The sequence below is a fragment of the Vibrio chagasii genome (assembly GCF_024347355.1).
GTDB classification, from domain to species: Bacteria; Pseudomonadota; Gammaproteobacteria; order Enterobacterales; family Vibrionaceae; genus Vibrio; species Vibrio chagasii.
Genome location: NZ_AP025467.1, coordinates 115,343 through 173,013 on the forward strand (window position 1 = coordinate 115,343; position 57,671 = coordinate 173,013).

A 57,671-nucleotide genomic window follows, 5' to 3' on the forward strand; every position below is an offset into this window, starting at 1 on the left:
GAAATGCTTTTAGATGGCGAAGCCAATCATTATTGACCACCAGCTCAACTGCATGAGTAATGACAATGTGCTTTACCGTTGGCATTACTCATGCGGGATGGTGAGGCAATCAGCCTTGAGCAAACAAATTCATTTAGTGCCAATAGGGAATCTGCATAGCATGGGACAGCAGTCTTTTAAGCTGGCCCTTGTTATGCCCCTATTGGTTTCATTAAGCGTGAAGTATGAACGCTCTGCTCTCTTGTGAGGTACGAGCATTGAGAGCAACAAAGGTAACGCGGGAGGGGTGGGCCTCGGAGTGCGTAGGAAATGTAATGGCCTGTTAATGGAGAGCGCCCAGGCATGAAAAAGCCCCTCACGAATGAGGGGCGGTGCTGGGTTGGGGGTCAGCATTTAATTATTGGATTGCCAAATTGAAGCGAACGGGGGCGGTACCGGTTACCTTCCTAGTTGGCTTGTATCCATGGGATATGCGCAACCGGAATTGCTGCTTTAGCAATGAGTGATATACGTTGTTTGATGCCCAATTTCGCATTAACGCCTCATCTTCTTTCAGGTGATCAATGGTAACGTTCTTCATGGCGTCCGAATTTAGGGCGACTTTCAAGTTCAAATATTCGGTTTCAAGCTCTTCATTTGTTAAGTTCTGAGCGTAGTGCTGTAGTACACGATTCATGTCGACAGTCTCATATGAAGCGGTCGCGCTTTCGTGTCGACTGATTGCCGACCGTTTACCTGCGATACAATCCTCAAAATAGCGATCAACGATTCTATCCCCGTAACCATCATCCCAGCCGTTCTTTGCGCTACGACCATAAAGACGATCGTGCTTATACTTCTCAACCACATACATCTTTACCATGCTTCTTGTAATCACGCTGGTTAACTCCATAAACTGGCCTTAATATATTTCTGTTGTGCGGGTTAGAATGGATAATAATCTACGCTCTAATCTCGTTGTGTATAGTAAATCCAGATTATGATTGTTAACTTTCTTTGATCTAATATTTCGAAGCTCTATTCGCTTATGTATTTTCTTTAGAATACTTTCAATTCGCTGTTTACCATATATCTTTAACATTAAATATGAGTCTAATTCTCGTTGGGCTAAACCGATCATACAAGTAAGATTATTATTTAGTTTCCGCTCACAATAGTTTAACGAAACACATAACGGAATCGAAGGGATAATCAGCTGTTCTCCGGCATCTGCTTTTAAAACAGGTTCAATGAATTCATTAAGTGATATACCACTATCATACATAGAAAAACTTAGCGCCAGGTCCATTATTTGAGGTTCCTCTCCCTCTTTTTTCCAAACTTCAACATCACGGCCTAAAACTTTCGTTTCCCATATCGTTCGACTTCCAGATCTTCTTATTTTTTTTAATTCTATCAGCACTTTACACACCTCACGGTAACAGATTTGCGTTCATAGGAGCCTCAAGCTCAGGCGTCTCACGTTTAAATTCATAATCCACAATGTCCATTTCTACGCCATTGATTATCCACCCTCGGTTATACATGAAGGTGCCCAACATATTAGCTTCAGACTCATCGCTAACCTTGTAGGTAAATGCATCACCTTGTTCAGTTTTGGCGATCAACGTACAGGTCCCAGAATCATCGGCACATGACGCTAGAACGTGCTCCTGAAGGTAGAAATTAATCAGCTTCATATCCGCACCATTCTCTATCAGCCATATACGCAAGTGATCATCGCTGTATCGCAGACTTCCGATTGTACCTGCGAATACGACTCTAGAGCGGTAAGGCACAGGGCTGTATTCAAGATGTACGGTTAGCCCTTCGTCCTGAATCACAAGCGAAGCAGAGCTGACTTCGTTACCCACAAAGTCAGTCAGTGAAGAAGAAGAGAAATCGATATTGAATAGGTGTTTCATACATGCCCCCAAGCACTAATTCTGTTGGTTAACCCTATGTTTCCCCAACTGTTTTCATTATATCAAACTGCCGAATAATTACCATAAACTAGCAATAAAAATATCTAATTTAATATGTTGACTTTGCGCCGGACAAAGGAGACACAATGGGGCTCGAAGAGGGTCAGCAATCTAGGCGAAGCCGTGAAGGATTGCGTTGAAAACGCTTTTAGTTGGCGAAGCCAAGCCTTATGGCCACCAGCTATACTGCCCTATCCATGACAACCGTCTTTATGGGTGGCAGGGATATGGCAGCTGATGGCCATTCAGCCTTGAGCTAACAAATATCTTTTAGACCAATAGGAGCTCCTGCAGGGCACGTGACAGCGTCTTTTTGGCTGGCGCGAGCTCTGCATCCTATTGAGCTTTCATCATTGCGAGGGACGAGCATGAGCCACTCTCAGTGAGGAACGAGCGATAGAGGGGCAGCAAAGGTAACGCGGGAGGGGTGGGCCTCGGAACGCGTAGGAAATGCAATGGCCTATTAGTGGAGAGTCTGGGACTTCCAAGAAATAAAAAAGCCCCTCAACGGAGGGGCATTATCGGCTTCATTTTTTACCTGTGCATGCTGCTTATTATTTTAGGCATGTTCACCAACTCGCGAGCACCTAAATAATGCCTCCCATCAAAAGCATATTCCAACCATTGTGCTTCATGGTCAAGAATGACTTCTATCCCCTGTAGCTGTCTGTGCTCTTTCTCACTAGCAATATAAATACAGCATCGGCTCTTGTTGGCGTAAACGTGCTTATTATTGTTCTTACGACTGGCGGCATCTTTGTAGTCGTCCGTTTCCATATTAGCGATAATTAACCCAATCAAATCGTTGGCAAGTTCTTCATCTGTAGTGTGCAACTCAACACCACATGACAGGCGGTTAAACTGAAGTTTAAAGCTCCAGCCCCCTACCAGATTTGCAAGGAAATGATCGCCCTTTTCGTTTAGTCGCTCAGCGGTATCAATACCAAGGTAATCAAAATCCGTGGCTTGGATAAAGCTGCCGTAACGCTCCCAGGTTGGATCAAGCGACCAGTTCATTAGTATATGTTTCAGGTTGTCGACCGGATTATCATGAGGCAGCCATGGGTAATTACCCATCAACCCACTGCACGTTTCAAAAAAGATGGTTCCCTCTTCATTAATAAGTGCAGAAGTCCACGCCAAGCAAACTTGTTGTTCTGGTTTTAAGTTTGAAAACTTCATGTTCAATTCCCTATTGATATTTGAAAGTAAGACCAGCATTAATTAGATCCGCTTTAATTCGCTTCAGTACAGAGCTTTCAACACCAAACGAACAAAACTGGACAAGTGAGTCCAGAGAATTACGCCACTGCGCTGTATTCTTCAGCCCGTGCAAGTTGTACTTTTCGATAATTGGGCGTAATAGGCGCTCATTGATCTTCTGTTCTTCTTTTTTATTAGCCATTTTTAGCATTCGGTCATAGGTGTCCTTTGGCAGCTCATCGATTGCTTGAAAGCCCGTACCGCGATTGGTCATTACCATAACGTGTTTCACACCGCTGAATATCATGCCGTTGTGTACGTTATTCTTATAGATTAAGTCGATATCTTTTTGATTTCTCATACATGCCCCCAAGCACTAAATTTGTTGGTTAACCCTATGCTTCCCAACTGTTTTCATTATATCAAACCGCTAATTAATTACCATAAACTAGCAATAATTATATCTAATTAAATATGTTGACTTTGCGCCGGACAAAGGAGACACAATGGGGCTCGAAGAGGGTCAGCTTTTTAGGCGAAGCCGTTAAGAAAAGCGTTGAAATGCTTTTAGATGGCGAAGCCAGTCGTTATGCCCATCAGCTATGCTGCTGTATCTATGACAACCGTCTTTTTGGTTGGCATTGATATAGCAGCTGGTGGGCATTCAGCCTTGAGCTAACAAATTGGTTTGCATCAATAGAGGTTCTTCATAGTTCGTGACAGCGTCTTTTTTGCTGGCGCGAGCTATGCCGTCTATTGATGCTTCTCGGTGTGAGGTACGAACACTAGCCACTCTCTGCGAAGAATGAGCATTAGTGTGGCAGCAAGGTAACCGCGGGAGTGAGGGTGGGCCTCGGACTGCGTAGGAAATGCAATGGCCTGTTAAGGGAGAGTTACCAGGATAGAAAAAGCCCCTCACGAATGAGGGGCGGGTGCTGGGTTGGGGGGCAGCATGTTAATTTGTTATGTCGATATAGAGATCAATCGTAAAACATTGCGAGGTATTCAGCAGCCAGGTGTTTGTGATGTTCAGTCGTTAGGGTATTTGCCGCCTCTTTTTTGGCGTACTTATAAGATTCTCTGAGGGCATTGACCGTTTCGGTAGTATCACAAACAGAAATAGACACCCCTTCCCCGCGGTCACTCTCCTCTAGCATGCCGCTATCATCGTATCCAATATCCTTTACCAGAATTTCGTGGATCTTGATTGCCTTAATCGTTGAATTTAAGTCTGTTGAGTTTATCCATATCACAGACTTAGAAACATCCGCTGAGACAGTAGAGCGTACTTTCATGCTTCACCTCTTAAAAGACCATGGCACCTGTTAGGCGTTCTTTATGGTTGCCGTTATCAGACCAATACCTTAAATCTTTGAATTGCAGGTTTGAGCGCTTTAATCGGCGGTACTGCTCGGTGATCAGCTCATCACATTGCTGCGTTGTGTCTACAACTTGGTGGATGATTCCGTTTTCATCGTTGTAAATGACGAAATGGTGGTAATGAAGTGAATTGGGAAAGGCTTCATTCTCATCAATTACGACACATGAAGGCTTATCAGCCACTCCCATACGAACACGGATAACGTTATCGCGCTCGTCCTTTTCAATAGGGAAAACAGGCATAAATTCAAGGTTGCCAGAAATTGATTCATTAACGAAATCATCAATGAATGAGTTTGTGTATAGCTCGCCGCCACTGAACAAAACAGCTTGGAGCTCTACGCAGTAAACCGCTTTAACATTTTTTGTCACTTCCGGCAGGAAAACCTTAACCGCTTTGTATGTTTCTTTACCTGTTGTTTCGTGTGTAAAAGTTGAAATTGTCATACATGCCCCCAAGCACTCAATCTGTTGGTTAACCCTATGTTTCCCAACTGTTCCTATTATATCAAACTGCCGACAAATTACCATAAACTAGCAACTATTATATGTAATTAAATATGTTGACTTTGCGCCGGACAAAGGGGACACAATGGGGCTCGAAGAGGGTCAGCTTTTTAGGCGAAGCCGTTAAGAAAAGCGTTGAAATGCTTTTAGGTGGCGAAGCCAATTCCTTATGGCCACCAGCATTCCTGCATCCGTCATTACAATCGCGCTTCATCGTTGGCATGACGGATGCGGCTGGTGGACATTCAGCCTTGAGCTAACAAATATCTTTTAGACCAATAGGAGGTCCTGCAGGGCGCGTGACAGCGTCTTTTTGCTGGCGCGAGCTCAGCATCCTATTGGGCTTTCACCAAAGCGAGGGACGAGCTGAGCCACTCTTAGTGAGGAACGAGCGCTAGTGTGGCAGCAAAGGTAACCGCGGGAGTGAGGGTGGGCCTCGGACTGCGTAGGAAATGCAATGGCGTGATAAGGGAGAGTTTCTGTGTCTTAGTTAGAGAATCAAGACACAGCGCTTTACTTACTAAATTTCACAACGTCTAGGTGTTAAACTTCAACCAAATCGGTGGCCGCATGCGTCTCATTGTAAGGCAGGCAGTATTCATTCATTTCCCATTTTTCATAGTCTTGATTTGTCCAACCGGCATTAATGTCAAACGTCAGCCTTTCAGTACCACAAGGGGTTGTGAATGTTTTGTCTGCGTTAACCCCAATTGTGTAAAGCACATCGGCATCAAGCTCGTTTGCGTCACCCGATGTGAGACAATGAATTGCACTAATAGTTAGCCCTTGTTCAATATGCGCGTTAGCTTCATTCTTCAAAGATTGGGATTCTGAAACTTTCTCCACTAGCGCACTCAACCATTGAAAAAAGGCATCAACTGGAACTGCAAGCTCGTAATGTCGAATCAAGGCATGCAGATCGCGCATTGTCATTTCGTCCAAATTTACCATTAACGACATACGCTCTAGCAACAGCCATGTTTCGAAAATTGTATCTTTTGACTTCGAGAATGCAGGCTCGTTTTTAAGCACATCGACAATCACACGAATGTCATGCACGGATTTCAAAGTTTTTAGATGAGTAACTTGTTCGTCAATATGAGCGGTTAATTCTTTAAGGCGCTCGTCACTCACTGGATCAGACATGTTCAAGCGTGAGAGTTCAGAGGCAAAGCCATTATTATATAAATAGAGCTCTAGTTCAGATGTAGAGAAAAATTCAGTTTCACTCAAATCTTCCTTACTCCAGAAAACCTGCAAGTCCGAAGCTAAGATTTTTACTTTCTCTAGAATCATTGTTTTTTCAAAGTTCATATTTGCCCCCAAGCAATTGAATTTATAGGTCAAGGTGAATTTCTCAACTGACTTAAGTATACTAAACACCCGCAGCAATTACCATAAACTAACACCAACAAATTGCAATTTAAATCGTTGACTTGCCACCGGACAAAGGAGACACAATAGGGCTCGAAGAGGGTCAGCAATCTAGGCGAAGCCGTGAAGGATTGCGTTAAAAAGCTTTTAGTTGGCGAAGCCATACATTAAGGCCACCAGCGTTCTGCAACTGGTATGACAATCGCGCTTCTCCGTTGGCATTCTGGTTGCGGCTGTTGGCCTTGCAGCCTTGAGCTAATAAAATTTACTTTGACCTATAGGTATCACTGCAATGCACGTGACAGCGTCTTTTTTCTGGCACGTGTAATGCAACCTATAGGGCATTACACACAGCGAGGGACGAGCTTCAGCCGCTCTAAACGAGGAACGAGTGGTAGAGGGGCAGCAAAGGTAACGCGGGAGGGGTGGGCCTCGGAGTGCGTAGGAAATGCAATGGCCTGATAAGGGAGAGCCCCTTCTTTGAGGGGAATTAGTTGGTTTTTGATTGTGCTCTTAAGCTGAAGCTTCCGATTTCATCTCGAAAGCACTGGTAACGAGCTCGCTCGGTTTGTATAACTTGACCTTCGAATGTCGCCACTATGGTGCAACCGCGGCGGCTTTCTTCAATGTTTATGATTAAGCCGGAATAAAAATGGATCGCTGTATTGCTTGCTGTCGCCACCTTCAGCGGGGAGATGCAAGCGAGCAAGATGAAGAGTAAGAATTTTGATTGGTTCATGCTGCGTACTCCTCAAATGGCACCTGTGTGATTTTAAAATCAGCAACAAGCGAATCATTAGAGATGTCGAACAAGTCGGCAGCGTCTTCTAAGTTTGGGTAGTGCAACGATTCCCAACCTCTCAGCTTCACCGATTCGATGAAGTCCTTTAGCTTTGCAAGAGGTTGATCGGCGACCAACTCAACGAGCTCGGTGCGGCCATTATCTGAGTCGACAATCATGCAGTTGGCGAAGGTTCCATATGGACGCTCATCAATAACGATTAGACGCATGTCTACAATACGTTGAGCTGCTCCAGTTACTGAAGCAAAAGGCACTTTTTGTAGGTTTTGAATGATGGTTTTCATACTCTTCTCCAGTACTCTTAGTAAGTGGCTGTATAACGAGATGCCGCCGCAATCGCGGAGTCGATATCTGTAGCGTTACGCTCTGCAAAAAACTCTTCCAAATCACTGTCTGAGAAAGCACCGATAAACACGTCATAGCCAATATCGGCCTGCGTTTTCGCGTACTGTTTGAACTGTGTTACTAACCCTGAATTCGAAATCATGACTATGCCCCCAAGCAATAATAAGATCATTTATCTTCAGTACTAATTATAGTGGTTACGGCTATTAAATACCATAAGTTAACACCAAATAAAGTAAATTAAATTAGTTGACTTGCCGCCGGACAAACGGGACACAATGGGGCTCGAAGAGGGTCAGCAATCTAGGCGAAGCCGTGAAGGATTGCGTTAAAAACACTTTTAGATGGCGAAGCCAATCCTTATGTCCACCAGCATCACTGCAACTGGGATGACAATCGCGCTTCATCGTTGGCATTCTGGTTGCTGCTGGTGGACATTCAGCCTTGAGCTAACAAATGCTTCTTGTCCAATAGGAGCGGCTGCAGGGCGCGTGACAGCGTCTTTTTGCTGGCGCGAGCAATGCACCCTATTGGGCTTAAAACAAAGCGAGGAACGAGCGTCAGCCACTCTCAGTGAGGAACGAGCGCTAGAGGGGCAGCAAAGGTAATCGCGGGAATGAGGGTGGGCCTCGGACTGCGTAGGAAATGCAATGGCCTAATAAGGGAGAGAACTGGTTAAACTCTTATATATGTTAGGTAACGAAAGCATTAGCTCAAAGAGAGTTGCCCCTTAAGCTAATGAATTCTGGTTGTTTTTTAACCACTAATGAAAATATGTTGGGCCACCATGACACGTTGGATGAACGGGAAGGTTGCCCACAACTCCAGAAGTAGTATACCTGCTGACGTTATTCTTATTAACAGAATTATAACCAGCACCAATCAATTTCATCCATCTTCCAGACCAACCGCACTCACTATACAATCTTGCAGGGTTTATTAAAGTAACGCTACAAGATGGTGTAGCCGTATCTAAAATCGGTGGAGAGAAAACAAAGGCATCGCTTTTCAAATTAACAGTTTTTCGTCCATGATTAGAATAAATTTCCGTTTTTACAATATACGGTCTTGCTGGGTTAACAATGTTATACGTAGCAATAAAGCCCACAGAATCAAGATATGGCCAATAAGAACCATAAGCTCCATTCCATAAAGCTGCTGAATAACCTGGAAATGTTGCCATGTAGTTTCTAGCTCGCTTGGGGTTGAAGCAACCACTAGGATGTGTAGGTGTTATCCCATCGGCTCGAACAGTAACTTGGGCACAACCACAGTTTATTGCGACTGTAGTTGGCTTTGGCTTAGGTTTTGGCTTCGGCTTCGGCTTCGGCTTCGGCTTAGGTTTTGGTAACGTCTCTACATCTGGTGCTGGTGGTGCCGTCGAACCAGTCTCCGATCCGTTGGTAAACTTCCCCGTTGAATCATCAAAGCCAATGGCTCCTATGTAGGTTTGCTGATGGTTATCATTCGGTATTACACGATCGTAACTACTTGAATTGTGTGGAGGTTTCAGTTCGGCGTAGCTGCTTATTGAAATACAACTCATCACTAAAAGACAAGCCCTATTCATAATATACTCCTTTATTCAATAAAAAACACTGCAAAAATCAGTATACTATAAAACCTTAAAAGATAAATTATTATTCGAAAAAACTAGTCAGTTACACGTGCTGATAGTGCTAGGTAGTTCACTAAAGTAACGTACTGTTGTCGCCCAATACCTAACCAAAATAGAATTGCTAATTCATTACCGAGATATTCAACGTTCAGTGAGTCGCAAAGCTCTTTCATGTCTTGTGTAAATTCAATTGGCAAATCATTTAATTGAGCGCCAATAGATCGAGTTTCGTTAACTGAATTACTTGATATCCCCCATAATTTTATGGGCCTCCTATTAATTCCCCTTTCTTTGTAAAGCGATAATGAGAATTTTCGTGCATGAAATATATCATCACCGCTAAACTTCAACTCTTTCACTATCCATTTCTTTAAAATTTCTGGTGTAGTAATTATCGGTGGTGTTATTTCTCTAACATCACTTGCATCAATCTTTAGCTTAGTGGTTCCATCTTCTAAGAGAATTGTTGGTGCTCTACCACCTCGGATGACCAGCCCACTTAAGACCTTTTTATCTTCAGTCTTAAAGGTTACATACTTTCCATTAGATATTGTCATCGTTTCACGATCATATAACCGTCTAAGTTCAGAGTGAAGATTGTTCCGATCACGGTACTCGTAATTTTGGTTTTTAAAATCAATGTTTGATTCAATTTTGATTTGCATATCTGAATCAGACCACTTCCAAATTTCCCCCTTAGCTCCTGATTTTTTTACGATACAGACCTTATTTTTAAATAAGATGATATCGAATCTCGTATGCTTTCTTTGTATTTCCATGGTTTAATGCCCCCAAGCACTTTATATACATTTTTCATGTGTTAATTATAATCAAAAACAACACTTATTACCATAAACTAGCATTAATAATTAAGATTATAGTTCTTGATTTCCTACCGGACAAACGAGACACAATGGGGCTCGAAGAGGGTCAGCAATCCAGGCGAAGCCGTTAAGGATTGCGTTGAAAATGCTTTTAGTTGGCGAAGCCAATCATTATGGCCAGCAGCTTTACTGCATCCAGGATGACAACGGCGCTTCATCGTTGGCATTCTGGATGCAGCTGGTGGGCATGCAGCCTTGAGCTAACAAACGTTTATTACCCAATAGGAGCCACTGCAGGGTGCGTGACAGCGTCTTTTTGCTGGCGCGAGCAATGCGCCCTATTGGGTATCAAATACAGCGAGGAACGAGCGTCAGCCACTCTCAGCGAGGTACGAGCGTTAGAGGGCAGCAAAGGTAACCGCGGGATTGAGGGTGGGCCTCGGAGTGCGTAGGAAATGCAATGGCCTATTAAGGGAGAGAAATGTTGAACAAAAAAGCCTTCATATCTTTATGAAGGCTTAGACCGTTCTCACTGGCTAAATCAGTTACGCGAACGTTGACGTATCCAAGGTTTCTAAAAATGGTTTAATTGAACGTTTAAAAGCCGCCTCTGCATTAGCTGTATGCGCTCGAACCCAAGCATTATTGCGAGAAGGTGAAAATTTAAGGCTAAACTTGCGTAAAGCTGATGTGATGTCTTTCCCAGGCTTACCACCTAACCAAATAGCGATACGTCCATCGACAATCCCATAAGTAATCCCGTTCTCTAGTTCACCTTCTAGAGAGCCTTCACTGCGTGTTTCTTCAAGCTTTATCGCTTCGGCTAAACGGCCTTTCAGGCGGCGGATTTTGGCGTTGCTATTCTCTGTTGAGAATCGTCCCCACGTTACCTTGATTGGGTTTGGTTCCATGTAGATTTCAAGCTCTGTTTCAGGAATGCCCTTTTCTAATAAAGTCGCTTTTAGTTTTTGCGTTTGTTCAGCGTTTAGCTTTTCGGTACCCGCAGCAACATACGCCTTTGGAACGTGACGATTAGCAATTTTCATAAACTCATGATTGCGTTGCTGTGTTTCTAATTCCGCTTTGATCGCTACTGAAGGGTTAGAGCTCGACATCTTTGTAATAGTGCCATCCCCTTCAGGGAAAAGTTGCTTCATCGCACGTTTAACCGCTTTTTTACACAAATCAGAAATGTTATCGGCTGCATCACGCGCTGACTTGTTTGCCTTTTCCGCTTTCGCCTTCGGAAAACGAGCTGGGCCCGTTACGTGCCAGCTAATACAACGTGACTCCGCCGCCAGTTGAGCGTCAGCTTTTCCTTTTAATGCGACTTTAAAGCGTTCGACCTGCTCCTTGATCGCTTCATCGGTATCGGTGAACGACTTAACAACATTTGACTTCAATGTAGCCGTAACGGCTTTGGTTAAATTGACTTCAAACGCCTGAACACGTTGGGCAAAATCAATTATAAAAATTGCTGCTCGGCGCTCTGGGGATTGACTTTGGCCATGAAAACAACGTTCTACTTCTTCGGCGTTAAAATCGCCTAGGTAGACTTTAAGAGATGGGTTTTCTTCAAGAATTGCATTGATTTTTTGTTGTACTAAAGAAATTTTCATTGTATGCCCCCAAGCATGTGATATTTAAGAAAGAACGTATATCTCTCAACTGTTTAAATTATAGCAAAACCCCACTAAATTACCATAAGTTAACAGTCATTTCATTAAGATATATAGGTTGACTTACCGCGGGACAAACGAGACACAATAGGGCTCGAAGAGGGTCAGCAATCTAGGCGAAGCCGTGAAGGATTGCGTTGAAATGCTTTTAGTTGGCGTAGCCAAGCATTATGGCCACCAGCCGCAACTGGGATGACAACCGCGCTCCATCGTTGGCATTCTAGTTGCGGCTGGTGGACATTCAGCCTTGAGCTGAAACATTGAACTCACAATAGAGGCTCTGCAGTGTGCGTGACAGCGTCTTTTTTGCTGGCGCGAGCAATGCACTCTATTGTGCTTCAAATAACGCGAGGGACGAGCGTGTGTCACTCTTAGCGAGGAACGAGCGCTAGAGTGACAGCAAAGGTAACGCGGGAGGGGTGGGCCTCGGAACGCGTAGGAAATGCAATGGCCTATTAGTGGAGAATAGTTTGAGCCCAATAAAACATGGGCTCAAATCATTGTATTATTTGACGCAATTCCAGACCTGCTCAACAAACATTCCAAAATAAGCGCGATCTGAATCGATTCGTTTAATCACCTTTTCTTTGACGCCTTCGCTCAGCGCACCCATGACTTTGACCATTGCACTAGCGGTATAGCTATCAAGAATGATGGCTTCAAGTCCGATTGATTTAGACTCTTCAGTAAAAACAGGTTTTTGATTTGTGAGGACACCGCCCACCAGTTCGTTTGCCCATACCAGTTTAACGGGTCCATTCTTTTTGACTTCGTTGATTACATTTGAGTTAAAAATTACTGTTTTCATAAGTGCCCCCAAGCATCTAATTTATTGAAAGCGTTATGCTTTCCAACTGTTTTCATTATATCAAACCGCCAAACAATTACCATAAACTAACAACAATTATATGTATTTAAATAAGTTGACTTTGCGCCGGACAAAGGAGACACAATGGGGCTCGAAGAGGGTCAGCAATCTAGGCGAAGCCGTTAAGGATTGCGTTGAAAAAGCTTTTAGATGGCGAAGCCAATCCTTATGGCCACCAGTCTTACTGCAGCCTGTATGACAATCGCGCTTCATCGTTGGCATTCTGGTTGCGGCTGGTGGACATACAGCCTTGAGCGTAGCGAGGAACGAGCAGGGTATAGCATGGTGGGTGGGCCACGGTGATGCGTAGGGAGAATCCCTGATAATGGAGTGTAACTCTTATGGGCCCCATAAGAGTCTAGAAATCTAAAGCGTGATTGGATTATGGCTACAAATTACGATTCGGTATGCACCTTTGGTCCCGATTTCTTCAACATATTCGAATTGCTCTAACGCTTCTTGTTTTAATTGGTCTTTCTTATAGCCGATCTGGAAGGTACCAAGTTTTGATGTACGTACACCATCAAAACACTTAGCCCCTTTTATGCTGCGGTCTGTGTTGGATCGAGCCGACACTACAACAACACCTCTGTATTCACTACAAAGTTTGGCCAAAGTACGCCAAACCTGCATCCGAGGTGCCGGAGGAAGAGTATTAACACAATAGCCACAGTAGACGAAATTGAAATGGGCTTTGAGCACGTCAATGTCGGGCTTAAACGTGTAGTCGTATTCGCGACAATTACCCGCCAGCTCGCTAATTGCAATGGTGTCTAAGCAATGCTCCTCACGACCTTTTGCGTAATTGAGCGCTGAGCCATCAATAAAATGCGGAAACTGTGCAATGAATTGCTTTAGTGGTGCGCTTACTGATTTTCTCGCGATACTGGTTTTCGCTGAAAGTGCAAACTCTTGCCTGATCTCTTCTTCCGTTTGGAAGTGTTTGAAATCATCATTGCTTGATACCAATTTTAATGCAGTGTTGTTCATATTCATTTCCCTTAACACCACGAAGGCTTTGTGCCTTCCCATTTAATTTGACTATCCGTTTCTCTTGCCACTTCAGCAGCGATTTCATGGGCATCAACGGCAGTGAGATAATCGGACTCATCACTGAATCCATAGTCTTCCGCCTTTCCTATAAAATGAAGAGAGTACAGTTCATCCTCTCCATCCATTTCATGAATTATCACTAAATCTTGCATTGGTATTCCCATTTGGATTAGACCGCTAGACCGTATTGATAGTTGTCAGACTCCCCCACTGGACGACATAACTCCATATGTTGTTTAACTGACAACATGAGCTGTTGGTATAGTGAATAATCCACGCCTTGTCCAATAATTTCCGAAGCGATTGTGGTGGTTGAAATATCCAAATTAAATTCACTCGGGATTGTCATAAGCTCTTTCAAAAGGGCTTCATCTGGAAACAGAATCTCCCCATTTTCCCCCTCTATACAAACACTGTCCTTACACATTCTAAGTTGGCTTTTTAGTGGGGTTGGTGAGTGTGTTTTATGGCGGTCAATCATTCGAATGCGACCTGTCTCCACTCCTTTCTGAAGGCTTACAGAGTGGCTAACATCACGAAAACGTTCTAGGTTGCCTTTTATTAAACGATCCCATAGCGGTGTTTCCGGTCGAGCTTGAGTTTCTGGCCACTCAAATGGCACTGGTAGAATACTTGCGAATGAAAAAAAACGCTTTCGGCTCGTATGACCTTCATGATCACGTGCATCGATAATTTTGGAGTAAGTTTGATACCCCATTCTTCGAAGCTGAAGGTCCCAAACATCCGCCATCTGGCTGTTACCAAAAGGGGCAACATTTTCCATCATGACCATTGGAAAACCCATCTCTTTGATAAAAGACAATATTGGCAAGATCATGTCGAGAGTACTTGATAAGTTAGCCAATGAATCTGCCTTCGCACCGCTCGATTTAGCTACACTGAAGTCATCACATTGTGAAGATACTATGAATAGATTCGAAGGGTTACCCTTGGTGATGTGCTTTACGTAACTGCTTGATAATTCGTAAATGTCTTCGTTAAAAAAATGCTTGAGTCCTTTAATATTGGACAGGAAAGATAGCATCCCTGTTTCAGTAAGATCTTTTTTGTCTCGGGCCTCATTTGGACGCCAGTCTAAACCCGACACGATATCAAAACCAACGCTTTGCGCGGCATGGGCATCAATGCCTGAACTGCAAGCGGCAAACACTGTGTTAGGTTTTTTTGAGGTCATGAAAGTAGCCAATCGCTCGGCCACTTTATCAACCACACTTTTAACGATCACTCGACCATAAAGCATGGTGATATGAACAAACTTCGCTGAAGTGGGTATGCTACTTAAAATCGCCTTAGAGGTTGTTTCAATCACAGATTCAAAAGGGTTTGAACGGCGAGTCTTGTATTCTCTCTGGTACACCTTTTTAGGCTTACGACAAAACATCTGAGCATCGGCACGCTCAATGATGTAACCGCCAGAATCCAATACGCGTTCAACGACTTTGGTTTCAGCAGGCAAACCGATCATATCGAGCATGTTGCTAGAAATTTGTACCTTTCTTCGGCCATCTGCGTACTCAGTGATGGCGAGTCGCTTCGAAATAACTTCTGGTATGCATAAATTGTGATTTTTCATATTGCCCCCAAGCTTTATGTCTATTATTTGATTTCTAATGTAGCTATGTTGCAGTCCGTTAGAGTACTACACACTACAATTGATAAGCTGCTAGCCAATCATCGTATTCTTCATCTTCGATGATTGTTGTCTTGCTGTGTGAGCTCTCAATCAGTTCATTCTTTTCGTTCACATCAATCTTGATTTCATTACCTTCGATTTCATCAAGTTTGAGTCCAGTCGATTTCATATATGCCTCGTACATCGAGCTTTTTGACGTGTATATGTCGCAACCCGCTCTTTGCAGGTAATAGCTGTCAAAGACCTCCCATGCTTTGGCTGAGATTTCAAAGTAGTGACCATATTCGTTAACTAGATAAATCATGGATTGATACCCCTAACAAGATTAATTTTGCTGTTTCAAGCACATAACTAATTATACTAAAAACACCAATTAATTACCATAAACTAACACCAAATAAATGTGAATATTGTTCTTGCCTTCCTGCCGGAAAAAGGCGACACAATAGGGCTCGAAAGAGGGTCAGCAATTTAGGCGAAGCCGTTAAGAATTGCGTTGAAATGATTTTAGATGGCGAAGCCAAGCATTCTGGCCACCAGCATCACTGCAACCGGTATGACAATCGCGTTCCATCGTTGGCATTCTGGTTGCAGCTGGTGGACATACAGCCTTGAGCAAACAAATTTCATTAGTCCAATAGGAATCCCTGCAGAGCACGTGACAGCGTCTTTTTGCTGGCGCGAGCAATGCATCCTATTGGGCTTTCATCAAGCGAGGAACGAGCGACAGCCCCTCATAGTGAGGAACGAACAACGTGGGGCAGCAAAGGTAACGCGGGAGGGGTGGGCCTCGGTCTGCGTAGGAAATGCAATGGCCTATTAAGGGAGAGCCTGGTATTCAGTGTTTACGGCAACTACCGTAAACACTGAATACTATTTACTGTAGTGACTGTATTTTGTCTCTCAGTACTTTTCGGGCCTTTACGGCAAACCGATTGATATTGTCCTGAGTCGTACAATCTCGCGCCGATATTGGTGCTTTATCGGTTAAGTATTCCCTCGATTGGACCGTATGGCCACGATAGTGCGCTGTTAAAGCACATTTACTTTTATCTCCCTCCAATCCCTTCGCCACTACTGATACCGAGATGTCCTTCATGTATACACTGCGATATTGTTCTGTTTCCATCTCAATGATCGCCATTACTGAAGGGGTAATACACGCGCAAACTAGCAAAATGAAAATATTGGCCTTCATGCTGCCACCTCCAGACTTTTAAGGTCTGTGATCTTAAGCTCCTGCTCATCGGCGTTAATACCTTCGATTCCCATATAGTCGATCATGTCTTCGATTGATGGGAATGTAAGAGGCTCTACATGATAGAAAACGATATCTTCAGTGTTTCCGCTCTTTATAGAATCGATCAATCGTTGATATGTCTCCGTGTTAGGGCTGGTTGCTAGAACAAGCTTATGTAGACGCACCATGCCTGTCTCAGCGTCCTTCATGGCAAAATTACCAAAATGGCCTGCTTCATTTTCTACTAGGGAAATGAAATCGATATCAGAAACCGACTTTGCTCCGCCTAACACATGGCAGAACTGGATGTTTTTTAAGTTTTGAATAACTGTGTTCATAACGCCCCCAAGCATATGATTTATGTGGAAAACCTCATGTCTTCCAACTGTTTAAATTATAGCAAACACGCAGTTTTTTACCATAAACTAACACCAAAAATATGCAAATAAATTCATTGACTTTGCGCCGGACAAAGGAGACACAATGGGGCTCGAAGAGGGTCAGCAATCAAGGCGAAGCCGTGAAGGATTGCGATAAAAACGCTTTTAGCTGGCGAAGCCAATCCTTATGGCCACCAGCTTTACTGCTGACAGCATGACAACTTCGCTCCATCGTTGGCATTCTGTTGGCAGCTGGTGGACATTCAGCCTTGAGCTAACAATTGCTTCTTGTCCAATAGGAGCCGCTGCAGGGCGCGTGACAGCGTCTTTTTGCTGGCGCGAGCTCTGCATCCTATTGGGCTTTAAACAAAGCGAGGGACGAGCTGAGCCACTCTTAGTGAGGAACGAGCGCTAGTGTGGCAGCAAAGGTAACGCGGGAGGGGTGGGCCTCGGTCTGCGTAGGAAATGCAATGGCCTGATAAGGGAGAGCTTCCTTGCGGTGAACCGCAAGGAATTAGGGTTAATAATGAAGCAGCAAGCGAGCTTTAACTTTCCTGACGATCGGGTTTTCCTTTTCCTTGTCTTCCTTTTTATAACTGATTGAATCAACGGTTACCTCAAAGGTGACGAAATGCTTCGCCTTCGTCAGCAAAGTGATGCCTTGATCAGCAAATGAGCTCAAACATAACTCTATGCTTTCATCGATAGTACTCGCCAATTGTAAGGGCTTCATTTTAACGCCAGTACCATCGATGTTGTAATAAGATGCGGTAACCATAAACGACCTTTTAATTTATATAGCTGCTTTTGTTGCTGGCAAAGTAAACATTAAATACCGCCGTTTTATATCGAATAACCCCTACGCCCTTAACGCGTTTGACCTCATCCATTAAAAAACAGCTAGCAAAACGTATCAGCTCCTCGCCTTTAACGTTTCTTACTGGTTCTTCCGGCTCATCGGTGTTCACAAACGTTATTGCTTCACAAGCTTCAACCCAAACGCTGATTGTTTGGTCTTGCTCTGATTTTTTATCGATAAGCTTTTGCAGGAACGGAGCGCCTTCGGCTTCACTGGTGAATTCTTCGGCTTGGTTAGTGTTTGGGTTCGAATGAATAGGCGTACTGAGCTCAGCGTTCGAACCTGCAATGGCTGTGCAAAAAGTTTGGGCCGATTCAATGGTTCTAAAATGGAACCCTGGCTTTGCATCACCCTTTGAGAATTTCGAATAGTAGCCCTTATGGGAATTGGCGAGTTCGTTAAGCTTAATAAACATCGGTTTATCAACGCGGTCTTCAAGGTTCACAACAAATATTGTGTGTCCCTCAGTGCTATGTACCATCGTTTCAATAGGTTTCACTTTCATGGCCCCTAAAGCTGGCTTAACTTCCGCCGCGCTGTTTTCATCGTTGGTGTCTTTTTCAGATTCAACATTACGAGCAACATACCCAGGAATAGCAATTTCGCCCATTGGGATACGGCGAGCTTTGTCCTCGTCAGTTTTGGAATATTTGAATGTAATTTTTTTAATCTCTATCCCGTTTCGAATGTACTCTTTATCAGTAAGATAATAACCTGCGCCAAGAGAATACTTTTCTCGATGTTCAACGCTTAATTCCTTGTTATTCAAGGCTTTAGTTGATTCGTGATTTAACGCCGCCTTTCGCATCTCAGAGAATAGATCCCTTGTGTGTTTCGACCACGCGAGAATAATGACGTTATCTGTTTTGGAGGCATAGTAATCCGCATAGGGATCCGATGATGGGCATGGGCTTGTGAAGCTTGCGACAATAACGGCTTTTGCGTCTTCTGGAATGTTCAACGATTCACGAAAAATCGCTTCTTCTTTTCTTCTCAGTTCAAGTTTGCGTTGTTTTTCTGCGTAAGCATTTTTTTGCGCTTCTTCCTTTCGGATCCCTTCCTGCTTAATGAACTCAAACAAAGCTGCTTGGTTTTCCGTGTTATCAATGTCTGAAAGGTCAACAAGAGTAAGAAATTTATGTTCAAGTTTATTGGTGGCGCTTAAACGAGCTTCATTCGCAATAAAGTATTCCTTCAGTTGGCGCAGGCGTTTTTCAATACCCTTGTCAGACTCTAATGATTGACCAATGCATAGTTCAGATTCATATTGCTGACCATTATCAAAGTCGATGATGATATCTGTTTTTGCGCCCCCAAGCTCCTCTGTTGCCGCAACCTTGAATGCTAATGCTTCGAATTCATTAACAGAGTACGATTTGTTTTCACTAAATAGGTTACTTTCTGAAAACGTAACAGTTACAAGAATTGGTTTAATCATGATTTGCCCCCAAGCAATTGAATCAATGTTTCTAATCTCTGTAATTAATTATATGCCAAAACAAAATAAATTACCATATACTAGCAACCCAAAAGAACAAGTATATTTGTTGACTTTGCGCCGGAAAAAACGGACACAATAGGGCTCGAAGAGGGTCAGCAATCTAGGCGAAGCCGTGAAGGATTGCGTTGAAATGCTTTTAGTTGGCGTAGCCAAGCATTATGGCCACCAGCACCACTGCAACTGGGATGACAACCGCGCTCCATCGTTGGCATTCTAGTTGCGGCTGGTGGACATTCAGCCTTGAGCTGAAACATTGAACTCACAATAGAGGCTCTGCAGTGTGCGTGACAGCGTCTTTTTTGCTGGCGCGAGCAATGCACTCTATTGTGCTTCAAATAACGCGAGGGACGAGCGTGAGCCACTCTTTGTGAGGTACGAACACAGTGTGGCAGCAAAGGTAACGCGGGAGGGGTGGGCCTCGGAACGCGAAGGAAATGCAATGGCCTATTAGTGGAGAGTAAATTTAAAGTCCTCAAATTGAGGACTTTAGGGAGGGAGCTAGATATTTAACTCGCTTTCTTTATGTGGATCATCGTGGTTTTTACGTTGGTGCCCGATGAGGAAAACTCCTTCTCATCTAACTGTTCAATCTCTGCACCAACACTCTTTAAAAAGTTTCGAAAAGCTACCTGTTTTGCTTGATTACCTTCCAACCAAGACTGGCTTGCAAATGAAACCATCTCGCCATCAGGGAGCAAATGGTCATGGTACATTTTTAAGATATGTTCAATGTCCTGATTATTAGTAAATGGCGGGTTACCAATAATGCGATCAAACATCCCTCCGTGAAACTGCATGAAATCAATGTGAGTTACATCGAAGCCCTGTGAGACCAGTTGTTTAACATTGTCAGGGTGTATTTCGACAAGTGTACCGCGATCAGAGATTTGTCGAGCCAACACGGCCAAGTTCCCCACACCTGCTGACGGTTCGAACCATGTGTGCTCAGGTTTAAGGTTTAGTTTCTTAATCGCTTTAACGCCCAATTTCTCCGGAGTCCAAAACATTTGAAACTTTTTCTTGTCATTAAGCTTCTCGCCTTCAAGCAATCTCGCTTGAATTTCTGAAGCACATTTACCCTTAAACACAAAAGCATTCTTTCGGTAAACACCGTCAGCTTTTTGTAAAAGCGTTTTTAGTTGGGGATAGTAATTGAGTTGCTCTTTAGGCATCAGAAGTGTATCACCGCTCGCCGTAAAGGTGGCCAACTCAGCGAGAACGGGATCTGAACTTGAAACCGGTGCTAACTCCGTTGGCTCATCTTGCTCCGTTGGCTCAGTGTTATTTAATTCGAGTGTACCTTTGTGCTTCATGTAGAAAAATTGAGAATGAGCATATTTAACCGTTTTAAATTGCTCTGGGCCTAAACGATAGAATGTGCTGTCATACTCTAACGTAGCAAGGAAGTTTTCGAGATCAAGATTGAAAAAGCCCGTCACTTCTGAAGAATCATTGATGTTTGCGCAAAGCCACTTGAAAAATGGTACCTCACAAAGAGGCGTGTTCATCTGGCAATCAGGAAGGCTAAACACTTCGCGGACAATATCCAACTTAACAGGCGTTGTAATGCTGCAAGCCATCGAGAAGCGTTCAGAAACTGTAAGCTCTCGCAATCCCTTTTTAAACTTAGTAGTGCGATAAAGACACTCCCTTTGGTTGCCATCGGTTACACAGCTGGAGCCGCAATCGTAAAGCAAATCAGCTTTAGTGTTCTGCGCCTTAATTTGATTCATGATTTTTTTGAATTCTGAACGAGTCTTGATTTGGTAGAAATGTTCCATGTTTACCCCCAAGCAACTGATTTAAAATGTTAAATTATTAAACTTCAACATTGGTAATTATAGCAAATCACCACTAAATTACCATAATATAGCACCAACAAAACACACATATTTCCGTTGACTTGTCGCCGGACAAACGGGACACAATGGGGCTCGAAGAGGGATAGCTTTTTAGGCGAAGCCGTTTAGAAAAGCGTTATAAACTGACTGGCGTAGCCAGTATCATCATGGCCAATAGCTTCCTGCTTTAACGATGCCAGCAGTCTTTTTTTGCTGGCATCGTTAATGCGCTATTGGACATACAGCCTTGAGCTTAACCAAACAAAGAGTTCAAGACATCTGCACAAGCTATGACAATCGTGTTTTTGATTGGCTTAGCTTGTGCGTATTGAACTTCATCTTAGAGTGGAGGGAGGAACGACATCTACTCGAATTTGGCTTTTGATCTTTAGGGTCAAGCATGGTGGGTGGGCCACGGTGATGCTTAGGGAGAATCCCTGGTAATGGAGTGCTCGTTCGCGAGGATAAGCTGTGCCTAATGACATAGCTCATCCTTCGGGGTTTAATGCTCAGTTGGCACTAACTCATCGGTTCGGGCTTCGTAGTTTTCAATCAACCGTTCTATTTTCTTCGGTGTGAACTGATCATAGCCACGTATTGCATGAGCCTCAAAGACCTTTGCTCTCAATCCACGCTGCGACAGCTTTGTGTGTTCGATAGCAACTTGCTCAACTGACTGGAAGAATTTCACTTGCTTTGCCAGGCGTAAAACAAGATTGTCATTTTGTCGTTTTTCATTCCAACGCATGAAAATGCGATACCCAATGAATGACGGAATGAGAGACGCTAATAGAGTACAAAGTCCTTCAATGGTTGACGCTATAATATTGGGATCTACCAGTAGTTTTAGAACTTGCTCTTCAATCATAATATGTACTCACTCTATTGATTTCTTATCTATATTTTATCATTCACAGTCATTTAATACCATAAACAAGCACCAATTAAAGTAAAGTATAAATGTTGACTTTGCACCGGACAAACCAGACACAATAGGGCTCGAAGAGGGTCAGCAATCTAGGCGAAGCCGTGAAGGATTGCGTTGAAATGCTTTTAGTTGGCGTAGCCAAGCATTATGCCAACCAGCACCACTGCAACTGGGATGACAACCGCGCTCCATCGTTGGCATTCTAGTTGCGGCTGGTGGAGATTCAGCCTTGAGCTGAAATATTGAACTCACAATAGAGGCTCTGCAGTGTGCGTGACAGCGTCTTTTTGCTGGCGCGAGCAATGCACTCTATTGTGCTTCAAATAACGCGAGGGACGAGCGTGAGCCACTCTCAGCGAAGAATGAGCTTGTAGATTGGCAGCAAAGGTAACCGCGGGGCTGAGGGTGGGCCTCGGAACGCGTAGGAAATGCAATGGCCTGATAGTGGAGAGCACTTTTTAAGGCTCCAACGAAGCCTTAAAAAGTATCAGGATTAGATTTTTGACATCTGAATCACTGGGAGCTTAGTTTGTAGTTCAGTCAGTTCTTGGTATTGAGCTAAAAGATCTTCGAACCATGTTTCAAAACAAGTAACTGGTGTCGTTAAGTGAAACTTACGAAGTAGGTAAACTTGTTGGCCAAACGTCAGCTTTTTGAGAATTGAGTAAATACAAAGCGCATGGATAAACGCCACTTTTGTGCAACCTTGGGCTATCAGTGATTGTCGAGATAAGACGTTGTCCAAATATTTGCACTCATAAGAGATCTCGCCGTTCTTGTCCGCTTTAATGACGTCAGCAAACTTTGTGTTGAGATCGTCCTTCGCTTCATTAAACAACTCATCCGCCATTTCTTTATCAGCAGTGTTAACGGTATCTGCATAAATATACGTATTCAAATCAGTCATTTGATTCTGATACAGAAATAGGTCAATTGTATATAGGTCATTAATCTGTGGGATGTACTGGTCTAGGTAACGGCCACTTTTAAAGTTGTCGATCACTTCTTCCGCCAACTTAGTAATGAACTCTTCTGCCTCATTTTTAACTTCTGAAAGTTCGGACGGTAAGACCACCGATCGACTGTACAGATAATCTCCAACAAATACCGACCCTGTCGTTTCAACTTCATCAACGACTTTCTGAGATAATTCCATCTCATCAAATGAGATGGTCAGTTGATAAATGTCGTGACCGTTGAAATTGCTATCAATAGGTTCGTTCTGGCCTTCCACCACAAACTTGTTTGGCTCCAGGCTTTCAAGCCAATTCAACAACGCAGCACTGGTACTTGATGACTTTGCGAATGCCAGGATTGCGTTTTTATTATGAATCGCGGTTTCATTGCTTGTCGTCAGTGCTTGAAGCGTGACAAGCGAAGTCGCAAGAGTAGTTTGTTTTTCGATTTGACTTTGCAGTTGGTTCAAAATGCTCATGCTACTTTCTCCACTGCTTTGCGTAATGGGTCAATAACATAACCATCTGCATCGAGATCTTGTTTCTTGTAAGCAATAAGTGCTGCTTCGAGTATCTGATACTCGTAGCCGGAACCGAAAAAGTCAGCCCCTACAAAACCACCGATCGCATTATCTGAAATCCCTTCAATAGATTCCCAGCTTCGGCCAGTCCAATAAGAGCTTTCAACGAACCAAACCCCTGCTCGCTGAATTCGAGCTTTAAAGTTTCGTTCTTCTCGCTTTAACTGCTTAGGACATAAGTCTTTGTTCACTTCTGGATTAAATACATCACCCGCAAGTTCTTCATAACGCCAAGTGTTATCCGCATGGGCTTCTACACGGATTTTGCCGGCCAAGATAGCTCGCGTCAGTTCTTCTACACCTTGCACGTTTAACTGACTGCCAGTATCAAGCTGTTTTGCCAATGCTTTAATGGCTGTCTTACTGTACGCATTAATGCTTAAATTTTCGTTACTCATAATGTTTTTGCCCCCAAGCAATTCATAAAGAGACCATCTCTTTAAGTCACTATATTATAGGAAAAAATACACACAATTACCATAAATTAGCACTTAATATTTATAATTAAAGTTATTGCATTCCCGCCGGACAAACGATACACAATAGGGCTCGAAGAGGGTCAGCAATCTAGGCGAAGCCGTGAAGGATTGCGTTAAAAACGCTTTTAGCTGGCGAAGCCATGCATTATGGGCAACAGGATCACTGCAACCAGTATGACAATCGCGCTTCACCGTTGGCATTCTGGTTGTCCTGATGCCCATTCAGCCTTGAGCTAACAAATTTACTTAAGCCAATAGAGTTTCTGCATGGTGCGTGACAGCGTCTTTTTGCTGGCACGTGCAATGCACTCTATTGAGCTTTCATCAGGCGAGGAACGAGCGACAGCCCCTCATAGTGAGGAACGAACAACGAGGGGCAGCAAAGGTAACGCGGGAGGGGTGGGCCTCGGTCTGCGTAGGAAATGCAATGGCCTATTAAGGGAGAGTTGGCCATCGCTATTCTTAGTGAATAGCGATGGTTTATATCGATTTGTCAGGAAAACGGTTTCTTAATTTTATAATGTATCTTCACCAAATTGTAATGACCGCCATTTCCTCTATATCTGACCATTTATAGCTAACTCGCAATCATTTTGTTCTAACTGCTCTATCAATAATGAACGTTGATTAGCTGTTATATCAAGAATCACTGCATTTAGATTAGGGAAACGAAGAACATCTAAGGCATATTCAATCTTTTCCAACGTTGTAGCTTCCAGTACCAGCTCGGTAATTTGTTCTATGTTTAAATGCATTTATTTTCCCTTACTTGTTTTTGGTATCTAAAGAGCAAAATACATCTCTTTCTGTATGAGCAGATGGAGAATTGATTCTCCATCTTTTCTTTACTAGTTCCTGTTAATCAGAGTAAACACATAGTACGCCAGGGTTATGCCACTCAAGTAAGAGACCATGTTTTTTGACTATCTGTTCAATTTTAGGATTGATGTAGCTGTCTTCCCAATACTCAGCCCATACCTCAGTGCCGTTACTCTCACCAGATATCTGAAAGTACCCACCCCAACCGTTTTTGAGAACTGGCACACCAATCGCTTGTAGTTCATCAAAAGCCTTCTGTGATTTTTTTGTGTGTTTTAAATCTGACATGTATGCCCCCAAGCAACATTTAGGGAGAACCCTTTGCTCTCCAACTGTTTAAATTATAGCAAAATCTCACTTTAATACCATAAATTAGCAGCAATTAAATGTAATTAAATCACTTGCATTTAGGCCGGACAAACGAGACACAATGGGGCTCGAAGAGGGTCAGCAATCTAGGCGAAGCCGTTAAGGATTGCGTTGAAAAAGCTTTTAGATGGCGAAGCCAATCCTTATGGCCACCAGTCTTACTGCAGCCTGTATGACAATCGCGCTTCATCGTTGGCATTCTGTTTGCAGCTGGTGGGCATTCAGCCCTGAGCTAACAAATTTTCTTGTTCGTTCATCATTCATTTCCTTTTAAACAATTTTTATCAACAAAATTTTGCTTGAACCAAAATCCCACAGACCTTGAAGGTGTCCAAGATTATTAAGCTCATTCATGATCACACTAGGTTCATTATTGAGACTTAGCACATCATCGCGGGTACATAACCAAGGCTTCAATGCGCTTACATTGCGCTCGTTCTCGGATAAAAATGCGGGGTCTTCAAATAATGGGCTCTCACTTAAAGCTATGAAACAGTCAGAGTCAGAGATCTCTGGAGAGCAAAATAGCTTTACAATTTCTTCTACTATTAGCTTTGTTCTATCAAAAACATTGCCACGCGCTAGCACTGCTTCATATTTCTCTAGTGGAAAAGAAGTTTGCTCAATCAGATTGAATGCAATGTTTTCAATCTCAATTCCTTCTTCAGTATCCTCAAAAGCTTCGTCTTCAGAATTGCATTTATAGCAATACGCAAAAAGAAAGAGAGCCTGCAAGATCTTAATGTTCATGTTATTTCTCCATGAGTCGACATGTTCAACAAGTCAGCTCGCAATTGATTTGAATGAACTGAGGGGTCTTGCTTGGTTCTTCGATGCAAAGTGCTGCGGCATACTCGTACGCATCCGTAAACCCGATACTCGCGTGTTGTGTGATCGCTTTGAGTTTTAAAAGCTGAGCTCTAATTAATGGCAAGATTTCATTTTCGGCGATAAACCAAAAAATGCCATTGAAGTCGTTATTGGTAAGTGAATCCAGTTCATCAGCCGATAAGCCACTGACCTTTTGAGCAACTTGATAATCAAGTTTGATTGGGTTCGGAGGGGTCACGAATACATCAGATTCTCCAACGAATGTCAGCTGCAATCGCGATTCAATCACTGAAGAGCATTGACGTTGACACATTCCATCGATATCACAATTGCGGCACATAAGAAATTTCCTCAAAGACCATTTTATTCAACCATTTAATTATACACTCAAATGGAGTTTATTACCATAAACTAACACTCAATTAGCGTAAATAAATACCTTGCATTTAGGCCGGACAAACCAGACACAATAGGGCTCGAAGAGGGTCAGCAATCTAGGCGAAGCCGTGAAGGATGGCGTTGAAAATGCTTTTAGCTGGCGAAGCCAAGCATTGTGGCCACCAGCATCACTGCAACTGGGATGACAATCGCGCTTCATCGTTGGCATTCTGGTTGCTGCTGGTGGACATTCAGCCTTGAGCTAACAAATGCTTCTTGTCCAATAGGAGCGGCTGCAGGGCGCGTGACAGCGTCTTTTTGCTGGCGCGAGCAATGCACCCTATTGGGCTTAAAACAAAGCGAGGAACGAGCGTCAGCCACTCTCAGTGAGGAACGAGCGCTAGAGGGGCAGCAAAGGTAATCGCGGGAATGAGGGTGGGCCTCGGACTGCGTAGGAAATGCAATGGCCTAATAAGGGAGAGTTTGCCATTGCTAACCTTGGGGGGTGTTAGCAATGGACTTGATTACGCGGCGATTATGGATTCTTCAATGTAGTAGTTAGGCTCATTGTCCGGCGTCTCAAGCTGTTCATAGACTTCGATCGGTATTGAGTTCATTGCATCATTAAACATTGCTTCATTTTCTTTTTGCTCAATTTCCACTATTCGCGATGCGACATAATTAACTATCTGCTCCGCGGCGATACGATGACACTCTTTAGGGTGTAAATTTCGGTATGTTTTGTGCTCTTTGATAACTAGCGAGTTATCTTTTTCACGCCAGAATAAATAAACGGTTGATACATCATTAGGGCGGTTTCCCTTCCCTTGCAACTTTAAGATGATGCTGCCCTTCTGGATGTGTCTGAAATATCCACCCACACAATGCTTTTGCTGCACTCCAAGCAGGAACAATTCCTTTTCTGTCAATATTTCAGAACAAGACAATCCGCCTAAATCCACATTCGCCAAAACATGATCGAGTTGCGCGGGTACTTTGTGTTGTTCCATTAAGCTGAACTTATTAGTTTCAACCTTACTAACTATTTGCTGACAATGAGCCAAAGGGAGCTGCTTCAGGTGTTTCGCCAAGTAAATGGAGTAGAAACAATCTTGCTGAGAAATTGAATTAATTAGATGAATCTTATGCTTGTGTATCCACTTCAAGTTTCTGGTGTAAATACTTAGTTCATCAACATTATTGAACTCAGGTGAGGTTAAATCATGCTCATGCAGAAGATTTATAAGGTTTGTAAGTTTAGGTGCATTTGCAATCGGAATTTTAAAACTAGATGTGTATCCCAACACGGCGTTAATAGTTCGTATTTGGATTGCATCTAGACCTCTTAAAACCTGAAGAACTACAGCATTTGCTTTTGGCCTTTTTAAGCTTTGTTTGAATAGTAGGTTCATGAATGTCATCGCAAATGAAAGCGATACACCAACATGGTTCTCAACACGATTCTCCAGAAGCAACTCAACGATTTGGGATTCAATAGAAACCTTTGCAGACCGAATAGTTTCGAATTGAAAATAGCACTTTGTAAAGCTTTTACCGTTATCGATTACTTTTACAGAGCGAGGCGTTAATTTGAGATCAAATGCTGATAGGTTGATACTTGATTTGACCAGCTCTTTCTCTTGAAATGTTAGGAACTGTAAAAGCTGTGTTTGGTCATGAGCGGCAAGCTTGGCAAATGCAGAGGTATTGTTTATGTACTGGGTCGATTTTATCGACTCAAGCAAGAGCTCAATACTGCGATCACACACAGCAACTTGTAGCTGTTGAGTTTTGTTTAACATTCGTAATACAGAGCGGCAAGGTGTAGTAAACGAGGTACATTTAATCGTCATTGAGTATAGAAAATCAATAAAATCGGTAGTGAATGTCAAAGTCGTGTTTCGTATGGCTACCTGAGTACAGTTCAAATCAAACCCATCTACAATAACCTTCGATAGATCACCGCTGTCAGAATCATTCAAGCAATAGCTGATTAAGTTATATTTCCCCACTTTGAATGAATCTTTAATTTGATAAGCGCCTTTATTCACCGCTTTACTTGTCGCTGTTTCCATCTTTCCAGATAGTGAACCGCACGGCGACATCACTTGCCCAACGCTGGTTACTCCACTTCGAGACATTTCAGCTTCAATCAAACTAATGATTTTTTCTTCATGTAATTTTCTAAAAACTCGGTTTGAATGAACATCGCGAAAAAACACATCTAAATCGGCGTAACGCGGTTTGATTGGTAAACCTAAACATTCAAAAACGGCGCTTGACACCGCCCCCCCCGCCAAACAACCAAAATCAGGTAGTTCTCCAAATTCTCGCACCAACACGTCAAGGACTTTCAAGGCAAAGCCTGACGTATTTAAGATCTCTTCGAAATTTTTCATTCTGTTTCCCAACATATTGAATCTATAGTTAATTATACATACCAATGCCATTTATTACCATAAACTAGCATTAAATAAAGATAGTTAATCTGCTTGATTTTATGCCGGACGAAGGCGACACAATGGGGCTCGAAGAGGGTCAGCAATTTAGGCGAAGCCGTTAAGAATTGCGTTGAAAATGCTTTTAGATGGCAAAGCCAATCTTTATGGCCACCAGCTTTACTGCTGACAGCATGACAATCGCGCTTCATCGTTGGCATTCTGTTGGCAGCTGTTGGACATTCAGCCTTGAGCTAACCAATTTTTTTTGACTAATAGGAGTCCCTGCAGGGCGCGTGACAGCGTATTTTTGCTGGCGCGAGCTCTGCATCCTATTGGGCTTTCTATATCGCGAGGAACGAGCGATAGTGTGGCAGCAAAGGTAATCGCGGGAATGAGGGTGGGCCTCGGACTGCGTAGGAAATGCAATGGCCTATTAAGGGAGAGCACGGTCATAGTTCATTGTTAAATGATCCTGCTGAATACGCCAGTCGCCGTATTCAGCATTCAATATCCTGTTTTTTGTCCTTTTGTCAGTCCTTACTTGTCAGTCGCAAAGAGTTTTCAAATTTAGGTGATTGTGATCTCAGTTGCTGAGATATCATCGGGATTCAATGCGCCATTAACTCGCTCGTTTTCGATTGCTGCGATAAGATTTTCTTTGGCGGATATTGGACAAATGACTGGTCCCTCTTCATCCGTTTCATAAGTGATCATAACGTTAAATTGCAGTGTCTCTTTCATGTTGGCCTCTAGGTCGTGAGTTAAGCAGCACTCAGATGGTAGTAGTCATGGTCGTTGTCATTTTGGTCGACCTCTTCAACTCGCCAGGTTGATAAATGCGTTTTAGCACATCTAAGGAAATTGAATTTATCTTCAAGCTGGATTTCATTCAGCGCATCGATTAAAAAAAGGTCGGTCATATGTCCTTTCTTGAAAAAAATAACAGGCTTGGTATTGAGCATTAAATCGAATGCTTTTTGGATCTTCGGCGGTAGCCCTTGTTCAATTCCAATACGTACCGAGCGATAGTTGATATATGCATGAATGAATTCGTGGAAAGTAAAGCGACCAACTTCGATATCGCTGTTATAAATTGAGTCGCCTGTGTGCTGATAAATAAGAGACATGAGATTGCTTAAGTCTTCAAGCTTTGAATTATGTAGCATCCCTTTGACCTCAGATTTCTTGATCTTGATACCGGTTCTTTCAGTAAACCAATTCAAAAAGGATACGGCTTTAGAAAAATCGGGATAGAACTGCTTTAGCTTGGATGAAATGTCTGCATTAGCCTTTTCTTCACAAACAGCATAAACCTCTGGGTGTTGGTTGGTAGACCACTTCCAATTGGTTTGTAAATGAGACTTGAATGATTTGCTATCCAAAGTGTTGAGTAGTCTATATGCCGTTATAAGCATCGGTTTAAATGCGTCTAGCTCTTCACTGGTCATTTCAGAATAATTTTTCATGGTAGTCCTTAAGCTTTGCTGGCAGTAGCTGTTGAATTTTTGCTGCACAACCAAAGTACTGGCACAGCACCGACCGATAAGACCGTCCCCAAGTGAAATAAAACGAAAGCAATGTCTTTGCTTAGTAACCCATTAACACTGAACAAAATTGGTAACACTAAAAGTGCCAAGCTAAAAACTGAGAATATCATCATTTCATTTGCCCCCAAGCAAGATTTTAAAGCCATGTAATTCAACCATTTAAGTATAGCAAACCCCTGATGAATTACCATAAACTAGCGAAAATTAAATGTATTTATATTTGTTGACTTGCCGCCGGACAAAGGCGACACAATAGGGCTCGAAGAGGGTCAGCTTTTTAGGCGAAGCCGTTAAGAAAAGCGTTGATATGCTTTGAGTTGGCGAAGCCACACCTTATGGCCACCAGCTTTACTGCTACCGGTATGACAATCGCGCTTCATCGTTGGCATTCTGGTTGCGGCTGGTGGACATTCAGCCATGAGCTAACAAAATTATTTTAGGCCAATAGGAATTGCTGCGGAGCACGTGACAGCGTCTTTTTGCTGGCGCGAGCTATGCATCCTATTGGGCTTTCATCAAGGCGAGGGACGAGCGTCAGCCACTCTCAGTGAGGAACGAGCGTTAGAGTGGCGGCAAAGGTAACCGCGGGAGTGAGGGTGGGCCTCGGACTGCGTAGGAAATGCAATGGCCTAATAAGGGAGAGTGGTCTGAAATGATTTCTCATTACAGACCACAAATGGTGTTAATGGTTATCGTCTGATTGCTGGCAAAACTCTGAATAAATCCATGCTGTCGATAAGCCAAAAGTGACACAGACAAATTTAGCTATTTCATACGAGACCGTCATCCAAGAAAAACCAAGAATGACCCCAGTAAGCAGTAAAGCTGACATTATCAAATATGGTTTCATATCATTCCCCAAAGTTTTTCATGTTGTGGTGATAATGCCAATATTGTTCATATGTTTTGAAGTTAGATGCCTTAAACTTCCTAAAATCACGTATCCAAACAACAATTATAGGTATATAAATAATCGAACAAATCCCATGCACAAACATCGCTTCTATAGGCGTAACAAATAAAAATGGAACCGTAAAAACGAATATTACAATTGCAGCGGCCATTACTTTGAAGCTAGAAAAATCACTCATAAATGTTCATCCCGAATTAATCGCTTTGTTTGGTACTTGTACCGCCAGTGTCTTCATGACCTTCATCCGTGCATTCATAATGGAAATTACCATTTTCTGTGCGGACTACTTCATCGCTAGAGTAGATTGATTCACTACACTTACTGCAATAATCAACAAACATATAGAATTTTTTCCTCGTTACGTAAACTGTTAAGTTAATTTTTCCAATCAACGCTTTGTAGAAATTGAAGCTAAGTCTAAACTTTCGCACCAATTTCGAGTTGAATTGAATACGTGGCTTCAAGGTCTTCACTGGTATTAATCTGTTCCACCTGATATTCAATAACCTGCACTAAAGTGTCATCGGGTAAACCGCCTATGTACTTTGCCTTTTCATCATTATCAGAGTAAGCCAGCTCACTTGATAGATGTGGGCAAGCAAGCCAATCAATGCGCGAGCATAGGTACAAAGCAAAATATTTGAGTGCTTCTCGTTCTGTTGAGTAACTCTTTTCAACTGTAGCATCGTCTATGTCTGTGTGATAATCACGGATACAGAAAGATAAAACATAACTCTCAGGATTATGGAGTTTGAGTAAGTCTTGCACTTGGTTTCGAAATTGTGAAATCTGCTTACGATCGGGAATTTCTATACCATCAAAACAAACCTCGGCTTCATCTTCCCAGCCTTCGGGATCGTAATTAGTCCAAACGTTGTTGTTAATATCAGCGAGGCTTGGACAAGGCGAAACCGACAACATAGGCATGTGGTGAATACTACTCAGTAAGTCCTCTATCACTTCAGGCTTAGAAATACCGGTTACAACACCGCCGCAGTGTTTAGCAACAACACTACCAATGTCATCCATAAAGCTTATGAACTTCTCTTCGGTTTCTAGCTCGCCGACCAATTCGGGTTTGATAAGTAATGTGGTGACAATTTCAGCTAGTTCGTTTGGGTAAACTTTCTTTGTCATGGCCGTTAAGTTCCTATTTGTTAGACATATGACTTTCAGCGAGCAGAGCAATTGCAATGCCATCCTGTAATCTTGGGCACTGCGAATCGAAAATTTTCGCCAAGCTATCGTTGACGCAAATCAAAGTACTTAGCCCTAAAGATTGACTAAGGTTAATCGCTATAAGCTCCCCTTCTCCACCAGCTTCGCTAACACCGGATTTTGATTTCAGAATGGCTTCGTATTCGTCTTGCCAGTCAATCTCGGCTCCGAAAACAGTGCCTGACGAAACCTTTCCAGAAAGTTTCAACTCACTCATCGCCTTTTGAAAAGCAGGTTCTTGGCTTAAACGATAGGCTTCCGTGTGTGATTTCTTGCATGACGCTGGGCCACAAAGAATGACCGGAACATGACCGACAAATACCGCAACGTGATGCCCATTTTTAACGCTATCGCTCGGCGAGTATTTACCTCTTGTGAGTGTTGAAGTTTTTAGTAATTCCGTGAGCATTACTTGATAGATGTTCATTATAAATTCCCTTTTATGCTGCTAATTGGTTTGGTTTCTCAATAGTGGAAAAAGCTTGGTTTATGCATGCGCCGACCCACTCGCCAACCCAGCTAAACGCCGTATAAATAACGGACTGGCCGATCCCTTCATTTGCAAGCGTCAGCGAACAGCCTCTCACAAAAACCTCTGGAATCTGTTTCACACGGCAATGTTCAATAGGTGTAAACAAACGAGCAAGTTTTTCGGTTTTATGTTGCAAGTAGGGCTCAGTTCCGCGAGCTTTTTGATAGCCCTTTCCGATAACGCCTACCTTCTCGGCTTGCGCGTCTAACCATTGGAGGCGGAACCCCTTGCCTGCTTTAATGTCACGTTCTTGCTTATCGATAAGGTATGTGTACGCCTTATAACTTGGGTCACTCTGTGGGATGTCTTCAAGCGCATCACCTAAAGTGCGATGTACGTATGTCGGTTGGAATTGCGCGGGTTGGCACTCTGAATAGTCGATAGACAAGGACTGACAAAAGCCAATACAGCAAAGTCGATTGCGATGCTCTAATGCGCCAAAATCTTCACCCTTTACAGTCATGTCTACCACTTCATAACCAAACACCTGCGTCAGCGTGTCTTTAATGATCGCGTATGAAAGTGATGATTTATATGGGACCACATTTTCAAACTGGGTAATGATTGGGTTTGTAACATTCTGCCAGTGCAACCAATCAATAAAGCAACCTCCGGTTACTGAGTGCATTTCTGCTGACGCATTTTTGTTTTTAGAGCGGCCACTGATCGAGCTACCTTCACACGGAATTCCGGCTGTGTTTATCTCAGAAAGAACCGCATTTCTCGACACGTCTACATTTTGAATCGGCATACAAATGGCAAACTGTTCCTCTTCTGCCTTCGCTTCCCAGATTGGATTGTTTTCTAAGCTGACATTGAAATACTTCTCGTTAATCTCAACCACTGCTTTCTGAAAGTGTGAAAGGCCAGAGCGGCTTAAACCTTCAGCGACACTTGAACACAGAACGCCAAAACCATGAAACAAGCCAGTAACAGCGAATTGCTTACCTTCAGCAATCTTACGAGATGCGCGGGTGAATCGCTCTTTGATTCGCGCTTTGCGCCAATTACCTAACAAGTGGTCTATTTTGTGAAATAGCGTGTATTCATGTTGTAAGTACTCAGCTACCTGAGCGTGAGATAAGCCGCGGGAAATAAATGTTTTGTGGTCTTCAGAATAGTGATAACCCATTGCGTTCATCGAATGCGTTAAGGCCGCTAACAGTGATTCACCGATTTTTGCTTCTGTAAGATTCAGGGCAGCGGGTTGGAGGGTCTTGATTAGCGCACAGCTAAGGTAAAAATCGTGGTTAGCTTGAACTTCTCCGGAGAAATTAATGATCTCAGCTTTCACACCTGATTTTTGCAAATTAAAGAATCGTTCTGGCTCTTCATTCTCTAAGCCCTTGCTCATATCAAGTGTACGAGTATCGAAGTCATAACAAACCTTTGATATTGATTGCCCAGTATTGCCATTTTCAATAAAGCGCGATTCACGTTCGTTTATTTCAACTTCTGTGTGCATTTCAACAAACAGGATCTCCCCGTTAGTGATCAATACTTTGACTTGGTCACCAAAGCAGCTCAACTCATCCGCTTTTAAATCAATAACGGGTCTCGGGTTACCATTTCTCTTTGAGTTTGTAACTGACCTAGGGCCCAGCTTGTCGAGCACAATTTTAAACCGCTTGTTTTCAACATCGGCATTGAGCGTGAACGATGCACCACCGGAAAAACCTGCCGTTGATAAATATTTTCCGTCTAGAAATACACGAAGCTTATTTCTATGCATTGAAATTGTCTTTTCTAAAATCTTAATCATATCTGCCCCCAAGCATCTGATTTAAAACAAAGTAACTCTAATTAACTATCCTTAATTATATGCCATTAACAATTAAAATACCATAAACTAACAGGTAATATATGCAAGTATTCTTGTTGACTTGTCGCCGGACAAACGGGACACAATAGGGCTCGAAGAGGGTCAGCTTTTTAGGCGAAGCCGTTAAGAAAAGCGTTGAAATGCTTTTAGATGGCGAAGCCACACATTTAATACACTCGCCAACTCTACAACAGCCATGCCAATCGCGCTCCACCGTTGGCGTGGCTGTTGTGGCGGTGTATAGAGGTTCTAAGCAAAGGTTCTAAAAAAATAGAGCTACTGCATTTCGCGTGACAGCGTCTTTTTGCTGGCGCGAGCAATGCGCTCTATTTCTCCTTAAGTGCGAGGTACGAGCATAAGCCACTCTTAGTGAGGAACGAGCGCTAGAGGGGCAGCAAAGGTAACCGCGGGATAGAGGGTGGGCCTCGGAACGCGTAGGAAATGCAATGGCCTGTTAGTGGAGAGTCAGCCAAAGAAAAAGCCCCAACCATATGGCAGGGGCGGCACTCCTGGGGGAAGTGTTGATATTAGGTAATGGGTTTAGGTCTGATTTAAGATTTCGATCTGTTTATCCCATGGTAGAACGAATCTTTCTTCTACCCATTGAGATATCAATTCATTCATGGTGCCTTCGCGCTGTGCTTCAACAAGGAGATCAAGCCTAACCATTTTATGATTATTGTCTTCAAACGACTTAGTTTGAAATTCACCGTTTTCCAATAGTCGACCGAATGAAAATCCTTTTGTAATGAACGTTGTGCCGTCCCATTTCTTATCAAATGGGACCTTGTTTTTTATCAACTCACCTTCGAAGTCTAAGCAAGCATCCGAGCAATCGAAATAGTCTAGTGTAACCAAAGCACTAGTTGGCTTCTTAAACTCATCATAACCATCCAAAAGCTCTGCTTGCTTTACAAAGTCTTGCTCTAAGATTGTTAAAGATACTAACGTACGATCACTCATAGTGATTGCTCCTTTGTTTTAGACTCGTGGAACTGACGGATTTGCTCTCCAATCCAAGACTCTGTAGACATGCTTGTAATCGAATCTTTCGTAATGAAAACAGCCCCTCCCCCAAAACCATCGATTTCATCGCTGCTAGTGGAATAGCTAACATCGAAATAAAGGTACGTATCTAAATCAAAGTGCTTAAACAGTAACTGAACAAACAATGCAGCCTTGTCGATATCAATAGACTCGTCATGTTGTATTTGAAGGCCACCAATTCCTGGGGTCAAAATGAACGGGATAGAGAAGTTGTCTTTTGTATAACCACCATCCTCACTTAATGCGACCTTTCGCGCCAATTCATAAGCGGCCAACGGGTATTGCACGGCAGGTGGGGTACTCTCACTCGAAAAATCCAATGATGGATCGGTCAAGCATTTATACGCGGTAAGCGCAAAAATGGCATGCGATGGAATTAACTCTATTTTTTGAGATGCTTGCGTGTAGTAGTTCGACATAAGGCCACCTAAGATTATGAAATTAAATGATTTTGTACTAAACATTATAGTCAATCTCAATAATTATTACCATATACTAGCAGTCAATATAAATAATTAATCCCTTGATTTCAGGGTGGATAAAGTAGACACAATAGGGCTCGAAGAGGGTCAGCAATCTAGGCGAAGCCGTTAAAGATTGCGTTGAAATGCTTTTAGATGGCGAAGCCAAACATTTATGGCCACCAGCTTACCTGCGGACGACATGACAATCGCGCTCCATCGTTGGCATGTTGGCTGCGCTGGTGGACAAATTATTAAAACAGACTTAAGCCAATAGAAGCCCTACAAGCGGCGTGACAGAGTCATTTCCCCCGTTATTCGTTTTCGAGAACTAAGTCAGCTTCACGACCAGTCATAGGAACGATGTAAACCGTTCCTTGCTCGTCTTCATCTCTACACGCATCATAGCCCATAGCTTTTGCACATTGACCACGTTTACCCTGTAGCCACCAAGACATATCAGCATCACACTCAAAATCTTGGTTCCATTCGTTTACGCTTGCATCTAATAAAGACTCGGCAAATTCTTCATCACAATCGAAGTATTCAGCAATTTCAGAAATGATCGCTTCATCATGAAGTTGTGACGCTGATATGATTGAGTCCTCGTCAATTTCAAGCGTGTAAGTTAACGTTGCCGCTGCACTCATCTGGTAAACATCACCAGAGAAAAACAAGCAATCGCCAGCAATACCATAAGCATTGATACTTTCGATTTTTTCAGGGCTTGTGTGGAAGATTTTCATAATCATTTCCCCTCTACGCTTCGATTAACGGCTTACGAACCACATTAAGCTCTTTCATAACGTGCTCGGAGAACTTTTCTTTGCTATCTACGTAGTTATTTAAATATTGTCCCATCCTGCTATTGATTAGCTCCCATTTTTCTTCACTGGTTAAATCAGTGCTATGTACTGAAATTGAGAGTAAATCATATAGATCTTGTGCAAGCATTTTGCGCTTACTCTTAGTGACATTTTCTATTGCAATTTCAAGCTTTTCTGTAAGCTCATTTTGCAATTCACCTTGAAAATCATACCGAGCCATATTTTCCCCTAATAAGATTTATTGGATGCGATTGACTTTACTGACAGCAATGAAGCTACAGATTTAAGTAAACCGATCTCATTTTGTAGCGCATCACATCTGTCTAAAATGAAATCGTAATCTTCATTTACTTTGCTTATCAGCTTGTGTAGCTGATTCATTTTTTTTAGCTTTTTCTTAGCGACCTTCTGATCACCAATTTCGAGCTCTATGGCCATCTGTGCGCGACCAAACTGATAATAAAATTCGGAGGATCTTTCTTCGCTATTACTTATTTCTTCAGCCTCTTTGAGTTCAGCTAATTTTGCCTCTCGGTCTTCAATAGCCTTTTTCGTTGCTGTAATCGCGGGGCTATAAGCATCAAATGGTTTTGCCACGATTTTCCCTCTATGCCTGACTTGTAGTTAAAAGTTGAGAATAGTCGCCGCCAGTGAGAAAAATTGACTCGCACAATTCAGCAAAATTAGTTAATTCATTAACAGTTTTGAATTTGGTGATCACGTCACGTAAAGTAAATTCCTCATGACTAACTTTTAAGCCTTCCAAAATTGGTAAAGCAATAGTTGTTTCGGCCGCTGTTAACTTACGCTCCGTTCCAATCTCTAGAAGTTCAATTACTTCGCTTAAACTGACATTAGCAACCGGATTAAATGTATTTGAACCCTCTTTAGGGGTTAGCGTGATCTTCATGTTTTCCCTACCTGTGCATTGGCAATGCTTGATAAGTTTTCATTGAAAACATGACCATTGGTATTCCAGGTGCTAGCACTGCTAACCAGCGCAAGTAATGGATTGGTGCTAACAACTGAGTTATGACATTCCCATCATCAATTACGGGTGCATTAAGAGCCCAATTTATTGTTAAGACCGTCATTGCAGTAAATATCAGGCTCAAAACCATACCTATCAACCAAAAATAATCTATTAAATCATAAAGTTCAGAAAGTAAATTTATGAGTGTAGAGCGATTCATATAAGCCATTTTTTGCCCTTACTGGAATAGGTGAACGTATTCATCTTCCGACCATTGAACTGAGAAACCTTGACGCTTGTGAAGTAAATCAACAAAGAAGCGTACATCGACATGATCCTCAAACTCTCGTCGAGCGTCTTTAACATCTAGTTTGTAGTTTACACAGTATATTGTTTCTTTCTCACTAAAGGTAATAGACTTAACTGTGTGACCGACTGCTTGCTGGCATGTTCTGTACTGGTCTCATTAAATTTCACAAGTTCATTGGCAACATTGATAATGAACTTTACACGAGCTTCAGTTTTGTGAATCTCACCAATCCCGACTGGCAGCTCTTTAAGCATACCCATTCGTGCTTTGAACTTTAGAGACGGGTCCATATCAATCATGTCTAAAATGGCATGTGCATGTTTTATGGTTTTGTTTATACAACCGTGATTAAAAAACAAATCCTCGGCTTTTTGGTATGAAGTCAGGAATTTACGTTTACGTGCAATATTATTAGCTAGATGACTTTCAACTAAAGGTGTGTTCATAATGCCCCCAAGCAATATAGTACTTAATATTTAGTTACTTAACTAAAGTAAGTATATCACGGCATGGCAATAATTACCATAAGTTAACATCAAAATAAACGAATTAAATGGACTTAGACACGCGATTGCTACCAATCAATTTTAAAAGAGGGGCATAACCCAAAGGCGGTATTTAAGCGATCGGATTTGAAAAATAAGGTATTTAAGGGATCGGAATATCGCCATTTCCGGTATTTAAGAGATCAGAATCATCAATCTGGCCAAAAATATCGGTATTTAAGCGATCAGAACCGAAGCGTTATGCCAAATCTTCGGTATTTAAGCGATCAATTGTTCAATTTTCAGTCTGAACAATGCCATTTGTTTAACGACTAATTCGTTTCATTTGAGTTATGGCTGGTGGATTAAGCCTAAAAAATAGAAAAAAGCGGTATTTAAGGGATCGGATTCCCCACCAAACCTTCGAAAAGCAAACAATTGGTCCCTAAATCCAAAAATACGGTATTTAAGGGATCACACTTCTACCAATATCAAAAAACAAAGGTATTTAAGGGATCATTTGTCTATATAACCGTCAATACTCGGTATTTATAGGACCGTTTTGTTGATAAGTAGTTGTTGTTTGGCGCACCTGGCAGTTCTGCCAAGGAAATCATCGGTATTTAAGCGATCGTTATGTCACGTAACAGGCAATGGCTCGGTATTCCTATGCACATTTGACTAGATTTTGAGCTGCCATCGGTACTGGAGCGCGCAAAAAATGGATATGCCTGTACACCAAGGCTCTCACAACCTCGAAATTTCGGTATTTAAGGGATCGCAAATAGTGAAATGTGCAGGGTTTGAAGAAATAAATTCGAGATAGATACTAGGAGTTTCGGTATTTAAACGATCAAATCCTTGCTGCCAGCTCTATATAGCGGCCTTAAACGTCCGGTATTTAAGGGATCCAAGAGCATTTTGAGCGATTATCTAATTCATAAGGTACTTAAGGGATCGCAAGTGGATTGGTAGAGATATTGTAAGCCATCAATGATTTAAGGGATCAAACTTAGGTACTTAAGCGATCATGTGCAATTTTCACCCAACTATCGGTATTTCAGCGATCAAAATTGGTCATTTTCTATTGAATGTTATCCACAAAAGAAGATTTGGCCTGTGATTAACCTTATTTGATAGCTAGCCAGGACAATGACTCAGCTTCTAAAGCCCTGAGATCACACAATAACCACTGTTTTTCATTAAATTCGCGATCCTATAAATACCGAGAATTGATATCTAAAAGGGAATGAACCAAAGTTCGGTATTTATACGATCTTATTAGAATTAACTCATTGAAAAGATGGAGTTTAACCCTCAAGAGCAAAACCATGAAGATCTGAAAAATATTAGAATACTAGGCAAAGTTCGTATCTGTACACGCAATTCTCTGCAACATCAGTTGGCATAAAACGCGAATTTCACTTGATACAACCTCAAGTGTGATCAAGTTCAAAGTTTTGAAATTATTATAAGTGATCAAACTGTGCATAACCTATTGATTTCAGTGGTTTTAACCGGTTTTGATAGGTATTTAAAGGATCAATTATTAGGTATATAAGGGATCGAAATTCGGTATATGAAAGATCGGTTTAACGGTACTTTAAGGATCAAGTTACGATTCTATCGGTATTTAGACGATCACAAACAGACATAAACCCCTGTTTTATATAGCAATTAAATACCTTTCCTTATTACTATATACAATAGGTTATTTATCTATTCTTTTCCCTTTATCCCTTAAGAGCTCCTTACAAGATCAATAATAATAATAGGGAACTTGATCATTTCGTACTTATTGCACAGAATCACCGATATTGAATTCATTGATGAACCAACCATGACTCTCGTACCACAAGACTCCAATCATGCTGAACTTTTTAAACTTTCCCAAATGGAAGGTTTCTCTAACTCATTGCTCAGCTACACATTGCCGATGTTTGTGAATGATCGTTCTAAATCAGGAGCAATCAAGTCAGGTGAATCTCAAATACACACCTCACAACACCGAAACGTTCAAATCACCTACAATGCTGTACCGATTATCGATAGCAAAGGTAACCAGCAGCTTTACTATGCGACAGGCCAAGCTCAAACAGTTTTTGAGGCCATCATTGAACTTATTGGTGAAGGCAGCGTTGATTTTGAACAAACAGGTAAACACTTTGTCGTTACCTTCCGTCTGCAAACTATCCGAGATTACCTAGAGTCCAAAGGTAAAAGTATTAACGGTAGTAAAATTGCCAATTGCATAGAGATCTTAAAAAAAGCGAACGTGGATGTTTCTATCACGACTGAGGCTGGAGAGAAGATCACCTACTCGGGCACTTATTTACAATCTGCCAAAAAACTTGATAGCCATATCCCATCTAGAAACGGAATGTACCGAGCGGTTATCCACCCTGCATTCGCAGACAATATTATACGTGGTAATTACCGTTTCATTGAAAAAGAGTTTATTACCAGCGGTAAAACTTCGAAGTTATTCGCCGCATTGATCCACATAATGCGACATAAGTTCCTCAATGCTAGTGCCTTAAACCAAGATCTTGATAAATTCAGTTTCACGGTGAGATTTTCAGACGTGTGTTTTGCCGCGGGTTTTAAAGCTCAATTCACACAAGCAACAGGCAGGCGTAATCTTCAAGAGCTCACCCAGATCATGATCGATGCTGGGATAATTGCCCGTAAGACTGACTTCAAGCGTAAGAAAGTTCATGATGTCGAGTTGGGATTCGATGACATCGAATGCACTATCTTCCCAACTATTCAATGGGGTAAAAGTCAGAAGAAATCTAATCATCACTTCAAAACTCTTCGTGACAACATTAAGAAAATTGAAGTTGATGACTTAGAAGCGCATCTTTTATTAGAAAATACACAAGACCAAAGTCTCCATGAGACATTGGAACTTCCTCCGATTGAGAGTTATTCAGATAAATAGCCTGGTAAAACAAAAAAACCAATCGAGTGATTGGTTTTTTTACATCTGTGGATCTTGTTCAATAGCAAGTATCAAATGCATAGGAACATGGTCGGCAAACAATTAGAAAGTAATCTTTATTTGCTGTTGGTATTTACACATCTCAAAATCGTCATCATCAAAAGCCTCCGGTAAACCGCGCCAATGGTTTAACATTGATTCAGTAATCAATCCTTTTTTTACTTCTAGCTTATAAGACTCGATCCCAAGTTGGTTTAATAACGCCTTAATATGGGATAACAGCATTGGCTCGATAGAGTGAATCTCAATGGATGTATTGCCACTTAGTATAGATTTCTCTATTGCGAGCCTAGATATGGTCATGGCATTGGGACATCTATGTGCCTTACAGTCGATTTTCATGAATCAAGCCCTTCTGAATAGAATACTCTCAGTGAACGGCATAACGCTCTTCCGCACGCTTTCTCTGCCCCTTTCAGCATTTTAAATTTCACTTTTCCGTTCAAGTCTTCTTTCAAAACGACATTGGCCTTCTGCCAGTAGCTGTCAGATTTATTGTGTAACGGCAAGGTTGTGAGCCCATTCAGTAAGCTCCAATCCAATGGAGTACCGTTTTCGAGTGAATCTTCGATCATTGAACGTATTAACCAAGCCACGCCTTGCCAAAAAATACTTTTGTTTAACATCGTGTAATCGTTGAATGAAGCAATCACTTCCTCGTTGTACATAGAGAAAAATTGCTTTAGATAACCCTCAGAAATGCCAATAAGTTCTTGTTCATAGCTTGGGTTTTGCTTCAACTCTTTGTTTATTTCTTTGGCTGTTGTCCCAAGAGCCGTACAAATAAATTTTTCTAAAGAGCTCAGGTCCATAAGCTCTGTCTTGGTCGGCTTGCCGTTTGGGCTAACTAAATTACGGATTTGTACATTATTGGTCTCGATATCAAGGATCTGGTTCTTCAATAGGCGAGAAAGAGGTTCACTGTTGTCGTAATACAGGTTTTGAGAGCTATTTGGTTTACGAAGTTTCTTGTGGTAATCGCTGAAAAGTTGGCGAATAACTTCTGAATTGGCTTCTAGCGTGTCTGTTTGCGTTTCTACTAGTTTGACTCCAATAGTTTGGTTAGACAGCTGTGGATGCGTTGGGAGCAGTTTTTTAAATAGATTTAAGCGGTTCTGTCCATCAGCTACTAATCTGTCGCTTATTTTTGATAGCTGAGCTTGAACCATCACCCTGTTCCCAATTATCACTTCAGATTTGTTGCGCAGCTGACTGACAAAAATTGTCACACTTGGAAGTACGGTATCTTTACGGCTTTCGAAATAGTGGATTAGCTCTTTCGCTCTTCCATTTTCCAAATCCCTCTGTCTTTTGTCATATGCCGATATCTGCAAAGAACTTGCCTCTGCTTCAAAGTTTTCAGCGAACTCGGACACTGTCATGATCGTTTCATACACATTAACTCCCTTGCTACAAATCCCTTCGTTGCCTTTGAATAGAACAAGCTCTACGTCACTGTTCGATGGCGATGTGATTGGTTGATACATGCTTTAGTCCTTAATTATGTGAGTTGCTGAATACTAATATACATAATATTACCATAAACTAGCACTGTCAATGATTTATACAAAAAGATATAAACTGTATTATATAGATAAGCTTTACCTTCATTTAAGTATGGGGTTTCACTATCATGAGTCTCACGTTAATTATTTATACAAAATTGTATATATATAAACAAAGGGGTGTTATAATATGGTAATTATTAAGGGGTGGATTGATTATGGATATTATTGAAACTACTGCTTCTATTGAAGGCGAGCTATACAAGAAGCATGAGGATGCAATTGGTAAGTTCAATGCTATAGTTGCAGAATTCAGAATGCTTTTAGAGTCGAGCTGCAACCGAATCATATTCATCCCTTTATCCATGGGGAAAGACAGCAGTTACGTAGCAAATGCCGGTTTAGAAGCATATAGACAGTGCTTGGAAGCTGGAACAATCGAAAAGACTAGGCCATTGATCATCTCGACTGGAGACCCACTGGCTGAAGCAATTCCAATGATCATGTACACAAAGTGGGCAGCGCCAAAACTTAAAAGTTACGCAGAGAAACATGGAATAAATTTGTACTATGAAACTGTGTCTCCGGCCTTCCATGAGGAATATGCAAACAAATATCTAACAGCACAAAAATTCATTCCTAACGCTTCACGCTCTGGAGATTGCTCTGTCATATTGAAAGTTGTTCCTTCTGAACGATTTGTTAAATCACTTTTAGATATGTTCGCTGAAGATCCAGAAATGCAGCGATACAGAAGCTCAGATGTAATCTGTGCCACTGGTCAGAGACTTGATGAAGGTGTTAGAAGAAAAACAAATATGCAGGACCAGGAAACTGCAAACAAAAATTTACAAGATCTAGTTTCTGAACTCCCAAAATCCGACATCAATACAAATTACAATTTGTACCTCTACGCACCTATCAGAGACTTACTCACTGAACAGGTATTCACAACACTCGAGCTTTCCGGTGTAAAACCAATAACTAGAAACTTACTTGGTAAAACTATCCCTGCTTTCTTACCTGATTTCGGCCTCCTTCTTGCCATTTATGGTAACGCTAGTTCAGACTCGTGTGAGATAGCAGTGGGTACCAAAGCAACGGCAGGATGTAACGGTAAGAGCCGCTACGGATGTGGGATTTGTACGATGGTTTCGACGGATTCTACACAAGAATCTCTGGCAAAATTAGATCGTTGGAATGCCCTTCAACAACAAGAATTACTAAGAGTTAGGGACTATCTATTCCTGTTGAGTACGAAAAATGATAAGCGTATGTTCCATGCTAAGGGGTTCGATAAAGTCGGATTTTCGCGTGTTGCATTTCAACCTAATGCTTTGCGTGTTGAGTACCTTGAGAAGCTTGTTAGATACTTTTCACAGCTTTCTATCGAATCAATTAAGCGAGCAGATGCATTCAAAAAGCTGGTGGACAACAACGAAGTACACTTACACCCTGGCATCAAAGAAATCCAAAATGACCCTACACTAAATGCCAAAGCTCGTAGAGCAATGTTAGAGATGTACACTGAACAAGCTCAGAAACCTGTTATTGAACTGTTCTCTCTCAGGCATGCGATTTTTCTTTCGTTTAGATGGGCACTCGATGGTGTTAATAGCCTCCCGTATCGTCCATTGAAGATTTGGGACGATCTTATTCATGGACGTGGCTGGATTCCATATCCGGAGCTAAAATCTGACTATGAAAAGCGACACGGTAACGTTTCAATTGTTGATAAAGTAAACCCACTACCTGAAGCAAAAATGTTCAAAACATTATTGGTTGACGGTGATGAAAAAAACTACATTCAGAACTACAGGTCATTGCTCCAATATTGGCAACGACCTTTGGATACTGCCGACATTTTAACTGATACAAATTGTACTGTTGAAGATGTGCCTCTAAATCAATTGCCCTACTCCATTCAATATACGCATAGCCATGACCTCGTTCTTGAATCAAGTGTTGGTATTCCCATCAGAGCATTCATTAACTCTTCCTACGAACTTGTAGGATATGTATGTAAAGGTAGCCATCATTTTATTAAGTCAACTTTATGTGACCGTAAAGTTGATGAAGCATTTGAGAATGAATTCAAGCTCAAGCAATTTGATCAGGTATTGAATAATCGATTTAATGATTGGGTCAGAGAACTTTCTTTTGATATTGAAAGTGAGAATTTTAACTCGAAAGATAGTGCGCTTGATTACCTAAAACGCTCGTTCAAAAAAGCATATCCTGAAGGTATCAATACAATAAAAGTTAATCTGCCATATATGCAGGAGATTGATTTGCCATCAGGTTATCAGCAAAAAGAAAGAAAAGTGTCTCCGGCTCTTAACTTCACTAAACGTACAGTAAAAAAATCAAATACAGGTGTCATTACAAAAGGGCTTACTAGACTTAGTTTTTATGATGTTCAAACTCTACCTAGACTACACCTTGCCCATTCAGACCAAAAAAGAATGGTATCTGCGGATTATGGATTATCTAGCGAAAACATTAAGTCTGTATTTAACCCTGAGTTTACTGTTGATAGCTCCCCTACTCTCGGCGACCGCATGAACATAATTGTTAATGAGAAAACAATTAGTCGAATGAAATTAATTGGCTTTTATGACAAAGCAATTCAGCATCATGACGCTGTCTTTAAACAGAATATTAAAGAGGTTCGCAAATCATATTCTAGCGCGGTTCGTCAAACAATTAGAAAAGGTTCATGTGCAGGAATAGCCCTAGAAATGGTTGCTCAAGGAGTTGTACAGATTTCTAAAAGCTACCTACCAACGTTCAAAAATCTCTCTAGAAGGACAGAGCTATTTGAAGAGCTTGGGTGCTTTGACTATCAACATCTTTCAATTAAAGAGTTGAATCAACTTCCTTTTCTAGTTGACATGAAACAGCATAGGCATGATAAGGCTAAAGTACTTTTAGAAATAAGGGCCCGAAGAAATTCTATTCGTAAACAAGTACGTAAACACTTGGCATTTCCATCCATCAATATCAAGTCTAGAATCCTTGCCTTTATTGAGCAGCTTGAGTTGGCTATTGCACACTATTCCGATTGCAGCTTTTTGGCCTCACAGAAAGCCGCATTCGTTTCATCTTCGATTAGCCAAAAGGCTAGCCTGGCCAAAGCTTGGCTATTGCTAAATAGAGATAGTCTTTCCAGTACTCAAAATTTATTAAAAAAGGTCCTATCAAAGAATCAATTAGATCTAATCGCTAACGACACATCGCTGCAACGAGATATTTATAAGCTCTGCGAAACTGAAATGGCAAAGGTGTTAGGGACAATTAATAGGTCTATGGAGAAATGGTCAGCAATAAAAGATGTCAACCAGGAATACCAAAGACTTACGGCGATCAAAATGAGTGGTTTTCCGTCAGAATTCTTTGCTGAATGGAAAGGAACTGATATTAAAACGCGTTCTGAATTAAAACAAAAAAGGTGCCCTACTTTAGATGGTGAATCAAAACGTATTGCTAGTAAAATTAGACGCGAGTACCTTACTAAAGCTTCGGTAATGTATTCGAGTAAACTTTGCGATAGTTATGGTTTTACCTATTTACTTAATTCAAATGAGAATTCATGGTCCCCAAATCTGTATCACCTTGCAGCACAACTAAAACAACAAGTTGATATTGAATCTTCAGTATTTTTGTTTTTGAACTCACTTTCGGAATCGCTTTGTTTTGCAATCAAGTCATCCTATAAACAGGCATTAGCTGGTCTATCCCTGTCAAATAGAGTTAACTATGAAGTACTTACATTAGCTGCTAATGAATCTAAGATTCAAACGTTTTCAACTAAAACGGTTGACAGTAGTATTGGTGGTCGCCCAGAACGGACAGCAGCAAAGAAAAAATCAAAATATGGCAAAGGTGGACTTTTTAAAGCCATCGCTCGCAGACAAGTATCAAACGGATAATCTATGTATACATATATAAACCCCATTTCAGACATTGCCAATGCATTCAGCGTTTCTGAAACATTGGTTTCAAGTTGGCAAAAGACAAAACCACATATAGCTGAAACTATGGATTTGTCTTTTAGCTCATATTCTGATGATAATACTTTGAGAAAGGCGATTGAGTTGCTTTCTTCCGATCATAATATTGCAACCATTAATGCTTTCTTTGGCTTGCCTGAATCTATCAATAAACTAGAGTTTGCTAATGTTCCTATTATCACATTACGAACTTGGTTTAAGGAAAAGCCATTTTTCTATACTTGTTTTATGTTAGGTTTACAGCAAAAAATTATTAATCTTGCTTTTAAAGACTCGTCTGAAGAAAAGAAATCATCCGTCTTAAAAAGCCTTTTAGCAAATGAAGTTGTAGAACTTTATCTAGCTTCTCCGAGAGGTTTAACTAAGTTATTGGCAGTGTTGGAGTAGACCCAATCCTGCTTCATCGGTATCAATACCTTTTTTCTGCATTATACTCTTTTCAAAAAGTGATCGCTTAAAGCGTAACCTAGCCTTTTTTGCTATCACTTCACTATAATACCTATTTTGGCAGCGTCCCTTTCTTGATGGTTAGGCGTACGTTGCCAAGCTGGGACAGTGTCCCAGTTTCGGACATTATCCTTTTTCCAGCAAAGTGGGACAGTGTCCCAGTTCCGGACATTATCGTTCTCCAACAAAGTGGGACAGTGTCCCAGTTTCGAAGATTATCGTTTTTCCAACAAAGTGGGACAGTGTCCCAGTTCCGGACATTGTCGTTTTTCTAACGAAGTGGGACAGTGTCCCAGTGGTGGACATTTTCGGTAAATGACCACTACTGGAAAACTGATTGATTTGTATAGGTGGCTCAAGACAGATTGCTATATTAGCGCTATTGCGGAGTGTGAATGGTAGAAACTATTCCATAGCGAGCACGAAGACAATTGAATCAAAATGGACACTTTAGAAGTTTTGTTGATTTTAGCTTAGTTGAGTCTAGGTCGAACCCCATGCTCAATTCACAATAGACTGGGTTTAAAGCGCCGATTCTGTGATTAGTATTTGACATGATAAAACCTGTTAAACCACCTAATGTACCTGGGCGATTAAGGCGGCTTTTAGTTGCAAAGGTATTTTTATAGTCATTTCGAATTAGAGAAGCGCTCATGCCTTTAAACTCCTTATTACTGGGGTTTAGGATTCTATTTATAGGCCCTGTATAGAAAGCACCATCACTAGCCAATCCACGACTAGGTAAGACTTTACAGTTTTTCTTTACGTTGAATTTAAACTCTCTAATCCTATCAACGACATCATTACTAAAGTCAAAAGATATCTGGAACATAGAGCCGTCCAAGCTCAATTCCTCAATGGTTTTTATTGCAACTAAGATCGAATAACAAATATCAAGAATGATGCTGTTTCCTAGAGCAGCAACCCTATGGCGCCTGTAGCCACCTTTAGGGTTCTCGAGGCAAACAAGATCCAATAGTTCCTTGGATTGATTTTCAAATAATGGAAATACATCGCCTGGCTTCTTATTTGCAAAACTAGTAACGATGTCAAACAGCCTTCTACCTGACTTATAGGCTTTCGTTTCAGGTAAGTAAGCTATGAAAAATGTTCGATGGCGATATTGGTTATATCCGAAATTAGCACCTGAGATAGTTTCAAATTCAACTTGATATCCCAGCTCCATCAGATTCAAGCAAATTTCATATAGGCCACTACAGACTAGGTCTTGTGCATTTTCACCGATAAGATACTTCGGCATCGTATTCTCGACTTTAACTAAGATATCATCTATTAACTGGGAAGGGCCCCCCTGAATTCCACGATTATCAGTAGTGTTGGCTCTTGAGGTTGTTTGACATGGAAATGTGAGAATTAGTACATCCGGAAAGGGAATTACATCGTTGAGCATCTCTTCTATTGTGAATGTTGTAAACCCAGTCTCTTCGACTGGAACTTTATCTTGATCGGCCAATTCTGATAGAGGGTGATTGTCTTCATTTATTGCGAAGTAGTTGAGATCGCCACCGAGTTCATGGCCATTCTCTTTAAGATATGTATTGCAGTAGTTGTCTACTTCAAAAGAACCTACAAAATTAAAAGGCGAGTTAGGAATACGTTTGGCCGCACTAGAAAATGCAGATATTCCGGCACATAAATCGTATACATTCAACGTTTCACAATTAGCCATAACGAACCTTTAGAATGGAAGTGGGGAAGGGTATTTAAGTTCAGAGAGAACGACTTCACACATGTTTGCCGAGCCGCCAACTTCGAAGTAGTACCATTTCTTATTTATGCCAAGAAATACTTGTACTTCAGTATCGCCACGTGACAAAGAGAACCTGCGATTGCTAACCATTGAGCTCCATTGTAATGGTTCAAAGTACTTAGTATTTATAGATATATGATTCAATTTGCTCTTGATTGCAGCTTCAACAGAAGCAGTGGAGCATGATAAAGATGGGTTGTATTCGATATCACTTATTGCGTATCGATGGCCTGTAACTGTTTCAATATAGAAAATTTTAACTTGGCCATCGACATATCCCACATTCACGATTTCACTGGTTTGGTAACACTTACCAGCTTGAAGACGGCCATAGCAATTCCAAAAAATACCTTCTGCGTAAATTCCAATAGAAGCATTTGATATGATCCCATCAAAAATCATATTTTCAGATGTACGAACTAAGTCAATCGAAAATAGAAGGTCAATTTCCTTTTGTAAATTAATGGCTGATAAATTTCTAGTCAGTTTCATGCTTAACCCCTAAGTTGCTAGTATATGGTAAATTATATGCTATCTCAGAATAAATTACCATATATCTACACCAATGTGTTAAAATGAATTTCTAGGTTTGAAAAGGGCCGTAAATGGCTTGTACAGCACTTAATAAGCAACTTGAAGGACTGTAAGACCATGACTGACTGTTGTCATAGAGCAGTGACGACTTACATTGTTTGTACTGCGTACAACTTCACAGGTGAGCATTTGGGTGATGAATTCGCAAGACGAATGCTTATTGACGCCGGAATATCAATGAACAACAAGAAGGATGCTTTGGTTATAGAGTCCCTTGGTGAGCAGTATGTTCATGTAGTTAAGAAATTAACAAACATGTAATTAACGAGCGTTGAAAACTGATGGGCACATGTAACGAGAGATTTATAAGAAATGAATGAAATTGATGTAAGAGCATTACGAGAAAAAATGGCAATTGAACAAAAGTGCCAAAAGTATCCGCATACCAAGATTCAGGTCGGCGCCATTCTCTATAAAGTAGATGTCTGTGAGTGGGACGATGGAAGCACCAACATAAACTTGGTTGAGTGGGAAGTACGCTCAATAAGACGAAAAAGAGGCACTCAAACACCAATGGGGAAGCGAAGAATTGGCTCTCAATTCGGTGATTCAGCACCCCTCTATGTAAATGTTACTGCAAAGATTAAGAATAGAACATGGATAAAGCAGCCAGCTTCGATTGGTGGATATGGGTGGACAAAAAGTATCTCCAAACATTGCCAGGACCAATTTGAAGTCGGGAAGAGGTTGCCGATAGGTATGTTCACAACTCAACGTGCAGCATTGAAGTGGGCGTTAAGAGATAATGAAATTGCACTGAGTCGCTACAAAAAATGTCGCGATATAGAAACTGATGAATCCGAAATTATCGAATGGGATGAGGAAATAATCCACAAATCAAAAACGATTCGGTTGTTAAAGTCGAGAATCAAGAAGCTGGGAAGCTAAGCCTTGTTCAGCTTCTTGATTCTTACCTATTAATCGAATGAAGGTAGATTTATAGTAGGGGAGTGTGCGATCCCTTGTTGACCCGTAAGTGTAGGATCAATGAATAACTGAGTAACTTGAAGAAGTTTAGAAGATGGTGATTTACCATTCCAAACAACATCTTCTATGTCACGATGAATGCTCGTCATTTTGTTCAGCGAATGGATTAAATCAACGATATTTACAAACTTGTACTTCAACCCGCACAATAAAAGCAGCGTATCCATATCATCGTGGTTTAACTCTCTGTTTTCATCGCCAATGTAGAGGCCGCGCAGTCCCTTAAGGTCAGAGCTTACTCGATCCGCAACAACGCCGATCGGCAGAGTCGAAGCCTTGGCAATAACCTTAATAGCAAATTCAATTTCATCTTTACTATTGTACTTAGTCAAAACCATTTTTCGGTCTTTGACACAAAGGTAGGTTACCGTAGTTCTCCTTAATACCGGTTTCAGAACCCTAGCAGCATCGGTAAAAATCAATTCATTCATCTTCTCGTGGAACGAAAGTCCAGCAGTAAGTTTGTTTTGTGCCGTTGGTCGCTTCATTGAACTAGAAGTTACGTTGCAACAATGCAGCATCTCCTCTAGGTGACAATCCACCGATAATGTGAGGTCAATTAAATCAAGTGAGCCGTGATATCCCCAGAGGTTGAAATAAATCACCTGATTATCCTCATCTAGCGAGCTAGTACAGTGTTCGTCATTAGCTTTATTCATCTGCTTCAAATTACCTACCAAAGTTGTTTTGAAGTTTCCGAATGTGCTCGTTGCACCCATGTCACTATATGTCTTCTTTAAGTTCTCAACATAAGTAGCGTTATTATCCTTTGACTGTTTATTAGAAGTAATACGTGACCTAAATCGTAGGTACAGAGAAAAGATAAGAGCGGGGCTTGAGAGGCTAGAAGGTGGGAAGGCAAAAACATAATTTGAAGAAAGCAAAGACTTGAAAATATGCTCAGGTAACGAGATCAGAAATAATGAAGCATTTTCACCAAAAATGACTCTATCGCCCTCAATTCTCGGTGCGCCAGTAGTTCCCGTATTGACTAAAGGAGTACACTGTTCGAAACACTTATATCTCTGCCTTACGTAAGGTTCAAGGGTATCATCTATAAATGCAAGGTTGGCAAGATCAAATAAATCAAAGGTTGTGTCATAAATGGCACCAATACTTTCACGCATTCGTTCTCGAGCTTTTCCGTTTGGAGCCATCCCGCGAATTCTCAATAAGTGATTCAAACTCACAGGAGTTTGGTTGAGAGGGAATTGGTGTTCTGTACGATATGAATCGAGCATCCATTCATGGTAGTTGTATATAAGCGTGTATACACCAAGAAGGTTTTGAAGATCTGATGCATGCATAATGCGAGAGTCACTAAACACTCGGACTTTACAATCAACAGTGCCGTTTTCAGTTACTACTTTAAAACTATTAGCGATAGATTTTTTTGAGACTTTCCCAGGTGGAACAATCTGTTCAATCGGAAAGGAGCCCTTTGGCCGGATGATTTGTTTTTCAGACTGATCTAAAACTTGCTTTGGTGGTATTGCAAGACCATATCCAGCACACAATTCACTAGAAGCTTTTCGTTTCGATGCTATTAGAGCTGCGTTAGTGCTTTTGTCAGATATTGATGATCGGACAATAGGTTGTGACTTCTTAGAATTCGCTTCAGTAGAATTAGAGCCAGTAGTAAAAGTTATGCAAGTAACCTTGCCGCCTTTATCGCCATTACCAAAACGGAATGGTATTGGCTCTAGCAAACCTAGCTTTTCCAATCCGCGGATCCGATTTCTGAAGGTGTCTAGAACGATATCAAAATGGTCGGCAAGATCAGAAATAGAGAAAGAATTCTCTGCGTCTTTCATTTGGAATGCGTAGGAAATGCATTTGAGCGTATCAAGTTGGACTTTCGATAGTGATGAAGTGTCAATTTCAGAGTCGATGTCCAACACCTCTTGAGGAAAGTAAAGAAACTTTCCTTCTGATTTTGTTCGGTTGTGAAAAATCAACTCTGTCATTTGGTAATTGCCCAAGGATTAAAATATTCGTTTTGCTTTAGTCTCTGATAATAGCGAAAAAAATGAATAGATCAATCTTTGTTATTGAAAGAGCTCTTAATACTGATCTAAATGATTACTTATTTATATTTTTCATCAAGTTATCTACTTATAGTGTTGTGTGGATAATGGTCTAAGTTATTGATATTTAAAGACTATAAGGCAAGAAGAGTGAAACGAAGATCTCAATTATCAAAACGAAGATCTTATAAAGCAAAACGAAGATCCAGTTAATGCAAAACGAAGATCCAGTAAAAAGACGGAAGCATGATCATGATTATTTAGAAGCATGATCATGGTGTGATAACAGGTTGTTAACAGCTTAATGCTGTTGAGCTGTTGATAAATCAACCGATCACATATTTGGTATCATCTTCCTTTTTTTGATATTTCTAATGTTTTCAATGATTTGTGTGGTTTTTGTCGCTTTGGGATTCTGTGAGGTATTGTTTTTTAATTGAAAATTTAATATTTGAGATGTTGATCTGTTTTGAAAGGTAAATTCATATAGAGCTGTGAGTAGACGAAATTTGATAAAATGACTTGAGAACGGGCCCTTGAATGACCAAAACGATCAAGACCTAGATGCTGGATGCGTGAATAAAAAGGTCTTGTCACATGCAAAACGAATATATTGCATACTAATTTAGGACTCGTATTGCTTATAGAGCTAGCCAATGGGAAAGTTTCGAATGATTTTCCGGCCTATAATAAGGTCTCGTTGTGGTTAAACGAAGTCTAGAAACGACATCTTAAGACCATTCTTTAATCAAAACGAACGGGAGTAGCTTTATATAATGGTCCGTTCATAGCAAAACGAAACGATTCTATGAGATCGATTCGTTTAGTGATGGTGACTATGTTCCTGTAATTTGGATTGCTTTAGTCCATGAAATGTCGTCATTTCTACTTTTTTTCCGTTCTACTGTATTTGGGGAAAGTTGGTAGATGTAGTATGACCTTTTTATACAACTGACAGACAATAGAAATGCTCATTTTGACCAGACATTTTTATACCGATTGCTCGCGTGTAGCTATAGTTGATAAGGGTGGGGGGACTTAAATATTAATCTTAGTTGGTCTGGATGGGAGGACCAATATATTGAGGGATTTGGTCTTCACGCTTGGACCAAAATATTCACGATCTTGTTTGTGTTATTGTTTTTTAAATTGAAACGACTTATTTTTGAATGTTATGATCTTAGATGTGTAAAGTCCAATAGAAAATACAAAATATGTTAAATTTCTAGTTTGAATCTCAATAACCCACCCGTGCTATTCAATCTTTCCCTTGGTGTCGAGTCCAAGAGTTTCCTATGACGCCTATGTAAATCAGTAAGTTATGGGTTGTGGTTGTTTTTTATGCTACGATATAGGAAACCATTTTTCCTATATTGAAAATGACTGACGAATTTGAGTTTAAGTGGGTGTTTAATCCACCCCAAAAAGCCACAAAGCAACCTGATATTATTAGCCCCAAAGATTTCGATTCGCTGGTGGATAGGATCAATAACGAAGGGGTTGACCCTTTGGTAGCGTCAAGAAACCAAGCCTTATTATGGATGACCTATGGCAGCGCTTTTAGAGCTGTTGAATGCAGTAAATGGCTTGTCAGTGAAGCGATGTATCCAAACGGTGAAATAATGCGCTTAACACGTATTAGGGCTGATGGCACGAAAGGAAGTTACCCGATAGTCGCGCCAATCGTAATCGATAAGCAGAGATACTACCTTGAGCGTTGGCTTGAGCTGCGAGTTCAGCATCGTATTGGCTTAAACCTGTCAGGAAAGAAAGAGGAGCAGTATCGCGGTCTAAACCCTGATTCGCCCGTATTTCTAAGCTATAGGCATTATGAATGGCATCCTTTCTCACTCACTAGAAAAGTGACAAAAGGAAAGGAGTATATGGTCGCTACCTCAATGCAAAATACGATCAGTTCATTATTCAAAGAATACGGACATCCCAATTGTTCGAGTCATACAGGGCGGCATTCCATTTCTAGGTTAATGGCGAAAATACTGGACGGAAAAAAAAGTGATGCAGAGCTACGAAAAATCATTCAAAACTTACTGCACCATCGAGATGAGCGTTCGCAAGATGATTACCGAGAAATTAACTGGAAAAGCTTGCGTGAAAAGACAAAGCATATGTTTAAGTAAGGATAGTCAATGACACTTACATCAAATAGTGAATATCAAGATTGGATCGCCAGCTTAAAGGCTCAAGTCAGAAACTCTCAACAAAAGGCTTCATTGGCTGTTAACTCTGAGCTGATCAAGCTTTACTGGTCTATTGGAAAGCAGATTTCTGACAAACAGGAAGTTTCTGGTTGGGGTGGAAAAGTTGTACAACAACTCGCATCGGATTTGAAGAAAGAGTTTCCTTCAATGAAGGGGTTATCTCGTTCAAACTTAATGTATATGCGTTCTTTTGCTTTAGAGTGGCCTGATTTTGAGGAAAATCAAATTGTCCAACAAGCTGTTGGACAATTACCTTGGGGGCATAATTTAGTTTTAATACAACGCTTTAAGACTATAGATGAGCGCCTATGGTATGCAAACAAAGCAATAGAAAATGGATGGTCTAGATCAGTACTAGTCCACCAAATTGACAGCAACTTAATTTCTAGGCAAGGCAATGCAGTAAACAACTTTAAATCTACTCTGCCGTCAGTCACCTCAGAACTTGCCGCTCAAACATTCAAAGATCCGTACTCTTTAGACTTCTTGAACCTGTCAGACGAAGCAAAAGAGCGTGTCATTGAACAAGGCTTGATGAAGCACATTACCGCTTTCCTACTTGAACTCGGCAGTGGGTTTGCTCTCGTTGGTCAACAGTTTAACTTGAACGTTGGTGGTGATGATTTCTTTCTCGACCTATTGTTTTTCAATATCAAGCTAAATTGCTATGTCGTAATTGAGCTCAAAGCCGACAAACTAACACCGCAAGATGTCGGACAGTTAGATTTTTATTTAGCTGCCGTAGACGGTGAACTCAAACAACCAAACCACGCACCAACAATTGGACTTTTACTCTGTAAAGAACGTAATCGTGTAGTTGCCGAGTATGCTGTAAGAAATAAGACTTCTCCAATAGGCATTGCCGAATACACGTTATCTGAGTCTCTTCCTAAAGAACTTCAAGAAGGACTGCCAACAATTGAAGACATAGAGGCTTCCCTGTCTGTTGAGCTAAAAGGAGAGAAAGGTGACTAATAAGCCAAGTAAGACTCAAACCTCTTTCCTAAGAAGGCTTCTTGTCGCCTTCATGATAGACACAGGCAAGAATACAGTACCGTTAATTATGGAAAGCACTGGCATGCCTCGTAGAACCGCACAGGATACGATCAAAGCCTTGAATGAGTTAGAAATAGACATTGAACAATTCAATCGTGGTGAATATCGCATCAATAGTTGGGGAGCCGTTAACCGAAACTGGATAGAAAATAACTTTACGCACGTCTGTAGCGTGCTATCATATCCTCAATATGAAATTAGTGAGGTAAGTGATATGTCATACGAGCAGGTTGTCCATGATCAAACCCTTTATTGTGCTGCCCAATCGCTAGAATTAGCGCAACAGCTTGCAGTCTTGTCTAGAGCGCCAGAGTCCGAAGATAGAACTCGTAAGGCTAAACAGCTTGTTAAAAAGCTAAACAGCAACGAGAGCCGCATAGCAGCTCTGCGTCACATGTATCTTACCGTTGGTAGAGATGATTTAGAGCAACTAATGTTTGAACTTACCGAACTAACAATGGAAGAACATTCAACAGCTCTAAGTGACCCCAATGGATGGAAAGAAGCATTGCAAATTACAGGGGAAACGGATGAGAAAGAATCTTATGTCGCTCCAACGAAAGCTATAACTCAATGGCGTGTTAAGTTCATCGAAGCTATTCAATCTAAGTAGAGGTGTTAAATGAGCAGCTTAATTGAAAAACGACCTACACCTGAAACAATTTACGTTTCAGAAAGTGGTCAGCGTATTTACGTGGAAGATGTCATTGGCGAGGAAAATGACGAGTTCTACTTGGTTATGACAGTTCCAGCCGAAGATAAAGACGATATGGACGCTATGGGTGATGAATTAGACTCTCATCAGTGGGTTGAAATGATGAATACACTTGGCCTAGAACCAGAAATCGAAGCTGGTGGAGCGGAGCAAGACAAAATTCGCTCCATGGTCACTAAGCAGTCATAGGAAACTAAACTGGTGGCACTAGCCCCATGAGATAGGAAACATCAAATGATCCGTGAGTATATTTATATTGATGAAGGTGAATTGAAGGATGGTTTATCACATAAACTTTGTGCGCCAATCTCATTTTGTCGAGAC

General features: G+C 41.4%; 61 protein-coding genes and 1 pseudogene (1 of these 62 cut by a window edge). 11 read left to right on the plus strand and 51 right to left on the minus strand.

Going from position 1 to position 57,671, the window contains the following annotated elements:
- Positions 1-397: 397 nt before the first annotated feature.
- From OCV52_RS24425 to OCV52_RS24480, 12 genes are all read right to left on the minus strand, one after another.
- Entirely contained in the window at positions 398-877 is a 480-nt protein-coding gene (locus OCV52_RS24425) for a hypothetical protein (RefSeq protein ID WP_137406523.1), read from the minus strand.
- A gap of 24 nt (positions 878-901) precedes the next feature.
- The gene (locus tag OCV52_RS24430) at positions 902-1,402 is read right to left on the minus strand and encodes a hypothetical protein (RefSeq protein ID WP_137406522.1); all 501 of its coding nucleotides are present in this window, start codon (positions 1,400-1,402) and stop codon (positions 902-904) included.
- A gap of 10 nt (positions 1,403-1,412) precedes the next feature.
- A complete protein-coding gene (locus OCV52_RS24435) occupies positions 1,413-1,904 on the minus strand; it encodes a hypothetical protein (RefSeq protein ID WP_137406521.1) in 492 nt (163 codons plus the stop codon).
- A gap of 594 nt (positions 1,905-2,498) precedes the next feature.
- Positions 2,499-3,146 (minus strand): hypothetical protein, encoded by a 648-nt coding sequence (locus tag OCV52_RS24440; protein ID WP_137406520.1) that lies wholly within the window; start codon positions 3,144-3,146, stop codon positions 2,499-2,501.
- A gap of 10 nt (positions 3,147-3,156) precedes the next feature.
- A complete protein-coding gene (locus OCV52_RS24445; RefSeq protein WP_137406519.1) occupies positions 3,157-3,528 on the minus strand; it encodes a hypothetical protein in 372 nt (123 codons plus the stop codon).
- 619 nt (positions 3,529-4,147) lie between these two features.
- Positions 4,148-4,462: a hypothetical protein gene (locus OCV52_RS24450; protein WP_240700652.1), complete on the minus strand. Its 315-nt coding sequence runs from the start codon at positions 4,460-4,462 to the stop codon at positions 4,148-4,150.
- 10 nt (positions 4,463-4,472) lie between these two features.
- On the minus strand, positions 4,473-4,994 hold the full coding sequence (locus OCV52_RS24455; protein ID WP_240700651.1) for a hypothetical protein: 522 nt from the start codon (positions 4,992-4,994) through the stop codon (positions 4,473-4,475).
- 603 nt (positions 4,995-5,597) lie between these two features.
- Positions 5,598-6,368: a hypothetical protein gene (locus OCV52_RS24460; RefSeq protein ID WP_137406518.1), complete on the minus strand. Its 771-nt coding sequence runs from the start codon at positions 6,366-6,368 to the stop codon at positions 5,598-5,600.
- A 550-nt stretch (positions 6,369-6,918) separates the two neighbouring features.
- Positions 6,919-7,167 (minus strand): hypothetical protein, encoded by a 249-nt coding sequence (locus OCV52_RS24465; protein ID WP_137406517.1) that lies wholly within the window; start codon positions 7,165-7,167, stop codon positions 6,919-6,921.
- Positions 7,164-7,514: a hypothetical protein gene (locus tag OCV52_RS24470; RefSeq protein WP_137406516.1), complete on the minus strand. Its 351-nt coding sequence runs from the start codon at positions 7,512-7,514 to the stop codon at positions 7,164-7,166. The genes OCV52_RS24465 and OCV52_RS24470 overlap by 4 nt, the downstream gene beginning before the upstream one ends.
- Before the next feature lie 17 nt (positions 7,515-7,531).
- Positions 7,532-7,717: a hypothetical protein gene (locus OCV52_RS24475; protein WP_137406515.1), complete on the minus strand. Its 186-nt coding sequence runs from the start codon at positions 7,715-7,717 to the stop codon at positions 7,532-7,534.
- A gap of 621 nt (positions 7,718-8,338) precedes the next feature.
- Positions 8,339-8,758 carry a hypothetical protein gene (locus tag OCV52_RS24480; protein ID WP_170222408.1) on the minus strand — a complete coding sequence of 140 codons (420 nt, stop codon included), beginning with the start codon at positions 8,756-8,758 and terminating at the stop codon, positions 8,339-8,341.
- A 22-nt stretch (positions 8,759-8,780) separates the two neighbouring features.
- Here OCV52_RS24480 and OCV52_RS24485 point away from each other — a divergent pair, with 22 nt between their 5' ends.
- Positions 8,781-9,023, plus strand: a complete 243-nt coding sequence (locus tag OCV52_RS24485) for a hypothetical protein (protein ID WP_170222407.1) — start codon at positions 8,781-8,783, stop codon at positions 9,021-9,023.
- A 205-nt stretch (positions 9,024-9,228) separates the two neighbouring features.
- Here the strand turns inward: OCV52_RS24485 and OCV52_RS24490 are convergent, their stop codons facing one another.
- From OCV52_RS24490 to OCV52_RS24655, 34 genes are all read right to left on the minus strand, one after another.
- A complete protein-coding gene (locus OCV52_RS24490; protein WP_137406513.1) occupies positions 9,229-9,972 on the minus strand; it encodes a hypothetical protein in 744 nt (247 codons plus the stop codon).
- Positions 9,973-10,562: 590 nt separating this feature from the next.
- Positions 10,563-11,636, minus strand: a complete 1,074-nt coding sequence (locus tag OCV52_RS24495) for a hypothetical protein (protein WP_137406512.1) — start codon at positions 11,634-11,636, stop codon at positions 10,563-10,565.
- Positions 11,637-12,201: 565 nt separating this feature from the next.
- Positions 12,202-12,504, minus strand: coding sequence for a hypothetical protein (locus OCV52_RS24500; protein ID WP_137406511.1), 303 nt, complete (start codon positions 12,502-12,504; stop codon positions 12,202-12,204).
- A gap of 426 nt (positions 12,505-12,930) precedes the next feature.
- On the minus strand, positions 12,931-13,554 hold the full coding sequence (locus OCV52_RS24505) for a hypothetical protein (RefSeq protein WP_137406510.1): 624 nt from the start codon (positions 13,552-13,554) through the stop codon (positions 12,931-12,933).
- 11 nt (positions 13,555-13,565) lie between these two features.
- Entirely contained in the window at positions 13,566-13,769 is a 204-nt protein-coding gene (locus OCV52_RS24510) for a hypothetical protein (protein ID WP_137406509.1), read from the minus strand.
- Between the two features lie 17 nt (positions 13,770-13,786).
- Entirely contained in the window at positions 13,787-15,211 is a 1,425-nt protein-coding gene (locus tag OCV52_RS24515) for a DNA cytosine methyltransferase (protein ID WP_137406508.1), read from the minus strand.
- Between the two features lie 73 nt (positions 15,212-15,284).
- On the minus strand, positions 15,285-15,575 hold the full coding sequence (locus OCV52_RS24520) for a hypothetical protein (RefSeq protein WP_137406507.1): 291 nt from the start codon (positions 15,573-15,575) through the stop codon (positions 15,285-15,287).
- Between the two features lie 890 nt (positions 15,576-16,465).
- Complete coding sequence (locus OCV52_RS24525; RefSeq protein ID WP_137406506.1) at positions 16,466-16,849, minus strand: hypothetical protein; 384 nt, start codon at positions 16,847-16,849, stop codon at positions 16,466-16,468.
- A gap of 562 nt (positions 16,850-17,411) precedes the next feature.
- Positions 17,412-17,669 carry a hypothetical protein gene (locus OCV52_RS24530; RefSeq protein ID WP_137406505.1) on the minus strand — a complete coding sequence of 86 codons (258 nt, stop codon included), beginning with the start codon at positions 17,667-17,669 and terminating at the stop codon, positions 17,412-17,414.
- A 10-nt stretch (positions 17,670-17,679) separates the two neighbouring features.
- The gene (locus OCV52_RS24535; RefSeq protein WP_137406504.1) at positions 17,680-19,188 is read right to left on the minus strand and encodes an LPD25 domain-containing protein; all 1,509 of its coding nucleotides are present in this window, start codon (positions 19,186-19,188) and stop codon (positions 17,680-17,682) included.
- A 569-nt stretch (positions 19,189-19,757) separates the two neighbouring features.
- Positions 19,758-21,032: a class I SAM-dependent methyltransferase gene (locus OCV52_RS24540; protein ID WP_137406686.1), complete on the minus strand. Its 1,275-nt coding sequence runs from the start codon at positions 21,030-21,032 to the stop codon at positions 19,758-19,760.
- A gap of 562 nt (positions 21,033-21,594) precedes the next feature.
- On the minus strand, positions 21,595-21,960 hold the full coding sequence (locus OCV52_RS24545; protein ID WP_137406685.1) for a hypothetical protein: 366 nt from the start codon (positions 21,958-21,960) through the stop codon (positions 21,595-21,597).
- Positions 21,961-22,513: 553 nt separating this feature from the next.
- Complete coding sequence (locus tag OCV52_RS24550; protein ID WP_137406684.1) at positions 22,514-23,455, minus strand: hypothetical protein; 942 nt, start codon at positions 23,453-23,455, stop codon at positions 22,514-22,516.
- On the minus strand, positions 23,452-23,955 hold the full coding sequence (locus tag OCV52_RS24555) for a hypothetical protein (RefSeq protein ID WP_137406683.1): 504 nt from the start codon (positions 23,953-23,955) through the stop codon (positions 23,452-23,454). The genes OCV52_RS24550 and OCV52_RS24555 overlap by 4 nt, the downstream gene beginning before the upstream one ends.
- Before the next feature lie 638 nt (positions 23,956-24,593).
- Entirely contained in the window at positions 24,594-24,791 is a 198-nt protein-coding gene (locus OCV52_RS24560; protein ID WP_137406682.1) for a hypothetical protein, read from the minus strand.
- A gap of 103 nt (positions 24,792-24,894) precedes the next feature.
- Entirely contained in the window at positions 24,895-25,143 is a 249-nt protein-coding gene (locus tag OCV52_RS24565) for a hypothetical protein (protein WP_137406681.1), read from the minus strand.
- A gap of 351 nt (positions 25,144-25,494) precedes the next feature.
- A complete protein-coding gene (locus OCV52_RS24570) occupies positions 25,495-25,974 on the minus strand; it encodes a hypothetical protein (protein ID WP_137406680.1) in 480 nt (159 codons plus the stop codon).
- Positions 25,975-25,999: 25 nt separating this feature from the next.
- The gene (locus OCV52_RS24575) at positions 26,000-26,395 is read right to left on the minus strand and encodes a hypothetical protein (RefSeq protein ID WP_137406679.1); all 396 of its coding nucleotides are present in this window, start codon (positions 26,393-26,395) and stop codon (positions 26,000-26,002) included.
- Positions 26,396-26,957: 562 nt separating this feature from the next.
- Positions 26,958-28,832 (minus strand): hypothetical protein, encoded by a 1,875-nt coding sequence (locus OCV52_RS24580; RefSeq protein WP_137406678.1) that lies wholly within the window; start codon positions 28,830-28,832, stop codon positions 26,958-26,960.
- 609 nt (positions 28,833-29,441) lie between these two features.
- Positions 29,442-29,615: a hypothetical protein gene (locus OCV52_RS24585; RefSeq protein ID WP_170222417.1), complete on the minus strand. Its 174-nt coding sequence runs from the start codon at positions 29,613-29,615 to the stop codon at positions 29,442-29,444.
- 20 nt (positions 29,616-29,635) lie between these two features.
- The gene (locus OCV52_RS24590; protein WP_137406677.1) at positions 29,636-30,340 is read right to left on the minus strand and encodes a hypothetical protein; all 705 of its coding nucleotides are present in this window, start codon (positions 30,338-30,340) and stop codon (positions 29,636-29,638) included.
- Positions 30,341-30,348: 8 nt separating this feature from the next.
- Positions 30,349-30,567, minus strand: a complete 219-nt coding sequence (locus tag OCV52_RS24595; protein WP_137406676.1) for a hypothetical protein — start codon at positions 30,565-30,567, stop codon at positions 30,349-30,351.
- 705 nt (positions 30,568-31,272) lie between these two features.
- Positions 31,273-31,512, minus strand: coding sequence for a hypothetical protein (locus OCV52_RS24600; protein ID WP_137406675.1), 240 nt, complete (start codon positions 31,510-31,512; stop codon positions 31,273-31,275).
- 239 nt (positions 31,513-31,751) lie between these two features.
- Complete coding sequence (locus OCV52_RS24605; protein ID WP_137406674.1) at positions 31,752-32,471, minus strand: hypothetical protein; 720 nt, start codon at positions 32,469-32,471, stop codon at positions 31,752-31,754.
- Between the two features lie 13 nt (positions 32,472-32,484).
- The gene (locus OCV52_RS24610) at positions 32,485-32,979 is read right to left on the minus strand and encodes a hypothetical protein (RefSeq protein ID WP_137406673.1); all 495 of its coding nucleotides are present in this window, start codon (positions 32,977-32,979) and stop codon (positions 32,485-32,487) included.
- A 13-nt stretch (positions 32,980-32,992) separates the two neighbouring features.
- Entirely contained in the window at positions 32,993-34,846 is a 1,854-nt protein-coding gene (locus OCV52_RS24615; RefSeq protein WP_137406672.1) for a DNA cytosine methyltransferase, read from the minus strand.
- Positions 34,847-35,446: 600 nt separating this feature from the next.
- Positions 35,447-35,869: a hypothetical protein gene (locus tag OCV52_RS24620; protein ID WP_137406671.1), complete on the minus strand. Its 423-nt coding sequence runs from the start codon at positions 35,867-35,869 to the stop codon at positions 35,447-35,449.
- Entirely contained in the window at positions 35,866-36,372 is a 507-nt protein-coding gene (locus OCV52_RS24625; protein WP_137406670.1) for a hypothetical protein, read from the minus strand. The genes OCV52_RS24620 and OCV52_RS24625 overlap by 4 nt, the downstream gene beginning before the upstream one ends.
- A gap of 356 nt (positions 36,373-36,728) precedes the next feature.
- Positions 36,729-37,166: an AcrIF11 family anti-CRISPR ADP-ribosyltransferase gene (locus OCV52_RS24630; RefSeq protein ID WP_261900902.1), complete on the minus strand. Its 438-nt coding sequence runs from the start codon at positions 37,164-37,166 to the stop codon at positions 36,729-36,731.
- Positions 37,167-37,173: 7 nt separating this feature from the next.
- Positions 37,174-37,461: a hypothetical protein gene (locus tag OCV52_RS24635; protein ID WP_137406668.1), complete on the minus strand. Its 288-nt coding sequence runs from the start codon at positions 37,459-37,461 to the stop codon at positions 37,174-37,176.
- 8 nt (positions 37,462-37,469) lie between these two features.
- Positions 37,470-37,838 carry a hypothetical protein gene (locus tag OCV52_RS24640; RefSeq protein WP_137406667.1) on the minus strand — a complete coding sequence of 123 codons (369 nt, stop codon included), beginning with the start codon at positions 37,836-37,838 and terminating at the stop codon, positions 37,470-37,472.
- Positions 37,839-37,848: 10 nt separating this feature from the next.
- Positions 37,849-38,151, minus strand: a complete 303-nt coding sequence (locus tag OCV52_RS24645) for a hypothetical protein (protein WP_137406666.1) — start codon at positions 38,149-38,151, stop codon at positions 37,849-37,851.
- 7 nt (positions 38,152-38,158) lie between these two features.
- Positions 38,159-38,443, minus strand: coding sequence for a hypothetical protein (locus OCV52_RS24650; RefSeq protein WP_137406665.1), 285 nt, complete (start codon positions 38,441-38,443; stop codon positions 38,159-38,161).
- A gap of 149 nt (positions 38,444-38,592) precedes the next feature.
- A complete protein-coding gene (locus OCV52_RS24655; RefSeq protein ID WP_137406664.1) occupies positions 38,593-38,970 on the minus strand; it encodes a hypothetical protein in 378 nt (125 codons plus the stop codon).
- A gap of 1,879 nt (positions 38,971-40,849) precedes the next feature.
- Here OCV52_RS24655 and OCV52_RS24660 point away from each other — a divergent pair.
- Complete coding sequence (locus OCV52_RS24660; RefSeq protein WP_137406663.1) at positions 40,850-41,953, plus strand: hypothetical protein; 1,104 nt, start codon at positions 40,850-40,852, stop codon at positions 41,951-41,953.
- A gap of 102 nt (positions 41,954-42,055) precedes the next feature.
- On the opposite strand, the gene OCV52_RS24665 is transcribed toward OCV52_RS24660, so the two are convergent.
- Positions 42,056-42,355, minus strand: a complete 300-nt coding sequence (locus OCV52_RS24665; protein ID WP_137406662.1) for a hypothetical protein — start codon at positions 42,353-42,355, stop codon at positions 42,056-42,058.
- Positions 42,352-43,500, minus strand: a complete 1,149-nt coding sequence (locus OCV52_RS24670; RefSeq protein WP_137406661.1) for a DGQHR domain-containing protein — start codon at positions 43,498-43,500, stop codon at positions 42,352-42,354. The genes OCV52_RS24665 and OCV52_RS24670 overlap by 4 nt, the downstream gene beginning before the upstream one ends.
- A gap of 236 nt (positions 43,501-43,736) precedes the next feature.
- On the opposite strand from OCV52_RS24670, the gene OCV52_RS24675 reads away from it, so the two are divergent.
- A complete protein-coding gene (locus OCV52_RS24675; RefSeq protein WP_137406660.1) occupies positions 43,737-47,450 on the plus strand; it encodes an adenine nucleotide alpha hydrolase family protein in 3,714 nt (1,237 codons plus the stop codon).
- Between the two features lie 3 nt (positions 47,451-47,453).
- Positions 47,454-47,918, plus strand: a complete 465-nt coding sequence (locus OCV52_RS24680; protein WP_137406659.1) for a hypothetical protein — start codon at positions 47,454-47,456, stop codon at positions 47,916-47,918.
- Positions 47,919-48,414: 496 nt separating this feature from the next.
- Here the strand turns inward: OCV52_RS24680 and OCV52_RS24685 are convergent, their stop codons facing one another.
- Positions 48,415-49,668: a DNA cytosine methyltransferase gene (locus tag OCV52_RS24685; RefSeq protein WP_137406658.1), complete on the minus strand. Its 1,254-nt coding sequence runs from the start codon at positions 49,666-49,668 to the stop codon at positions 48,415-48,417.
- 9 nt (positions 49,669-49,677) lie between these two features.
- The gene (locus OCV52_RS24690; RefSeq protein WP_137406657.1) at positions 49,678-50,241 is read right to left on the minus strand and encodes a hypothetical protein; all 564 of its coding nucleotides are present in this window, start codon (positions 50,239-50,241) and stop codon (positions 49,678-49,680) included.
- Positions 50,242-50,400: 159 nt separating this feature from the next.
- On the opposite strand from OCV52_RS24690, the gene OCV52_RS24695 reads away from it, so the two are divergent.
- Positions 50,401-50,604 (plus strand): hypothetical protein, encoded by a 204-nt coding sequence (locus tag OCV52_RS24695; RefSeq protein WP_137406656.1) that lies wholly within the window; start codon positions 50,401-50,403, stop codon positions 50,602-50,604.
- A 51-nt stretch (positions 50,605-50,655) separates the two neighbouring features.
- Positions 50,656-51,231, plus strand: coding sequence for a hypothetical protein (locus tag OCV52_RS24700; RefSeq protein ID WP_137406655.1), 576 nt, complete (start codon positions 50,656-50,658; stop codon positions 51,229-51,231).
- 29 nt (positions 51,232-51,260) lie between these two features.
- Here OCV52_RS24700 and OCV52_RS24705 read toward each other — a convergent pair whose 3' ends face one another.
- Positions 51,261-53,297, minus strand: a complete 2,037-nt coding sequence (locus OCV52_RS24705; protein ID WP_137406654.1) for a replication initiator protein RctB domain-containing protein — start codon at positions 53,295-53,297, stop codon at positions 51,261-51,263.
- A gap of 1,439 nt (positions 53,298-54,736) precedes the next feature.
- Here OCV52_RS24705 and OCV52_RS24710 point away from each other — a divergent pair.
- From OCV52_RS24710 to OCV52_RS24730, 5 genes and pseudogenes are all read left to right on the plus strand, one after another.
- The gene (locus tag OCV52_RS24710) at positions 54,737-55,495 is read left to right on the plus strand and encodes a site-specific integrase (protein WP_137406653.1); all 759 of its coding nucleotides are present in this window, start codon (positions 54,737-54,739) and stop codon (positions 55,493-55,495) included.
- Positions 55,496-55,504: 9 nt separating this feature from the next.
- Positions 55,505-56,551 (plus strand): PDDEXK nuclease domain-containing protein, encoded by a 1,047-nt coding sequence (locus OCV52_RS24715; RefSeq protein WP_137406652.1) that lies wholly within the window; start codon positions 55,505-55,507, stop codon positions 56,549-56,551.
- Positions 56,544-56,819, plus strand: a pseudogene (locus OCV52_RS24720) (helix-turn-helix domain-containing protein); the annotation flags it as partial. The gene OCV52_RS24715 and the pseudogene OCV52_RS24720, both read left to right, overlap by 8 nt.
- Before the next feature lie 435 nt (positions 56,820-57,254).
- Complete coding sequence (locus OCV52_RS24725; protein WP_137406650.1) at positions 57,255-57,536, plus strand: hypothetical protein; 282 nt, start codon at positions 57,255-57,257, stop codon at positions 57,534-57,536.
- A 45-nt stretch (positions 57,537-57,581) separates the two neighbouring features.
- On the plus strand, positions 57,582-57,671 hold the start of the coding sequence (locus tag OCV52_RS24730; protein ID WP_137406649.1) for a hypothetical protein. It continues 219 nt past the right edge of the window; the window shows 90 of its 309 coding nt (coding positions 1-90); it begins with the start codon at positions 57,582-57,584; its stop codon lies beyond the right edge, outside the window.

Bases quoted from the DNA above. Each gene is read 5' to 3' on its own strand.
- OCV52_RS24435 (WP_137406521.1), bottom strand. From the start codon at position 1,904: ATGAAACACCTATTCAATATCGATTTCTCTTCTTCTTCACTGACTGAC.
- OCV52_RS24440 (WP_137406520.1), bottom strand. From the start codon at position 3,146: ATGAAGTTTTCAAACTTAAAACCAGAACAACAAGTTTGCTTGGCGTGG.
- OCV52_RS24445 (WP_137406519.1), bottom strand. From the start codon at position 3,528: ATGAGAAATCAAAAAGATATCGACTTAATCTATAAGAATAACGTACAC.
- OCV52_RS24450 (WP_240700652.1), bottom strand. From the start codon at position 4,462: ATGAAAGTACGCTCTACTGTCTCAGCGGATGTTTCTAAGTCTGTGATA.
- OCV52_RS24455 (WP_240700651.1), bottom strand. From the start codon at position 4,994: ATGACAATTTCAACTTTTACACACGAAACAACAGGTAAAGAAACATAC.
- OCV52_RS24460 (WP_137406518.1), bottom strand. From the start codon at position 6,368: ATGAACTTTGAAAAAACAATGATTCTAGAGAAAGTAAAAATCTTAGCT.
- OCV52_RS24465 (WP_137406517.1), bottom strand. From the start codon at position 7,167: ATGAACCAATCAAAATTCTTACTCTTCATCTTGCTCGCTTGCATCTCC.
- OCV52_RS24470 (WP_137406516.1), bottom strand. From the start codon at position 7,514: ATGAAAACCATCATTCAAAACCTACAAAAAGTGCCTTTTGCTTCAGTA.
- OCV52_RS24475 (WP_137406515.1), bottom strand. From the start codon at position 7,717: ATGATTTCGAATTCAGGGTTAGTAACACAGTTCAAACAGTACGCGAAA.
- OCV52_RS24480 (WP_170222408.1), bottom strand. From the start codon at position 8,758: ATGGCAACATTTCCAGGTTATTCAGCAGCTTTATGGAATGGAGCTTAT.
- OCV52_RS24490 (WP_137406513.1), bottom strand. From the start codon at position 9,972: ATGGAAATACAAAGAAAGCATACGAGATTCGATATCATCTTATTTAAA.
- OCV52_RS24495 (WP_137406512.1), bottom strand. From the start codon at position 11,636: ATGAAAATTTCTTTAGTACAACAAAAAATCAATGCAATTCTTGAAGAA.
- OCV52_RS24500 (WP_137406511.1), bottom strand. From the start codon at position 12,504: ATGAAAACAGTAATTTTTAACTCAAATGTAATCAACGAAGTCAAAAAG.
- OCV52_RS24505 (WP_137406510.1), bottom strand. From the start codon at position 13,554: ATGAACAACACTGCATTAAAATTGGTATCAAGCAATGATGATTTCAAA.
- OCV52_RS24510 (WP_137406509.1), bottom strand. From the start codon at position 13,769: ATGCAAGATTTAGTGATAATTCATGAAATGGATGGAGAGGATGAACTG.
- OCV52_RS24515 (WP_137406508.1), bottom strand. From the start codon at position 15,211: ATGAAAAATCACAATTTATGCATACCAGAAGTTATTTCGAAGCGACTC.
- OCV52_RS24520 (WP_137406507.1), bottom strand. From the start codon at position 15,575: ATGATTTATCTAGTTAACGAATATGGTCACTACTTTGAAATCTCAGCC.
- OCV52_RS24525 (WP_137406506.1), bottom strand. From the start codon at position 16,849: ATGAACACAGTTATTCAAAACTTAAAAAACATCCAGTTCTGCCATGTG.
- OCV52_RS24530 (WP_137406505.1), bottom strand. From the start codon at position 17,669: ATGGTTACCGCATCTTATTACAACATCGATGGTACTGGCGTTAAAATG.
- OCV52_RS24535 (WP_137406504.1), bottom strand. From the start codon at position 19,188: ATGATTAAACCAATTCTTGTAACTGTTACGTTTTCAGAAAGTAACCTA.
- OCV52_RS24540 (WP_137406686.1), bottom strand. From the start codon at position 21,032: ATGGAACATTTCTACCAAATCAAGACTCGTTCAGAATTCAAAAAAATC.
- OCV52_RS24545 (WP_137406685.1), bottom strand. From the start codon at position 21,960: ATGATTGAAGAGCAAGTTCTAAAACTACTGGTAGATCCCAATATTATA.
- OCV52_RS24550 (WP_137406684.1), bottom strand. From the start codon at position 23,455: ATGAGCATTTTGAACCAACTGCAAAGTCAAATCGAAAAACAAACTACT.
- OCV52_RS24555 (WP_137406683.1), bottom strand. From the start codon at position 23,955: ATGAGTAACGAAAATTTAAGCATTAATGCGTACAGTAAGACAGCCATT.
- OCV52_RS24560 (WP_137406682.1), bottom strand. From the start codon at position 24,791: ATGCATTTAAACATAGAACAAATTACCGAGCTGGTACTGGAAGCTACA.
- OCV52_RS24565 (WP_137406681.1), bottom strand. From the start codon at position 25,143: ATGTCAGATTTAAAACACACAAAAAAATCACAGAAGGCTTTTGATGAA.
- OCV52_RS24570 (WP_137406680.1), bottom strand. From the start codon at position 25,974: ATGAACATTAAGATCTTGCAGGCTCTCTTTCTTTTTGCGTATTGCTAT.
- OCV52_RS24575 (WP_137406679.1), bottom strand. From the start codon at position 26,395: ATGTGCCGCAATTGTGATATCGATGGAATGTGTCAACGTCAATGCTCT.
- OCV52_RS24580 (WP_137406678.1), bottom strand. From the start codon at position 28,832: ATGAAAAATTTCGAAGAGATCTTAAATACGTCAGGCTTTGCCTTGAAA.
- OCV52_RS24585 (WP_170222417.1), bottom strand. From the start codon at position 29,615: ATGAAAGAGACACTGCAATTTAACGTTATGATCACTTATGAAACGGAT.
- OCV52_RS24590 (WP_137406677.1), bottom strand. From the start codon at position 30,340: ATGAAAAATTATTCTGAAATGACCAGTGAAGAGCTAGACGCATTTAAA.
- OCV52_RS24595 (WP_137406676.1), bottom strand. From the start codon at position 30,567: ATGGCTTTAAAATCTTGCTTGGGGGCAAATGAAATGATGATATTCTCA.
- OCV52_RS24600 (WP_137406675.1), bottom strand. From the start codon at position 31,512: ATGAGTGATTTTTCTAGCTTCAAAGTAATGGCCGCTGCAATTGTAATA.
- OCV52_RS24605 (WP_137406674.1), bottom strand. From the start codon at position 32,471: ATGACAAAGAAAGTTTACCCAAACGAACTAGCTGAAATTGTCACCACA.
- OCV52_RS24610 (WP_137406673.1), bottom strand. From the start codon at position 32,979: ATGAACATCTATCAAGTAATGCTCACGGAATTACTAAAAACTTCAACA.
- OCV52_RS24615 (WP_137406672.1), bottom strand. From the start codon at position 34,846: ATGATTAAGATTTTAGAAAAGACAATTTCAATGCATAGAAATAAGCTT.
- OCV52_RS24620 (WP_137406671.1), bottom strand. From the start codon at position 35,869: ATGAGTGATCGTACGTTAGTATCTTTAACAATCTTAGAGCAAGACTTT.
- OCV52_RS24625 (WP_137406670.1), bottom strand. From the start codon at position 36,372: ATGTCGAACTACTACACGCAAGCATCTCAAAAAATAGAGTTAATTCCA.
- OCV52_RS24630 (WP_261900902.1), bottom strand. From the start codon at position 37,166: ATGATTATGAAAATCTTCCACACAAGCCCTGAAAAAATCGAAAGTATC.
- OCV52_RS24635 (WP_137406668.1), bottom strand. From the start codon at position 37,461: ATGGCTCGGTATGATTTTCAAGGTGAATTGCAAAATGAGCTTACAGAA.
- OCV52_RS24645 (WP_137406666.1), bottom strand. From the start codon at position 38,151: ATGAAGATCACGCTAACCCCTAAAGAGGGTTCAAATACATTTAATCCG.
- OCV52_RS24650 (WP_137406665.1), bottom strand. From the start codon at position 38,443: ATGGCTTATATGAATCGCTCTACACTCATAAATTTACTTTCTGAACTT.
- OCV52_RS24655 (WP_137406664.1), bottom strand. From the start codon at position 38,970: ATGAACACACCTTTAGTTGAAAGTCATCTAGCTAATAATATTGCACGT.
- OCV52_RS24660 (WP_137406663.1), top strand. From the start codon at position 40,850: ATGACTCTCGTACCACAAGACTCCAATCATGCTGAACTTTTTAAACTT.
- OCV52_RS24665 (WP_137406662.1), bottom strand. From the start codon at position 42,355: ATGAAAATCGACTGTAAGGCACATAGATGTCCCAATGCCATGACCATA.
- OCV52_RS24670 (WP_137406661.1), bottom strand. From the start codon at position 43,500: ATGTATCAACCAATCACATCGCCATCGAACAGTGACGTAGAGCTTGTT.
- OCV52_RS24675 (WP_137406660.1), top strand. From the start codon at position 43,737: ATGGATATTATTGAAACTACTGCTTCTATTGAAGGCGAGCTATACAAG.
- OCV52_RS24680 (WP_137406659.1), top strand. From the start codon at position 47,454: ATGTATACATATATAAACCCCATTTCAGACATTGCCAATGCATTCAGC.
- OCV52_RS24685 (WP_137406658.1), bottom strand. From the start codon at position 49,668: ATGGCTAATTGTGAAACGTTGAATGTATACGATTTATGTGCCGGAATA.
- OCV52_RS24690 (WP_137406657.1), bottom strand. From the start codon at position 50,241: ATGAAACTGACTAGAAATTTATCAGCCATTAATTTACAAAAGGAAATT.
- OCV52_RS24695 (WP_137406656.1), top strand. From the start codon at position 50,401: ATGACTGACTGTTGTCATAGAGCAGTGACGACTTACATTGTTTGTACT.
- OCV52_RS24700 (WP_137406655.1), top strand. From the start codon at position 50,656: ATGAATGAAATTGATGTAAGAGCATTACGAGAAAAAATGGCAATTGAA.
- OCV52_RS24705 (WP_137406654.1), bottom strand. From the start codon at position 53,297: ATGACAGAGTTGATTTTTCACAACCGAACAAAATCAGAAGGAAAGTTT.
- OCV52_RS24710 (WP_137406653.1), top strand. From the start codon at position 54,737: ATGACTGACGAATTTGAGTTTAAGTGGGTGTTTAATCCACCCCAAAAA.
- OCV52_RS24715 (WP_137406652.1), top strand. From the start codon at position 55,505: ATGACACTTACATCAAATAGTGAATATCAAGATTGGATCGCCAGCTTA.
- OCV52_RS24725 (WP_137406650.1), top strand. From the start codon at position 57,255: ATGAGCAGCTTAATTGAAAAACGACCTACACCTGAAACAATTTACGTT.